Source organism: Parvibaculum sp., from assembly GCF_045863935.1.
GTDB lineage: Bacteria > Pseudomonadota > Alphaproteobacteria > Parvibaculales > Parvibaculaceae > Parvibaculum.
Genome location: NZ_BTVP01000005.1, coordinates 55,683 through 109,629, shown reverse-complemented (window position 1 = coordinate 109,629; position 53,947 = coordinate 55,683). Strand labels below are relative to the sequence as shown.

The 53,947-nt window shown below is 63.8% G+C and carries 59 protein-coding genes and 1 riboswitch (2 of these 60 only partly in view); of the genes, 36 read left to right on the top strand and 23 right to left on the bottom strand.

The annotated features are described in order from the left end of the window. On the bottom strand, positions 1–726 hold the 5' portion of the coding sequence (locus ACKUUH_RS03810; protein ID WP_407948532.1) for an MFS transporter. 528 nt of this gene lie to the left of the window's left edge; the window shows 726 of its 1,254 coding nt (coding positions 1–726); its start codon is at positions 724–726; its stop codon lies off the left edge, out of view. 153 nt (positions 727–879) lie between these two features. On the opposite strand from ACKUUH_RS03810, the gene ACKUUH_RS03805 reads away from it, so the two are divergent. The 5 genes from ACKUUH_RS03805 to ACKUUH_RS03785 all read left to right on the top strand — a co-directional run bounded on the left by ACKUUH_RS03805 (position 880) and on the right by ACKUUH_RS03785 (position 6,198). Further along, a complete protein-coding gene (locus tag ACKUUH_RS03805) occupies positions 880–1,053 on the top strand; it encodes a hypothetical protein (protein WP_407948531.1) in 174 nt (57 codons plus the stop codon). Between the two features lie 154 nt (positions 1,054–1,207). After that, positions 1,208–1,864: a TetR/AcrR family transcriptional regulator gene (locus ACKUUH_RS03800; protein WP_407948530.1), complete on the top strand. Its 657-nt coding sequence runs from the start codon at positions 1,208–1,210 to the stop codon at positions 1,862–1,864. A 62-nt stretch (positions 1,865–1,926) separates the two neighbouring features. Next, positions 1,927–2,883 carry a fatty acid desaturase family protein gene (locus ACKUUH_RS03795; RefSeq protein ID WP_407948539.1) on the top strand — a complete coding sequence of 319 codons (957 nt, stop codon included), beginning with the start codon at positions 1,927–1,929 and terminating at the stop codon, positions 2,881–2,883. A gap of 102 nt (positions 2,884–2,985) precedes the next feature. After that, positions 2,986–4,053 carry a phosphotransferase gene (locus ACKUUH_RS03790; protein ID WP_407948529.1) on the top strand — a complete coding sequence of 356 codons (1,068 nt, stop codon included), beginning with the start codon at positions 2,986–2,988 and terminating at the stop codon, positions 4,051–4,053. A gap of 153 nt (positions 4,054–4,206) precedes the next feature. Then, positions 4,207–6,198, top strand: a complete 1,992-nt coding sequence (locus tag ACKUUH_RS03785) for a PAS domain S-box protein (protein WP_407948528.1) — start codon at positions 4,207–4,209, stop codon at positions 6,196–6,198. A 2-nt stretch (positions 6,199–6,200) separates the two neighbouring features. Here the strand turns inward: ACKUUH_RS03785 and ACKUUH_RS03780 are convergent, their stop codons facing one another. From ACKUUH_RS03780 to ACKUUH_RS03770, 3 genes are all read right to left on the bottom strand, one after another. Then, positions 6,201–6,860 (bottom strand): glutathione S-transferase family protein, encoded by a 660-nt coding sequence (locus ACKUUH_RS03780; protein ID WP_407948527.1) that lies wholly within the window; start codon positions 6,858–6,860, stop codon positions 6,201–6,203. Between the two features lie 83 nt (positions 6,861–6,943). After that, a complete protein-coding gene (locus ACKUUH_RS03775; RefSeq protein ID WP_407948526.1) occupies positions 6,944–8,182 on the bottom strand; it encodes an acyl-CoA dehydrogenase family protein in 1,239 nt (412 codons plus the stop codon). 115 nt (positions 8,183–8,297) lie between these two features. Next, on the bottom strand, positions 8,298–8,765 hold the full coding sequence (locus ACKUUH_RS03770) for a nucleoside deaminase (protein WP_407948525.1): 468 nt from the start codon (positions 8,763–8,765) through the stop codon (positions 8,298–8,300). A gap of 80 nt (positions 8,766–8,845) precedes the next feature. On the opposite strand from ACKUUH_RS03770, the gene ACKUUH_RS03765 reads away from it, so the two are divergent. The 6 genes from ACKUUH_RS03765 (at position 8,846) to ACKUUH_RS03740 (ending at position 13,881) form a co-directional block, all read left to right on the top strand. Further along, the gene (locus ACKUUH_RS03765; RefSeq protein WP_407948524.1) at positions 8,846–9,832 is read left to right on the top strand and encodes a pseudouridine synthase; all 987 of its coding nucleotides are present in this window, start codon (positions 8,846–8,848) and stop codon (positions 9,830–9,832) included. Next, positions 9,807–10,373: a 16S rRNA (guanine(966)-N(2))-methyltransferase RsmD gene (gene rsmD, locus ACKUUH_RS03760; RefSeq protein WP_407948523.1), complete on the top strand. Its 567-nt coding sequence runs from the start codon at positions 9,807–9,809 to the stop codon at positions 10,371–10,373. Before ACKUUH_RS03765 ends, rsmD begins: the two co-directional genes overlap by 26 nt. 7 nt (positions 10,374–10,380) lie before the next feature. Further along, on the top strand, positions 10,381–11,238 hold the full coding sequence (locus tag ACKUUH_RS03755) for a TIGR01459 family HAD-type hydrolase (protein ID WP_407948522.1): 858 nt from the start codon (positions 10,381–10,383) through the stop codon (positions 11,236–11,238). Between the two features lie 108 nt (positions 11,239–11,346). Continuing rightward, positions 11,347–12,297 carry a bifunctional riboflavin kinase/FAD synthetase gene (locus ACKUUH_RS03750; protein WP_407948521.1) on the top strand — a complete coding sequence of 317 codons (951 nt, stop codon included), beginning with the start codon at positions 11,347–11,349 and terminating at the stop codon, positions 12,295–12,297. Next, positions 12,294–12,953, top strand: a complete 660-nt coding sequence (locus tag ACKUUH_RS03745; RefSeq protein WP_407948520.1) for a class I SAM-dependent methyltransferase — start codon at positions 12,294–12,296, stop codon at positions 12,951–12,953. Before ACKUUH_RS03750 ends, ACKUUH_RS03745 begins: the two co-directional genes overlap by 4 nt. A gap of 139 nt (positions 12,954–13,092) precedes the next feature. Next, positions 13,093–13,881 (top strand): enoyl-CoA hydratase, encoded by a 789-nt coding sequence (locus tag ACKUUH_RS03740; RefSeq protein WP_407948519.1) that lies wholly within the window; start codon positions 13,093–13,095, stop codon positions 13,879–13,881. A gap of 2 nt (positions 13,882–13,883) precedes the next feature. Here ACKUUH_RS03740 and ACKUUH_RS03735 read toward each other — a convergent pair whose 3' ends face one another. Beyond that, positions 13,884–14,489: a DUF6101 family protein gene (locus ACKUUH_RS03735; RefSeq protein ID WP_407948518.1), complete on the bottom strand. Its 606-nt coding sequence runs from the start codon at positions 14,487–14,489 to the stop codon at positions 13,884–13,886. 185 nt (positions 14,490–14,674) lie between these two features. On the opposite strand from ACKUUH_RS03735, the gene ACKUUH_RS03730 reads away from it, so the two are divergent. Both ACKUUH_RS03730 and arfB read left to right on the top strand, forming a co-directional pair. Then, positions 14,675–16,216, top strand: a complete 1,542-nt coding sequence (locus ACKUUH_RS03730; RefSeq protein ID WP_407948517.1) for a UbiD family decarboxylase — start codon at positions 14,675–14,677, stop codon at positions 16,214–16,216. Positions 16,217–16,220: 4 nt separating this feature from the next. Then, the gene (gene arfB / locus ACKUUH_RS03725) at positions 16,221–16,646 is read left to right on the top strand and encodes an alternative ribosome rescue aminoacyl-tRNA hydrolase ArfB (RefSeq protein WP_407948516.1); all 426 of its coding nucleotides are present in this window, start codon (positions 16,221–16,223) and stop codon (positions 16,644–16,646) included. On the opposite strand, the gene ACKUUH_RS03720 is transcribed toward arfB, so the two are convergent. The 4 genes from ACKUUH_RS03720 to ACKUUH_RS03705 form a co-directional block, all read right to left on the bottom strand. Next, positions 16,643–17,269, bottom strand: a complete 627-nt coding sequence (locus ACKUUH_RS03720; protein WP_407948515.1) for a YceI family protein — start codon at positions 17,267–17,269, stop codon at positions 16,643–16,645. The two genes, arfB and ACKUUH_RS03720, sit on opposite strands and share 4 nt — an antisense overlap. Positions 17,270–17,277: 8 nt before the next feature. Continuing rightward, positions 17,278–17,838, bottom strand: a complete 561-nt coding sequence (locus ACKUUH_RS03715; RefSeq protein ID WP_407948514.1) for a YceI family protein — start codon at positions 17,836–17,838, stop codon at positions 17,278–17,280. Continuing rightward, positions 17,835–18,431, bottom strand: coding sequence for a cytochrome b (locus tag ACKUUH_RS03710; RefSeq protein WP_407948513.1), 597 nt, complete (start codon positions 18,429–18,431; stop codon positions 17,835–17,837). Before ACKUUH_RS03710 ends, ACKUUH_RS03715 begins: the two co-directional genes overlap by 4 nt. Before the next feature lie 87 nt (positions 18,432–18,518). Beyond that, positions 18,519–19,037: a macro domain-containing protein gene (locus tag ACKUUH_RS03705; protein ID WP_407948512.1), complete on the bottom strand. Its 519-nt coding sequence runs from the start codon at positions 19,035–19,037 to the stop codon at positions 18,519–18,521. Between the two features lie 112 nt (positions 19,038–19,149). Here ACKUUH_RS03705 and ACKUUH_RS03700 point away from each other — a divergent pair, with 112 nt between their 5' ends. The 10 genes from ACKUUH_RS03700 (at position 19,150) to ACKUUH_RS03655 (ending at position 28,661) form a co-directional block, all read left to right on the top strand. Further along, positions 19,150–19,554 (top strand): MAPEG family protein, encoded by a 405-nt coding sequence (locus tag ACKUUH_RS03700; RefSeq protein WP_407948511.1) that lies wholly within the window; start codon positions 19,150–19,152, stop codon positions 19,552–19,554. 27 nt (positions 19,555–19,581) lie between these two features. Beyond that, entirely contained in the window at positions 19,582–20,931 is a 1,350-nt protein-coding gene (locus tag ACKUUH_RS03695) for a TldD/PmbA family protein (protein ID WP_407948510.1), read from the top strand. Next, the gene (locus ACKUUH_RS03690; RefSeq protein ID WP_407948509.1) at positions 20,918–21,730 is read left to right on the top strand and encodes a 3'(2'),5'-bisphosphate nucleotidase CysQ; all 813 of its coding nucleotides are present in this window, start codon (positions 20,918–20,920) and stop codon (positions 21,728–21,730) included. The genes ACKUUH_RS03695 and ACKUUH_RS03690 overlap by 14 nt, the downstream gene beginning before the upstream one ends. Before the next feature lie 68 nt (positions 21,731–21,798). Continuing rightward, complete coding sequence (locus ACKUUH_RS03685) at positions 21,799–22,044, top strand: DUF4170 domain-containing protein (protein ID WP_407948508.1); 246 nt, start codon at positions 21,799–21,801, stop codon at positions 22,042–22,044. After that, on the top strand, positions 22,034–22,558 hold the full coding sequence (locus ACKUUH_RS03680; RefSeq protein WP_407948507.1) for a TspO/MBR family protein: 525 nt from the start codon (positions 22,034–22,036) through the stop codon (positions 22,556–22,558). Before ACKUUH_RS03685 ends, ACKUUH_RS03680 begins: the two co-directional genes overlap by 11 nt. A gap of 168 nt (positions 22,559–22,726) precedes the next feature. Continuing rightward, on the top strand, positions 22,727–24,601 hold the full coding sequence (locus ACKUUH_RS03675) for an ABC transporter ATP-binding protein (protein ID WP_407948506.1): 1,875 nt from the start codon (positions 22,727–22,729) through the stop codon (positions 24,599–24,601). A 6-nt stretch (positions 24,602–24,607) separates the two neighbouring features. Then, positions 24,608–25,351: a lysophospholipid acyltransferase family protein gene (locus ACKUUH_RS03670; protein WP_407948505.1), complete on the top strand. Its 744-nt coding sequence runs from the start codon at positions 24,608–24,610 to the stop codon at positions 25,349–25,351. Between the two features lie 16 nt (positions 25,352–25,367). Then, on the top strand, positions 25,368–26,678 hold the full coding sequence (locus tag ACKUUH_RS03665) for a 3-deoxy-D-manno-octulosonic acid transferase (RefSeq protein WP_407948504.1): 1,311 nt from the start codon (positions 25,368–25,370) through the stop codon (positions 26,676–26,678). Next, positions 26,671–27,699 carry a tetraacyldisaccharide 4'-kinase gene (gene lpxK / locus ACKUUH_RS03660; protein ID WP_407948503.1) on the top strand — a complete coding sequence of 343 codons (1,029 nt, stop codon included), beginning with the start codon at positions 26,671–26,673 and terminating at the stop codon, positions 27,697–27,699. Before ACKUUH_RS03665 ends, lpxK begins: the two co-directional genes overlap by 8 nt. Positions 27,700–27,749: 50 nt before the next feature. Beyond that, positions 27,750–28,661: a lysophospholipid acyltransferase family protein gene (locus ACKUUH_RS03655; protein ID WP_407948502.1), complete on the top strand. Its 912-nt coding sequence runs from the start codon at positions 27,750–27,752 to the stop codon at positions 28,659–28,661. Here the strand turns inward: ACKUUH_RS03655 and ACKUUH_RS03650 are convergent. Genes ACKUUH_RS03650 through xseA form a run of 3 tightly spaced genes read right to left on the bottom strand, consistent with a single transcriptional unit; the run spans position 28,658 to position 31,204 of the window. Next, the gene (locus tag ACKUUH_RS03650) at positions 28,658–29,506 is read right to left on the bottom strand and encodes a M23 family metallopeptidase (RefSeq protein WP_407948501.1); all 849 of its coding nucleotides are present in this window, start codon (positions 29,504–29,506) and stop codon (positions 28,658–28,660) included. The two genes, ACKUUH_RS03655 and ACKUUH_RS03650, sit on opposite strands and share 4 nt — an antisense overlap. After that, positions 29,506–29,724: a DUF2093 domain-containing protein gene (locus tag ACKUUH_RS03645; RefSeq protein ID WP_407948500.1), complete on the bottom strand. Its 219-nt coding sequence runs from the start codon at positions 29,722–29,724 to the stop codon at positions 29,506–29,508. The genes ACKUUH_RS03650 and ACKUUH_RS03645 overlap by 1 nt, the downstream gene beginning before the upstream one ends. Before the next feature lie 46 nt (positions 29,725–29,770). Beyond that, on the bottom strand, positions 29,771–31,204 hold the full coding sequence (xseA, locus tag ACKUUH_RS03640) for an exodeoxyribonuclease VII large subunit (RefSeq protein ID WP_407948499.1): 1,434 nt from the start codon (positions 31,202–31,204) through the stop codon (positions 29,771–29,773). A 118-nt stretch (positions 31,205–31,322) separates the two neighbouring features. Here xseA and purD point away from each other — a divergent pair, with 118 nt between their 5' ends. From purD to ACKUUH_RS03625, 3 genes are all read left to right on the top strand, one after another. Beyond that, the gene (gene purD, locus ACKUUH_RS03635) at positions 31,323–32,606 is read left to right on the top strand and encodes a phosphoribosylamine--glycine ligase (protein ID WP_407948498.1); all 1,284 of its coding nucleotides are present in this window, start codon (positions 31,323–31,325) and stop codon (positions 32,604–32,606) included. Between the two features lie 224 nt (positions 32,607–32,830). Then, positions 32,831–33,922 (top strand): phosphotransferase family protein, encoded by a 1,092-nt coding sequence (locus tag ACKUUH_RS03630; RefSeq protein ID WP_407948497.1) that lies wholly within the window; start codon positions 32,831–32,833, stop codon positions 33,920–33,922. A 53-nt stretch (positions 33,923–33,975) separates the two neighbouring features. Continuing rightward, positions 33,976–34,425 (top strand): GNAT family N-acetyltransferase, encoded by a 450-nt coding sequence (locus ACKUUH_RS03625; RefSeq protein ID WP_407948496.1) that lies wholly within the window; start codon positions 33,976–33,978, stop codon positions 34,423–34,425. Between the two features lie 144 nt (positions 34,426–34,569). On the opposite strand, the gene ACKUUH_RS03620 is transcribed toward ACKUUH_RS03625, so the two are convergent. Beyond that, positions 34,570–35,724 (bottom strand): 6-phosphofructokinase, encoded by a 1,155-nt coding sequence (locus ACKUUH_RS03620; RefSeq protein ID WP_407948494.1) that lies wholly within the window; start codon positions 35,722–35,724, stop codon positions 34,570–34,572. Positions 35,725–35,946: 222 nt separating this feature from the next. Here ACKUUH_RS03620 and ACKUUH_RS03615 point away from each other — a divergent pair, with 222 nt between their 5' ends. After that, complete coding sequence (locus ACKUUH_RS03615; protein WP_407948493.1) at positions 35,947–37,119, top strand: Gfo/Idh/MocA family protein; 1,173 nt, start codon at positions 35,947–35,949, stop codon at positions 37,117–37,119. A 108-nt stretch (positions 37,120–37,227) separates the two neighbouring features. Here the strand turns inward: ACKUUH_RS03615 and ACKUUH_RS03610 are convergent, their stop codons facing one another. The 4 genes from ACKUUH_RS03610 to ACKUUH_RS03595 form a co-directional block, all read right to left on the bottom strand. Further along, positions 37,228–37,977, bottom strand: coding sequence for a DUF2145 domain-containing protein (locus ACKUUH_RS03610; protein ID WP_407948492.1), 750 nt, complete (start codon positions 37,975–37,977; stop codon positions 37,228–37,230). Between the two features lie 74 nt (positions 37,978–38,051). Beyond that, on the bottom strand, positions 38,052–38,393 hold the full coding sequence (locus ACKUUH_RS03605) for a hypothetical protein (RefSeq protein ID WP_407948491.1): 342 nt from the start codon (positions 38,391–38,393) through the stop codon (positions 38,052–38,054). A 94-nt stretch (positions 38,394–38,487) separates the two neighbouring features. After that, positions 38,488–39,069, bottom strand: coding sequence for a TetR/AcrR family transcriptional regulator (locus ACKUUH_RS03600; RefSeq protein WP_407948490.1), 582 nt, complete (start codon positions 39,067–39,069; stop codon positions 38,488–38,490). 213 nt (positions 39,070–39,282) lie between these two features. Further along, positions 39,283–40,428: a DSD1 family PLP-dependent enzyme gene (locus ACKUUH_RS03595; RefSeq protein ID WP_407948489.1), complete on the bottom strand. Its 1,146-nt coding sequence runs from the start codon at positions 40,426–40,428 to the stop codon at positions 39,283–39,285. Positions 40,429–40,570: 142 nt separating this feature from the next. Between ACKUUH_RS03595 and ACKUUH_RS03590 the strand changes: the two genes are divergently transcribed. Together ACKUUH_RS03590 and ACKUUH_RS03585 are read left to right on the top strand one after the other, a co-directional pair. Then, complete coding sequence (locus ACKUUH_RS03590; protein WP_407948488.1) at positions 40,571–40,804, top strand: hypothetical protein; 234 nt, start codon at positions 40,571–40,573, stop codon at positions 40,802–40,804. A 17-nt stretch (positions 40,805–40,821) separates the two neighbouring features. Continuing rightward, entirely contained in the window at positions 40,822–41,433 is a 612-nt protein-coding gene (locus ACKUUH_RS03585) for a TetR/AcrR family transcriptional regulator (RefSeq protein ID WP_407948487.1), read from the top strand. Here the strand turns inward: ACKUUH_RS03585 and aat are convergent. Beyond that, positions 41,430–42,296, bottom strand: a complete 867-nt coding sequence (gene aat, locus ACKUUH_RS03580) for a leucyl/phenylalanyl-tRNA--protein transferase (protein ID WP_407948486.1) — start codon at positions 42,294–42,296, stop codon at positions 41,430–41,432. The genes ACKUUH_RS03585 and aat overlap by 4 nt on opposite strands. A gap of 74 nt (positions 42,297–42,370) precedes the next feature. Between aat and ACKUUH_RS03575 the strand changes: the two genes are divergently transcribed. From ACKUUH_RS03575 to ACKUUH_RS03560, 4 genes are all read left to right on the top strand, one after another. After that, positions 42,371–43,105, top strand: coding sequence for a hypothetical protein (locus ACKUUH_RS03575; protein WP_407948485.1), 735 nt, complete (start codon positions 42,371–42,373; stop codon positions 43,103–43,105). 149 nt (positions 43,106–43,254) lie between these two features. After that, a complete protein-coding gene (groES, locus tag ACKUUH_RS03570) occupies positions 43,255–43,572 on the top strand; it encodes a co-chaperone GroES (protein ID WP_407948484.1) in 318 nt (105 codons plus the stop codon). A gap of 89 nt (positions 43,573–43,661) precedes the next feature. After that, positions 43,662–45,314: a chaperonin GroEL gene (gene groL / locus ACKUUH_RS03565; RefSeq protein WP_407948483.1), complete on the top strand. Its 1,653-nt coding sequence runs from the start codon at positions 43,662–43,664 to the stop codon at positions 45,312–45,314. A gap of 121 nt (positions 45,315–45,435) precedes the next feature. After that, positions 45,436–46,617, top strand: a complete 1,182-nt coding sequence (locus ACKUUH_RS03560) for an acyl-CoA dehydrogenase family protein (RefSeq protein WP_407948482.1) — start codon at positions 45,436–45,438, stop codon at positions 46,615–46,617. 6 nt (positions 46,618–46,623) lie between these two features. Here the strand turns inward: ACKUUH_RS03560 and ACKUUH_RS03555 are convergent, their stop codons facing one another. Next, positions 46,624–47,073, bottom strand: coding sequence for an HIT domain-containing protein (locus ACKUUH_RS03555; protein WP_407948481.1), 450 nt, complete (start codon positions 47,071–47,073; stop codon positions 46,624–46,626). 104 nt (positions 47,074–47,177) lie between these two features. Continuing rightward, positions 47,178–47,265, top strand: a riboswitch (ZMP/ZTP riboswitch). 47 nt (positions 47,266–47,312) lie between these two features. Between ACKUUH_RS03555 and glyA the strand changes: the two genes are divergently transcribed. Then, on the top strand, positions 47,313–48,575 hold the full coding sequence (glyA, locus tag ACKUUH_RS03550) for a serine hydroxymethyltransferase (protein WP_407948480.1): 1,263 nt from the start codon (positions 47,313–47,315) through the stop codon (positions 48,573–48,575). Here the strand turns inward: glyA and ACKUUH_RS03545 are convergent. Both ACKUUH_RS03545 and ACKUUH_RS03540 read right to left on the bottom strand, forming a co-directional pair. Then, the gene (locus ACKUUH_RS03545) at positions 48,572–49,369 is read right to left on the bottom strand and encodes a DUF72 domain-containing protein (RefSeq protein ID WP_407948479.1); all 798 of its coding nucleotides are present in this window, start codon (positions 49,367–49,369) and stop codon (positions 48,572–48,574) included. The genes glyA and ACKUUH_RS03545 overlap by 4 nt on opposite strands. A 96-nt stretch (positions 49,370–49,465) precedes the next feature. Further along, on the bottom strand, positions 49,466–50,086 hold the full coding sequence (locus ACKUUH_RS03540) for a TetR family transcriptional regulator (protein WP_407948478.1): 621 nt from the start codon (positions 50,084–50,086) through the stop codon (positions 49,466–49,468). Between the two features lie 77 nt (positions 50,087–50,163). Between ACKUUH_RS03540 and ACKUUH_RS03535 the strand changes: the two genes are divergently transcribed. Together ACKUUH_RS03535 and ACKUUH_RS03530 are read left to right on the top strand one after the other, a co-directional pair. Continuing rightward, positions 50,164–51,537: a flavin-containing monooxygenase gene (locus ACKUUH_RS03535; protein WP_407948477.1), complete on the top strand. Its 1,374-nt coding sequence runs from the start codon at positions 50,164–50,166 to the stop codon at positions 51,535–51,537. A 2-nt stretch (positions 51,538–51,539) separates the two neighbouring features. After that, positions 51,540–52,349, top strand: coding sequence for an SDR family NAD(P)-dependent oxidoreductase (locus ACKUUH_RS03530; protein WP_407948476.1), 810 nt, complete (start codon positions 51,540–51,542; stop codon positions 52,347–52,349). Here the strand turns inward: ACKUUH_RS03530 and ACKUUH_RS03525 are convergent. Both ACKUUH_RS03525 and hisG read right to left on the bottom strand, forming a co-directional pair. Next, complete coding sequence (locus ACKUUH_RS03525; RefSeq protein WP_407948475.1) at positions 52,338–53,087, bottom strand: TSUP family transporter; 750 nt, start codon at positions 53,085–53,087, stop codon at positions 52,338–52,340. The genes ACKUUH_RS03530 and ACKUUH_RS03525 overlap by 12 nt on opposite strands. 6 nt (positions 53,088–53,093) lie before the next feature. Then, positions 53,094–53,947, bottom strand: partial view of an ATP phosphoribosyltransferase gene (hisG, locus tag ACKUUH_RS03520; RefSeq protein WP_407948474.1) — the 3' portion only. The gene runs 127 nt beyond the window's last position; the window shows 854 of its 981 coding nt (coding positions 128–981); its start codon lies beyond the right edge, outside the window; its stop codon occupies positions 53,094–53,096.

Genomic DNA, 53,947 nt, shown 5'->3' with positions numbered 1-53,947 from the left:
GCCGAGCAGCACCGCGAAGAGATCGAGCGAGATCGCGCCGAGCACGATGGGCGTGCGCCGCATATAGGCGATGCCCGCCGTCACGCGCGTGAAGGCGGATGTCGCGGGCGCATGCGCATGGACGGGCGGGCGCGTGCGGATCGCGAGGAAGGCGAGCGCGACCGTCATGAAGAGCGCGGCGCAGACGGCGTAGACGATCACCGGGCCGAAGATATAGAGCCCGCCGCCGATCGCCGGCCCCGTGATCACCGCGACCTGGAACGTCGACGAACTCACCGCGATGGCGCGCGGCAATTGCTTCGCCGTGACGAGCAGCGGCACGAAGCTTCGCGAGGCGGGCGCCATGAAGGCGCGCGCGCATCCGAAAAGCGCCAGCGCGGCGTAGAACCAGGTGACGTCGCCCGAATGCGTCAGTGTGAGGAGGATCAACCAGCCCGCCGCCGCCGCTTCGAGAAGGCCCGCGCCCGCCACGATGATGCGCCGGTCGATGCGGTCGGCGATGTCGCCCGCGGGCAGCGTCAGCAGAACGATCGGCAGGAATTGCGCGAGCCCCACATAACCGAGCGCGAGCGGGCTCTCCGTGATGTCATAGACCTGCCAACCCACCGCCACCGATTGAATCAGCATGCCGAGCGTGCCGAGGAAGCGTCCGGAAATGTAGAATCTGAAATCGCGCAGGCGGAACAGGCCGGCGGGCGTGTCTTCGGATTTCTGGATGTCGGTCATCGGCGGCTTTCCTTCGGCGGTTGTATGCCGCATGCCGCGCGCCAAGTCGCGTCCTTTCCATGCAAGTCGTTTTGCCGCAGCTGTGCCTGCTTGATTCCGGCCATGACAGCGTTACATATGTTGCAACGCAACATTCTCCGTAAGGAGGTCGAGATGAAGAAAATCTACAAACAGTGGCTCCACGATGCAGCACTCGCCGCTGAGCTTTTCACAGGCCAGGCGCATTGGTATGCGGTCGCGAATGACCGTGCCGCCACCGTGCGCCGCGAGCCGGTGAAGCCTGAAGCCGATCACGGTTTTGCTCCGGCCCTGCGCGCCGCCGACTAAACCATTCATGCCAAATCAGCCCGGTTTCCTGCGCCTTTTTGAAGGGTGCGGGAGCCGGGCTTTTTTATGCCTGCCATCCGGCCACCCACCTCCACACTTGACGCCCGCCCATGAACCGTGGTTCATTTCTTGTGAGTGAACGGAGGTTCATATCTTGGTTTACCGCAAGACCGACAAGGTGACGGCCCGCCTCGCCGATACGCGCCGCAGCATCCTCGATGCCGCGCGCGATCTCGTGGCCGAAGGCGGTTTTGCTGCGGTGCAAATGACCGAAGTCGCGAAGAAAGCGGGCGTCGCCACCGGCACGCTCTACCGCTATTTCTCGTCCAAGGAAGCGCTCTGCCGGCAGGTCTTCCGCGAAGTGTCGGCCCGCGAGATGGGCATGCTCGCGGAGATCGCGTCCGGCGACGCTTCGGCGGGCGAGCGGCTCGTTCAGGTGCTGCGCACCTTCGCGGGACGTGCGGTGCGCGGGCGCCGGCTCGCCTATGCGCTGCTTGCCGAGCCGCTCGATGTGAACCTTGCCGAGGAACGCGCCTTCTTCCGCCGCACGCATGCCGAAATTTTCGCCCGCATCCTCGACGACGGAATCGACAATGGCGAACTCCCGCGGATCGACGCACGGATCGCGGCCGCCTGCATCGCGGGCGCCATTCCGACGGCGCTGATCGGACCGCTTGCACCTGAATCGCATGAGCTCGACAGCAATCCCGACCGAACGGTCGAGGAAATCGTGAACTTCTGCCTTGCCGGCGCGGGCGTCGCGCAGGCAGGCGGCAAGACAAAAAGCCTGGAACGGAGGACGACGGCGTGAGCGTACTGGCAAAGGATCTTCTGTCCCCGGAGCAGCTCGCGCTGGTGCGCAAGCGTTCGGACATGCGCGGCACCTGGGTTGTCATCCATGCCTGGGGTGTCATCTTCGGCACGATGGCCGTCTTCGTCGCCTTTCCCAATCCGCTCACCTATGTTCTCGCGGTCATGGTGATCGGCGCGCGCCAGCTCGGCCTCGCCATTCTCATGCATGATGGCGCGCATGGCATCCTCACGCAGAACCAGAAGCTCAACATGTTCCTGAGCCAGTGGCTCTGCGCCTATCCGATGATGGCGGAAACCGGCGCCTACCGCCGTTACCACCTGAAGCATCATGCCAACACCCAGCAGCCGGAAGACCCGGACCTCATTCTTTCCGCGCCCTTCCCCATCACGCGCAAGAGCTTCAAGCGCAAGATGGTTCGCGACGTTACCGGCCAGACCGGCTACCAGCAGCGAAAGGCGCAGATCCTCAACGCCCTCGGCAAAGCCGAATGGCCGCTCGAACAGCGGCTCAGGAACTACTGGGAGAAGCTCGGCCGCGCGACACTGGCGCAGCTCGCCGTCTTCGGTGTGCTCGCGGCGAGCGGCCACTGGTATCTCTATTTCGCGCTCTGGCTCGTCCCCTTCCTTACCTGGCATCAGGCGATCACGCGCATCCGCAACATCGCCGAACACGCGATGGTGCCGGACAACAACGATCCCTTCGGCAACGCACGCACAACCAAGGCGAACCTGCTGGAACGCGCGCTCGTCGCGCCTTACTGGGTGAACTATCACGTCGAGCATCACCTGATGATGTGGATCCCCTGCTACAACCTGCCCATGGCGCGCCGCTTCCTCGTCGCGAATGGCTATGGCGAGCGGATCGAGACCAAGTCGGGCTACAGGGAAGTGATCCGCATGGCGACGTCTCGCCCGGACACCGACGACAAGCCGGGTTCCGTCATCCACAATGCGCGGCGGCGGCGGGTTTCGGGTGTGACCTCGGAAGGCTTCGAGGAAAATCAGGACGCAGCCTGACGCCTTCGCAAGGCAGCCGCAGCGTCCGGCAGCGCTGTCTTTGCCGCCCGGCGGCCGCGTGCTAAGTCTCCCCCTAAAGATATTTCTTCGGGGGAGAGGAAGATGGTCGAGGCCACACAAGCCGATCTGGAAACGACGCCCATCCGCGAGGCGCATCGCTTCGACGTGAAGCGCCTCGAGGCTTTCTGCCGCGAGGCGGTGGAAGGCTTCGGCGGCGATCTCGAAGTCCGCCAGTTCGAAGGCGGTCAATCGAACCCGACCTTCCTGCTTACGACAACCGGACCCGGCGGCGGCAAACGCTATGTGATGCGCAAGAAGCCGCCCGGACAACTCCTCGCCAGCGCGCACCAGGTCGACCGCGAATACCGGGTGATGAAGGCGCTTGCCGAGACCGACGTTCCCGTGCCGCACATGTATGCGCTCTGCGAAGACGACAGCATCATCGGCACGTCGTTCTATGTCATGGATTTCATGGAAGGCCGGGTGTTTCGCGAGTCGGTCATGCCGGGGTCGAGCGCGGAAGAACGGCGCGCCGTCTATGCCAACCTCGCCGAGAACCTCGCAAAGCTGCACAAGGTCGATTACGAGAAGGTCGGTCTGGGCGATTTCGGGAAACCCGGCAACTATTTCGAACGCCAGATCGGACGCTGGATCAAACAGTATCGCGGCGCTCAGACGGCCGATATTGCGGCGATGGAAGAGCTCATCAAATATCTGCCGGAACATATTCCAGACGAGCCGTCCGTGACGATCGCCCATGGCGATTATCGTCTCGGCAACACGATGTTCCATGCCACCGAGCCGCGCATGATCGCCGTGCTCGACTGGGAACTCTGCACCATCGGTCATCCGCTCGCCGACGTTGCCTATACCTGCATGTACGACCTGCTCGGCGTGGCCGGCGGCGCGGAACCCATCGACCGGACGAAGACACCAGGCGTGCCGACCGAAGAGGAATTCGTCGCCGAGTATTGCCGCCACGCTGGCCGGGACGGAATCCCGCACTGGAATTTCTATCTCGCCTTCTCGATGTTCCGCCTCGCTTCCATCAGCCAGGGTGTCTACAAGCGCGGCCTCGACGGTAATGCGAGTTCGGAACGCGCAAAAACGCTTGGCGATGCCTGCCGCAATCTCGCCGAGCATGCCTGGCAGATCATACAGCGTTCCTGATCGACGGATATCTGCGAAAAACACGGTTAGCGCTCTCTTAACGGTCTCGCACCGCTCAAGGGAACGTTAAGCAAATCCTCCTACCATTCCGGACATTACGGGCAGCATTTAGCCGGCCGTCCAATGGCGCAATGCCGGGAGTGGGGATTGGCAATGGGTCGTCCTTCTGACGGGACACCTCGGGGAGGATCAAACGCACCGTGTGCGGACGGTCCCCGTGCGACCTCAAGTGCGCATTTCTACCGCGCCCTCATCGAAAACGCAGGCGGCATCCTTACGATCATCGATGGCGAAGGTGTCATCACCTATCAGAGCCCGGCCGTGCGCAAGGCTTTCGGCGGACTGGAAGGGGCACTGCGCGGACGGAAGGTCGCCGATCTCGTCCATCCGGACGACCGCGAAAGAGTGGCCCGCAGAATCGAAGAATGCGCCCGGGTGCCCGGTGCCGAATTTCTGGAAGTCGTCCGCCTGCCTCACGCGAACGGCACCTGGCTCCGCGTCGAAACACGCGCACGCAACCTGCTCGCCGATCCCGATATTGCAGGCCTTCTCTGCGTTTCCAAGGACATCACCGAGACCTACCGGCTCGAACACCAGCTTCGCGAGGCCGAACAGCTCGCGCGCTTCGGCCACTGGCGCTGGGTGAAGGGAGAGCCTGCACCGCAATGGTCGCGGGGTGTGGCCCGCATCCTCGGTCTCGACGAGGAAAGGCTTCCCGCCGGCGGTGACTGGTACGAACACCTCGTTCACCCGGAAGATCGCGGCGAACTTCTGTCGAAGTTTCTCGACGCCTTCGAGACGCATGAGCCCGTTACATGCGTCACCCGGTTTCAGACAGGCGATGGCTGTTACCGCTACATCAAAACCTATGCCTATGCCGAAGCTGACGCTTTCGGGGAGATCGGCGCCCTGGTCGGTCTTGCCGAAGATGTGCACGAGGAAGTGGAGGCCGAGCTCGCGGTGAAGGCGAGCGAAGCAAAGTACCGGCTGCTCACGGAACAGGCGTCGGATGTGGTGGCGTATTACGATGCGCAATCCCGCATCATGTTCATTTCCCCGGCCATCGAGCGTATCCTCGGACGCAGCCCGGAGGAATTTCACGGCAAGCCGATCGGCGAAGAACTGATCCATCCGGACGATTTTCCGCGCGCGCGCAAGGCTTTCGTTCAATGCGCGCGGGATGGTGAGCAGGTGCAGTTCGACTACCGTTGCCTGCACAAGGACGGCCACTATGTGTGGCTCGAATCGACGATGCGCCGCGCGCCCGATTCCGAGGGCGGAAGCACTGCCGAAATTATCGGCGTCACGCGCGACATCGGCGAGCGCAAGCGTCACGAAATGGAACTTCTCGATGCGCGCGAGCGCGCCGAAGCCGCGAACAGGACGAAGTCCCGTTTCCTCGCCAACATGAGTCACGAGCTCCGGACGCCGCTCAACGCGATCATCGGCTTCTCGGACATCCTGCGCATGGAGATGTTCGGCGCGCTTGGCCATGAGCGCTATTCGGAATATGCGCAGCTCATCAACGAAAGCGGCGCGCTTCTTCTCGATCTCATCAGCGACATTCTCGACATGTCGAAAATCGAGGCCGGCAAGTACGAGCTTAACCCGGAAACGCTCGATGTGAGGGCGTTGATCGATTCCTGCGTCCGGCTCGTGCGCGGAAAAGCAGAGGAAAACGGGGCACAGATCGCCCACTCGATCGCCTGCGGCGACGATTGCCAGATCGTGGCCGATGAGCGCGCCCTCAAGCAGATCCTGCTCAACCTCCTGTCCAACGCGGTGAAGTTCACGCCGGTCGGCGGCCGCATTTTGGTCGAAGCGGATGAATTCGGCGGTGAAGTCCGGCTGACAGTGAGCGACACGGGCCGTGGCATACCGCCCGATCATATCGCGCGCCTCGGTCAACCTTTCGAACAGGTGACAACCGATGCGGCGCTTGCCAAGCAGGGAACGGGTCTCGGCCTCGCGCTCGTGCGCTCGCTCGCGGAGCTTCACGGGGGGCACATGGCGATCGAAAGCGAACCCGGCGCGGGCACGCGCGTGACCGTGACGCTGCCGAAAATTCCCTATTGCGAAGTGCCTCAGCGGCCGTTCGCCGAAGAAGCCGGAAAAACGATGCTGTCAGGCGCCGCCGCAGGCTGACGTCAACCGGCCATCATTCGACGGAGAGCGATGTCGAGTTCGGCGAGAACTTTTGCCGCCGCCGGCTCTTTCGCGATTCCCTTATAGTACGCGCCTGCTTTCGGGAACTGCTGCAGCGGGTTGACGCTGCCGAACATCGGCCCGATCTGGTCGAAGAAAAAAAGCACCGGCACCAACTCGCAGTCGGCGAGCGTCAGGCTGCTGCCGACGGCATGATCGTCGCCCGTCAGATAGGCTTCAAGCCAGCCCATCGCCTTCTGGAGTTCGCCGAGTTCGCGCGCGACAAGCTTCGGGTCGCGGCCTGCCGGGTTGATCTGCCCGAAAAGCTCCCCCATCGGCTCCATCACATAGAGGTCGCCGATCCGGCCGAAGAGCCGCATGCGGGCGATGGATGCGGCATCCGTCGGACGCAGCGGCCTTCCGAGGCCCTTGTCTTCCAGATACTCGCAGATCGTTTCCGATTCCGGCACGATCACGTCGCCATCGATCAGGACCGGCACCTTGCCCATCGGCGCGATGCGGTGGAACTCCTGCTCCAGGTCCGGGTCCGGCATGTCGAGAAACTCGACGTCGAGGTCCTTCGCGTAGATGGCCATCCGGCAGCGCGTCGCATAGGGCGAAAGCTGCGCGTTGTACATCTTCATGCCGGTTGCGATGCCCATGAGCGTTTCCGTCTTTTTTCGCCGCCGCAATGAAACAACGGCCGGTCCCCGAGAGAACCGGCCGTCGTTTCGTCTTGTCTACCTTACTCCGCCGCGGCCCGCACCCGGTTCGAGTATTTCTTGAACTCGAGCTTGGCGATAGTGCGGGCGTGCACTTCGTCGGGGCCGTCCGCGAGGCGGAGCGTCCGCATGCCGGAATACATCTTGGCGAGACCGAAGTCGGTCGTCACGCCGCCGCCGCCATGCGCCTGGATCGCATCGTCGATCACCTTGAGGGCGATGTTCGGCGCCGCCACCTTGATCATGGCAATCTCGGCGCGAGCGACCTTGTTGCCCACCGTGTCCATCATGTAGGCGGCCTTCAGCGTCAGCAGGCGCGCCATCTCGATGTCGATGCGGGCACGAGCCACACGCTCTTCCCAGACCGAGTGCTCGGCGATCTTCTTGCCGAAGGCCTCACGGGTGAGAAGACGCTTCACCATGATCTCGAGCGCGCGTTCGGCAACGCCGATGGTGCGCATGCAGTGATGGATGCGGCCAGGTCCAAGGCGGCCCTGGCTGATCTCGAAGCCGCGGCCTTCGCCGAGAAGCAGGTTCTCGGCCGGAACGCGGACATTCTCGAGAAGCACTTCGGCATGACCGTGCGGCGCGTCGTCATAGCCGAACACGGGAAGCATGCGCACGACCTTGATGCCCGGCGCGTCCATGGGCACGAGGATCTGCGACTGCTGCCTGTAGGTGTCGGCCTTGGGGTCCGTCTTGCCCATCAGGATCGCGATCTTGCAGCGCGGATCGCCCACGCCCGACGACCACCACTTGCGGCCGTTGATGACGTATTCGTTGCCGTCGCGTTCGATGCGGGTCGAGATGTTCGTCGCGTCGGAAGAGGCGACGTCGGGCTCCGTCATGAGGAAGGCCGAACGCATCTTTCCTTCGAGCAACGGCTCCAGATATTCCTTCTTCTGGCGTTCGTTGCCGTAGCGCTCGATCACTTCCATGTTGCCGGTGTCCGGCGCGGAGCAGTTGAACACCTCCGACGCCCAGCCGACGCGTCCCATGATCTCGCAGAGCGATGCATATTCGAGGTTGGAGAGGCCGCCGCCGCGCTCGGATTCGGGCAGGAAGAGATTCCACAGACCGGCTTCCTTCGCCTTCGGCTTCAGGTCTTCCAGGATCTGCGGCACCTGCCAGGGGTCGCCCGCCTTGCGGAAGGCATCCATCTGGTCGTTATAGGTCTTCTCGTTCGGATAGATATGGTCGTCCATGAACCGCTCGAGACGAGCGAGCAGCTCCTTGGTTTTTTCATTGTGGTCGAAATTCATCGATCTCCCCTTCGTATTTTTGTGGGTCGGGGACCGCGGTCCCCTTCTCAATGTCGAATGCGGGCACTCTAACGGGTTGGGGAGAGCAAATCACGCGGAAAGCCGCTGATTGGCCTCAGCTGCGCCGCACTGCGAAAAAACGCCGCAACAGACCGGCGGCCTGGCTTTCGGCAATGCCGCCATAGACGTCCGGCCGGTGATGGCAAGTCGCTTGCGCGAAGATGCGGGGGCCGTGGTCGACGCCACCGCCCTTCTCATCCGCCGCCCCGTAATAGAGCCGTCTCAGGCGGGCAAAGGAAATAGCTGCCGCACACATGGGGCATGGCTCCAGCGTGACGTAGAGGTCGCATCCGATGAGCCGTTCGGTGCCGAGCGCGGCGCAGGCCTCGCGGATCGCGAGGAGTTCGGCATGGGCCGTCGGATCCTTGAGTTCAAGCGTCCGGTTGCCCGCCCGTGCGACGATGCGTCCCGCCCCGTCCACGATGACGGCGCCCACCGGCACCTCCCCGCGCGCGCCCGCCGCCTCGGCCTCGGCGAGGGCAAGGTCCATCGGGCGCATCGAGGTGTCGGGCTCGGCTGTCATGGGCGGGACCGTGCCCCGTGGTTCCGGGCTTGGCAAGCACCAGCTTCCTGTCGGGCGGGGCTCCTGCTAAAGAGAGGCCCATGACATCCGCCCCCAAAAGCCCCTCCCCTGCGCCCGAAGGCGACCGTATCGCGAAAGTGATCGCGCGGGCGGGCATCTGCTCGCGCCGCGAGGCCGAAAAGCTGATCGAGGAAGGGCGCGTAACGGTGAACGGCAAGGTGCTGAAAAGCCCGGCCCTCAACGTCACGGGCCGCGAAACGATCATCGTCGACGGAAAGGCGCTCCCGGCGCGGGAGCCGGCAAGGCTGTGGCGCTACCACAAGCCCGCCGGCCTCGTCACCACGGCAAAGGATCCCGAAGGCCGGACCACCGTGTTCGAGAAGCTGCCGGAAGATATTCCGCGCGTCGTCTCGGTCGGGCGCCTCGACATCAATACAGAGGGCCTGCTGCTTCTCACCAATGACGGCGAGCTGGCGCGCCTCCTCGAACTGCCCTCGACGGGCTGGACACGGCGCTACCGCGTCCGCGCCTGGGGCCGCATCACTCAGGCCGATCTCGACAAGCTGAAGAACGGCATCACCGTCGAAGGCGTGCGCTACGGTCCGATCGAGGCTGTGATCGACAAGGTGCAGGGTTCGAATGTCTGGCTCACGCTCGGCCTCAAGGAAGGCAAGAACCGCGAGGTGAAGCGCGTCCTCGCCGAACTCGGACTGAGCGTCAACCGGCTGATCCGGCTTTCCTTCGGCCCGTTCCAGATCGGCGATCTGGAGCCCGGCGACATCAAGCAGGTGCCGAACCGCGTATTGATGGATCAGCTCGGCGCCCATGCCGAGCAATTTGCACCGGCCGAAGTCCAACCATCCAGGGGACCGGCGGCCGGCAGTTCCGGCGGAAAATGGGCGGGCGGCAAACCTGTAACCAAAAAGGCCGGCGACAAACCATCCGCGAAGCCGGATCGGACAAAGCCGGGTGGCACGAAGCCGAAACTGAAAACCTTCCGTGAGAAAAAGGCCGGCACGACCGGCAAGAGAAAGGCTCCCCATGCGGATCGTCGGCGGCGCCCTTAGAGGCCGGCCCATCGCGGCGCCCAAGGGCGATCTGGTGCGGCCGACGAGCGACCGCACGCGCGAGGCATTGTTCAACATTCTCGCCCATGCCGACTTCGGCGATTTCGCGCTTGAGGGAGCCCGCGTGCTCGACCTCTTCGCGGGCACCGGCGCACTCGGCATCGAGGCGATCTCGCGCGGCGCTTCCTTCGCTCTCTTCGTGGAGGATCATGCCGAGAGCCGTGCGGCGATCCGCGAGAATCTCGAACATCTCGGCCTCAACGGTCATGCGAAAATCTACAAGCGCGATGCGACGCGGCTTGGGCCTCGCCCCGGCAGCGTCGGTCCCGCCTTCTCGCTTGTCTTCGCCGATCCGCCCTACGGCAAGGGTCTCGGCAGCGCCGCGCTTCTTTCCGCGCGCGAGGGAGACTGGCTTGCACCGCAGGCGCTCTGCGTCGTCGAGGAGAGCGCGATGGCGGATTTCGAAGCGCCCGAAGGCTTCGAGGAGCTCGACCGGCGGCGCTACCGCGATACCGAAATCGTTTTCATGAAAGCAGAGTAGAAGGCGCATGCTGATCCCGGGACTTTCGGCCATTGCCGGCCGATACGATGCACTTCTCTGCGATGTCTGGGGCGTGCTGCATAACGGACGCAGAGCCTATCCGGGCGTGCCGGAAGCGCTGGCGAATTTCCGCGCGAAAGGCGGCCATGTGCTGCTGCTCTCGAACGCGCCGCGGCCGTCCGATGCGCTGCCCGCGATGTTCGAGCACATGGGCATTCCACACGACGTCTATGACGGAATTCTGACCTCGGGCGATGCGACGCGCCACTGCCTCGCAAGCCATGAACACGGAACGCGCTGCTACCACATCGGGCCGGACCGCGACCTTGCGCTGTTCGATGACACCGGGGTCGAGCGTGTTGGCGAAGCCGATGCCGATTTCGTTCTCGTCACCGGCCCCTTCGATGATGAGGTCGAAGGTCCGGAAGATTACCGCGAACCGTTCGAACGGCTCACGGCGCGTGGGCTCACGCTCATCTGCGCCAATCCCGACATTGTGGTCGAGCGTGGCGACCGCCACATCTATTGCGCGGGCGCGCTTGCGAAACTCTATGGCGAACTGGGCGGCAACACGGTCTATTTCGGCAAGCCGCACGGCCCCGTCTACGGCATTGCCCGCGAACGTCTTGCCGGGTTCGCCGGCAAACCCGTTCCCGATGCCCGCATCCTGGCCGTGGGTGACGGACCTCTGACCGACGTCAAGGGAGCGAACGACAGCGGCATCGACGTCCTCTTCATCACGGGCGGAATCGCGGCGGCCGATTGCGGCCCCGCGCCGGAAGCGCCGGAGGAGGCGCGCGTCGTCCATGTTCTCGAGCGCGCGGGCGTCAGCGCCGTCGGCGCCATGCCGCGCCTCGTCTGGTAGCGGCGGAACGCAACGTCACCCTCGTTTCCCGCCCCGTACTTGACGCTGCGGAGCCGATCCGCCATGACCTTGAGCCAAATTCACCCGCCCGGAGCACCGGCCCCCTCTATGCAGATCGTCCGTCACCATGAACACATTGCGCCCGGTCTCCGGGGAGCGGTCTATGCGCTCGGCAATTTCGACGGCGTGCATCTCGGCCACCAGCAGGTGATCGGCAAGGCGGCGGCGATTGCGGCGGAGATGGGCGTGCCCCTCGGCGTCATCGTCTTCGAGCCGCATCCGCAGCAGTTCTTCTTTCCCGATCGCCCTTTCTTCCGGCTCACGCCCTTCCGCGCCAAGGCAAGGCTTCTCGATCGCCTCGGCGTCGACATCCTTGCCGCGCTCCCCTTCGATGAAAAAATGTCGCAAAGGCTGGCGCCGGAATTCGTGCACGACGTGCTGATCGATGGCCTTCATGCCGTTCATGTCGTCGCGGGCTACGATTACCGCTTCGGCAAAGGCCGCAGTGGCGATGCGGCGGCACTGTCCTACATGGGCGAAGTGGAAGGCTTCGGCGTCAGCATCGTCGAGGAAGTCCAGGAAGATGGCGTCACTTTTTCTTCCACGCGCATCCGCGAGTTACTGGCCAAGGGCGATCCGGGAGGCGCGGCGAAGCTCCTCGGCCACTGGTGGACTGTCGAAACGCACATCAAGCAAGGCGACCAGCGCGGCCGGACCATCGGATTTCCAACGGCGAACCTGCCGCTGGAGGACCATGTCGAGCCGGCGCTCGGCGTCTATGCGGTGAAAATCGAATTCGAGGACGGGCCTCACAAGGGCGTCTATGACGGCGTTGCCAATGTCGGCAGGCGCCCCACCTTCGACAAGCAGGACGTTCTCCTCGAGGTCCACATCTTCGATTTCGAGGGCGACCTCTATGGCGCCCATGCCGCCGTGTCCTTCATCGAGTATCTGCGTCCCGAACGGAAATTCGACGGGCTCGACAGCCTCAAGGCGCAGATCGCGAAGGATAGCGAGAGGGCGCGCGAGGTGCTCGCCGCGCTCGGCAAAGGAGCATGAGCGAGCGCCGCCACCCGGCCGATTTCATCCGTGGCAACACGGCCCTCCATGAAGCCCCGCTCATTCCGGAAATCCGCCTCCACCTCGCCACGGAAATTGTGCCTATATGGCAAATGACCGAGGAAGAGCTTGAGAAGTCCGGTCTGCCCCCGCCCTTCTGGGCGTTTGCCTGGGCCGGGGGTCAGGCGCTGGCCCGTTATATCCTGGACAACCCCGTTATCGTCAGCGGCAAAAGCGTCCTGGATTTCGGCGCGGGGTCGGGCCTGATCGGCATCGCTGCCGCGAAATCCGCCGCAAGCAGGGTTTTGTCTGCCGATATCGACGAATTTGCCGTCGAGGCAATCAAGCTGAACGCCGCCGTCAATGCCGTTGAGATAGCCACGACGGTGGAAGATCTTGCCGGAGTGGAAAACCGGGGCTGGGAAGTGATCCTGGTCGGCGACATGTGCTACGAGCGCCCGCTGGCAGAGCGGATCGAGGCATGGCTCCGCCGCCTTGCCGGCGAGGGCGTCGAGGTGTTGATCGGCGATCCGGGCCGCACCTATCTGCCCAAATCCGGCATGGAGAAACTCGTTTCCTATGCCGTGAAGACCACCCGCGAGCTTGAGGACACGGACGTCCGGAACACGAGCGTCTGGCGGCTGCTGCCGGAGTGAGCTGTTCAAAATCCGCCAGCGAAGGCTCGTTCCGCGCACATCGGATTGCGCCGTTTGGCTTTGCCTCGGCAGGGCGCTGATGCTAATTCCAAAACAGAACTAACCACAGCCGCTTCACTCTTCCCGAAGGGATCGCTCCATGACCGACCATGTGCTTGTGACCGTCGAAGACGGTGTCCAGATCGTCACCATGAACCGCCCGGACAAGAAAAACGCCCTGACGGCGGAGATGTACAAGGTGCTGGCCGACGCAATCGAGATCGCGGATGCCGATCCGAAGATCCGCGTCACGCTCTATACGGGCTCCGGCGGCTCCTTCACGGCGGGCAACGATCTGGGCGACTTCGCCAAGGCGGGTACGACGCCGGTGGACGCGCAGCCGACAGAGAAGCCGCATGTGACGCGCTTTCTGGAAAACCTCGCCAACGCGCAAAAGCCGATTGTGGCGGCCGTGAACGGGCTCGCGGTCGGCGTGGGCGTGACCATGCTTCTCCACTGCGATCTCGTCTATGCGGGAACGAGTGCGACCTTCCAGATGCCGTTCGTGAATCTCGGCCTTGTGCCGGAAGCAGGCTCGACCTTCCTGCTGCAGCGCCAGATCGGCATTCAGAAAGCAGCCGACCTTTTCCTCACCGGCAAGAAACTCGGCGCGGAAAAGGCCGAAGCCATCGGCCTTATCGCCGAGGTCTTCCCGGATAACGAGTTGCCCATCGAAGCGCTTGCCCGCGCCAAGGCGCTCGCCGCCAAGGCGCCCAATGCGGTCCGCGCGACCAAGGCGCTGCTGAAGGACAATGATCGCCCTCGGGTCGGCGAAGCGCGCGAAGCCGAAGCCCGCGTATTCGGCGCCCAGCTCCGTTCCGGCGAAGTGAAGGAAGCGATCAGCGCCTTCTTCGAAAAGCGCGCACCGGATTTCTCGAAGTTCGGCTGAGCTCAGTAGGCGAGCGGGCGGCCGCCGACGACGAGACGGCCGGCCCAAACGCGCGGCTGGCCCGACTGGCCGAAGGTGAGCGGGCGGCGGGCCGAAAGCGGGTTCGCGCCCGCGTGAGGCTGCGGGTCCGAGACCTGGAGGGCGCCGAGGCGGCGTTCCGCCGGATGGAGCATCCCCTCCCGGTCCTCGATCAGCAGCGGCAATTTCAGCGCCCGGCCCCAGGCACGCCAGCGCGATGAGGCATCCACGCCATCCTCGCCGGCATAGACGACGAGGTTCCGGGCCGCGTTGCCAGCGTGGCACAATTCCACCACGGCAACGAAGTTCGCTGCCTGCCGGTCGCAGGGAAGAACGCGCAGTGCCACACCGTCATAGGCCGAAATGGGCTCGGACCACTCGAAGCGGCCCAGCAGGGGCGAACTGTCATAGGCCGTCACGGCGTCCGTATAGACCGTGGCGAAGCGGATAAAGCCAAAGGCGCGCTCCACGAGCCCCGTTGCCTTGACGGCAACATGCTGCGGCAACAGGAAGGGATCGGCGTCAAGCTCGCCGCCACGCCAGATTCGCTTCTGCCGCTTGCGCTGCTTCACACTTTCACCGGATGTCACTCGAGGCTCCTTCACATAACCCGCACAAGCGGAACTCTAGGCTCGCAAGGGTTGGCGCCCTGTTAACGGGCCCCACCAAATCGGCACATAAACCGGCTCCTGCCCGCCCCCTCCTCCCGCTTTGGCAAATGCCCGCCTTTGCGGCATTCTCACCGCCCCGCGACGATAGAAAGCCGGCTGCGCCAATGTCCTATGCCTCCCTCCGCGAATTTCTCGGCAAGCTCGACGAGACCGGCGACCTCGCCCGGGTGAAGGAACCCGTTTCGACCGTTCTGGAGATGACCGAAATCCAGACGCGCCTCCTCGCCGAACAGGGACCCGCCGTTCTCTTCGAGGCGGCGCAGATGGCCGATGGGCGGCCCTCCTCCATGCCCGTCCTCGTCAATCTCTTCGGCACAGTCGAGCGGGTGGCGCGCGGCGTAACGGCGAATTTCGCGGGCGGCGGCCCCATCGAGCGAACGCGGGCGAAGGATTTGCGCGAAGTCGGCGAGGCGCTTGCCTTCCTGCGCCAGCCCGAACCGCCGGGGGGCTTCCGCGAGGCCGTCTCCATGCTGCCGCTCCTGCGCACCGTCATGGCGATGAAGCCGAAAACCGTTTCCTCCGCCCCCTGCCAGGAAGTGGTGCTGAAGGGGAGCGACATCGACCTCACCCAACTCCCCATCCAGACCTGCTGGCCGGGCGAGCCCGCGCCGCTCATCACCTGGCCGCTCGTCGTCACCAAGGGGCCGAAGGGCGTCAAGGAAGACGACTTCAATCTCGGCATCTACCGCATGCAGGTGTTGGGCAAAAACAAGACGATCATGCGCTGGCTTGCGCATCGCGGCGGCGCGCAGCATCATGCGCGCTGGAAGAGCGAGAAGCGCGAGCCGCTTCCCGCCGCCTGCGTCATCGGCGCCGATCCCGGCACGATCCTCGCCGCGGTCACGCCCGTGCCGGACACGCTCAGCGAATATCAGTTCGCGGGGCTGCTGCGCGGCCAGAAGGTCGAGCTCGTCGACTGCAAGACGGTGCCGCTGAAGGTTCCTGCGCAGGCCGAAATCGTCATCGAGGGCCATGTCTCGCTCGACGAGTACGAGGACGAAGGCCCCTATGGCGACCACACGGGCTATTACAACTCGGTCGAGAAGTTCCCGGTCTTCACCGTCTCCGCAATCACCATGCGGCGCGACCCGATCTATCTCTCGACCTTCACCGGCCGCCCGCCGGACGAACCTTCCGTGCTCGGCGAGGCGCTGAACGAGGTCTTCATTCCGCTCCTCCAGCAGCAATTCCCGGAGATCGTGGATTTCTGGCTGCCGCCCGAAGGCTGCTCCTACCGCATCGCCGTCATCTCGATGAAGAAGGCCTATCCCGGCCACGCCAAGCGCGTGATGATGGGCGCGTGGTCCTATCTGCGCCAGTTCATGTACACGAAATGGCTCATCGTCGTGGACGACGACATCGACGCGCGCGACTGGAAGGACGTGATGTGGGCGATCTCGACGCGCATGGACCCGGTGCGCGACGTCACGCTGATCGAGAACACGCCGATCGACTATCTCGACTTCGCCTCGCCGGAAAGCGGGCTCGGCGGCAAGATCGGCCTCGACGCCACGAACAAATGGCCACCCGAAACGAAGCGCGAATGGGGCCGCCATATCCGCATGGACCAGGATGTGATCGAAGCCGTCACGAAGAAATGGTCGAAGCTCGGGTTGCCGGGCACGGGCAAGCCGATCTGGAAGTAGTCCCATGATCCCCGTCACAGACAGGCTCGCCATCGAGGACGATGAAATCTCCATCAGTTTCATCCGGGCTGGCGGGCCAGGCGGGCAGAACGTCAACAAGGTGTCGAGCGCCGCGCAGCTCCGTTTCGACGCGCGGCATTCGCCCTCGCTGCCCGAACGCGTGCGCGAAAGGCTTGAGCGGATCGCGGGCGCGAAGCTCACCAAGGACGGCGTCATCGTCATCACGGCAAACCGCTTCCGCACGCAGGAAGCGAACCGGCGCGACGCCGTCGACCGCCTTGTCGAGATGATCGCCGCCGCCGCGCATCAGCCGAAATTCCGTGTGCCGACGAAGCCGAGCCGTGCGGCGAAAGTGAAGCGCGTCGAGGAGAAAGTGAAGCGCGGCTCGGTGAAGAAGCTCAGGAGCCGTCGTCCCTCCTCGGAGGATTAGCTCCTCGGCTTTGCGAACTCCGCCTCGATGCGGAAACGCACTTGAACGCCGACGGCAGGCCACCATTTCCCGAGGCCCCAGTCCGAGCGGTCGAGCGAGCCTTCGGCGGAAAAACCGAGCTTGTCTTCGCCCGTCAGCGGGTCCGGCGCCGCGCCGTTGAAAGTCACGGCAAGCGTTACCGGATGCGCGCGGCCCGCAATGGTGAGGTCGCCCGTCACCTCGCCTGCCCCCTCGCCTGTGCGGACAATGTTCTTCGAAACGAAGGTAATATCGGGATGCGCCGCCGCATCGAACATGTCCGGCGCCGTCAGCATCGCGTCGAGTTCGGGCACGTTGGTATCGATGCTCGCTGCCTTGATCGTCACGTCGAGGCGGCTCTTTTCTGGTACCGAGGGCACGGCATCGAGCACCGCCTCGACCTCGTTGAAGCGCGCGACGAAGCGCGAGAAGCCCAAATGATCGACGTCGAAGAGAACGCTCGTATGCCGGGGGTCAGCACGATAGGTGCCCGCCGGCGCATCGACCGGATCGCCGCTCACGCGATGCGTCGCCACGTTCAAGGCCGTGCAGGCGGCAAGGGACGCCGCCAGCGCCAGAACACCCGCCATGCGCCTGACCGTCATGACGCCCCTCACGATTTCGTCGCCGTGAGGTCGATCCGCACCGTCACTTCCGGCGCCGCCACGTCGGGCGACGCGAGTTGCCCCGCGCCGACGCCGAAATCGAGCCGGTTCAACTCCGTCTCCCCCGTCACATGCGCCTTGCCGCCGTCGATATCGAGCGTGAAGGGCAGCGTTATGGGGTTGGTTTCCCCGCGCAACGTCAGCGTTCCCTCGGCGAGATAGCGGTTGCCGCCATCGTGGCGAAATGTCTTCGCCTCGAAGACCGCTTTTGGATAATCCGCAACGTTGAACCAGCCCTCGGCGGGCAGGTATTCGTCCTTCTGCTTCTCGCCCGTCAGGCACGACATCATGTCGATGGCGACAGTCACGGAAGATGCGTCGAGCGCCTCTGCGTCAAAGGCGATATCGGCAATGAAAGCCGTGCAGCGCCCGCTGAACCTGTTGCCATTTCCTTCGGTTCCTTCCCAGGTGATGGTTTCGGGTGTCTGTTCCGCGATCCAGTTCGTCACGGCAAAGGCTGGCGCCGCGCCCGCGATCAGCGCGAGGAAGAAGATGGCAAAGCGGATCACGTCCCGTTCCTTTCCCTGAAGAGATCGCGCGACGGCAGCATGCGCGTCAGCACGTCGTCGCGCCGCACAAAGTGATGCCAGAGCGCGGCGGCAATATGGAGCGCGACGAAACCCGATGCCACAATCGCAATCGTCCAATGCGTCCACGAGGCCGCCGTTTCTATCGCCGCTTTCTGCGGATGATCCGCGACGAAGCCGATATGCGGCAGCGGCACGAGCCCATACAGCACTGTCGGAATGCCGAGCGGCGAGGCGGACACGATCATCCAGCCCGTCAGCGGCATCAGCAAGAGCGCCGCATAAAGCCCCCAATGCGTCGCCAGCGCCAGTGCGCGTTCATAAGGCTTGAGAGCGGCAGGAAGCGGCGGCGGTGCATTCGCTGCGCGCCATGCAACGCGCGCGCAGACAAGCAGGAAGATCGTCGCGCCGATCGACTTGTGAAGCTGATAAAGGGGAAACGTCCAGGGATCCGTGAGCGGCAGCCGCGTCATCGTCACGCCGATTGCGAGCATGACGAGAAAGAACGCCGCGATCAGCCAGTGCAACGAAAGAGCGACGAGCCCGAAACGCCTCTCTGAATTACGCCATTGCATCGGGTCCGGCCTCCTCAAGCTCGCGCAAGCATGCCTCGCGATCCCTCCCCTCACAACCTGAAAGCGGATGCGCGTTCCAGCACGAATTCAACTTGCCGTGAGCGCCGCCTTCAAGGGTTCGGCCTGTTTCGCGTCGAAGGCGACAAGAAGAATCCGCCTCGGAAATTCATGCGTCTTCATGTGTTCGCGGCAGACTGCGACAGCGACCTTTGCCGCCTCGTCAGGCGGATAGCCGAATATGCCAGTCGAGATCGCGGGAAAGGCAATCGAGTCCATTCCGCGTTCCGCGGCGATGGCGAGCGCATTGCGGTAGCAGCCGGACAGCAATTCCGCCTCCCCCTCGCCGCCGCCATGCCAGACCGGCCCCACCGCATGCACGATCCATCTGGCGGGCAGGTTGTAGCCGCCGGTGATCCTAGCCTCCCCGGTCGGACACCCGCCCAAAGCCTCGCATTCGCCCACGAGGCCCCCTCCCGCGGCGCGGAAAATCGCTCCGCAGACGCCGCCGCCCGGTGCGAGCTTCTCATTCGCGGCGTTCACGATGGCGTCCACCTCGATCTTCACGATATCGCCGATATGGACCTCGATGACCGGCTCGGATGCCATGTGTGAAATCCCGTGCTAGCTTGCCCCGACCACAAACGAATCATGCCCGGGCGTGCGAGACAAGCGCGGCTGAGACCTGCAAGAACCGCGGCATTTTGAACCGGAGGAACCAATGGGCTTTTATTCCGCCTCGCTCCCCATTCTCGGCGTTTATGCCGGTCTCAATATTCTCATCAATCTCTTCCTTGCCTATCGCGTCTCCGCGAACCGCGTGCGATCCAAGGTCATGACCGGCACGGGCAGCGACGAAACGCTCCACAACGCCAGCCGCGCCCATATCGTGAACGCCGAATACACGCCCATCGCGCTCATCGGCCTCCTGTCCCTTCATCTGCTCGGCGCCTCGATCTATGTGCTCCACATTGTCGGCCTCGCGCTCACCATCGGCCGCGTCCTGCATGCGATCGGCGTATCGCGCACCGGCGAGTCGACGCCGCCGCGCCTTGTCGGCACATTGCTCACCTGGATCGCGCTGCTGGTCGCCGGTATCGGCTGCCTGTGGTATGCGCTGGTCTGACAACACACCCTTAGCCGGAACCGCCTCATGAGCACGCCCGCCGAAACCGTCCTCGACATTGCGGCCATGCTGGTCGAGCGCGCGCGGAAGGCGGGGGCGGAGGCGGCCGAGGCAGTCGTCCTTGAAGGAACCTCGCTCGGCGTTTCCTGGCGTCTCGGCAAACTCGAGGATGTGGAGCGTTCGGAAGGCCGCGACATCGGCCTTCGCGTCTTCATCGGCAAGAAGCAGGCAAGCGTCTCCTCCACCGATCTTTCGGAGGCAGCGCTCGGTCCCATGATCGAGCGCGCTGTCGCCATGGCCCGCGTCGCGCCGGACGATCCCTGGTGCGGTCTCGCCGATTCCGGTTTTCTCGCGCGCGACTGGCCGGACCTCGACATCGAGGACATGACCCCGCAGCCTTCCGCCGAGGCGCTTGCCGCCGTTGCGGCGGAAGCGGAAGAAGCGGCGCTTGCCGTTCCGGGCGTCACCAATTCGAGCGGCGCGGGCGCGAGCTTCGGGCGCTCCGGCGTTGCGCTTGTCACGAGCGGCGGTTTCGCCGGCGCCTATGCGGGCACCTCGTCCTCCTTCTCCTGCTCCGTTCTCGCGGGCGAAGGCACGACGATGGAGCGCGACTACGAATTTTCGTCCAAGCGCCATGCGGCGGATCTCGAAAACGCGAAGGATGTCGGTCGCCGGGCGGGCGAGAAGGCGGTGCGCCGCCTCAACCCACGCAAGGTGAAGTCGCAATCCGTTCCCATCGTCTACGATCCGCGCGTCTCAGGCGGCCTTGTCGGCCATTTCGCGAGCGCGATCTCCGGAAGCGCCATCGCGCGCGGCACGAGCTTCCTGAAAAAAGAGATGGGCAAGCCGGTCTTCGCGAAGGGCATCTCCATCGTCGACGACCCGCACATGAAACGGGGCCTGCGGTCCAAGCCGTTCGACGGCGAAGGCGTGAAGAACCGCCGCACACAACTCATCGAAGACGGTGTGCTGACGACCTGGCTTCTCGACACGGCGACGGCGCGCCAGCTCGGTCTCGAAACCACGGGCCACGCCGCGCGCGGCACGGGCGGGCCGCCTTCGCCCTCGACGACCAATCTCTACATGGAGGCGGGCTGCCTCTCCGTGAAGGAACTCATCGCCGGCGTCAAACAGGGCCTCTACGTCACCGAGCTGATCGGCATGGGCATCAACGGCGTCACCGGCGACTACAGCCGTGGCGCTTCGGGCTTCTGGATCGAGAATGGCGAGATCGCCTATCCAGTGAGCGAGATCACCGTCGCGGGCAATCTCCGAGACATGTTCCTCAACATGACGCCCGCCGCCAATCTCGAATTCCGCTATGGCACGAATGCACCCACCATCCGCGTCGAGGGCATGACCGTTGCCGGAAGCTGAGGCACGGGCCACCGATTTCGCACTGATGAAGGAAGCTGTGCGCGAGGCGGGAGCCATCGCCATGCGCTTCTATCAGACCGACCACAAGCAATGGTCGAAGGCGCATGACAATACGCCCGTCACCGAAGCCGACATCGAAGTGAACGAACTGCTGCATGCCCGGCTTGCGGTGGCGAGGCCGGATTACGGCTGGCTCTCCGAGGAGACGGAGGACGACAGCTCGCGGCTCACTCAGCCGCTCGTCTGGGTCGTCGATCCGATCGACGGCACCCGCGCCTTCGCCAAGGGCCGGCCGCATTTCGTGATTTCGGTGGCGCTTGTCGAAAATGGGCGCCCCGTGCTCGCCGTTCTGTTCAATCCCGCGATGGATGAATTCTTCGAGGCCGAGGCGGGCAAGGGCGCGCGGCTCAACGGCCGCCCGATCCATGTCAGCGATTGCGACCGGATCGAGGGCTGCCGGATGATCGCCTTCGCGCCCATGTTCAAGCATCCGTCCTGGCCGGAGCCATGGCCCGACATGGACATATCCGACCGCAATTCCGTCGCCTACCGGATCGCCCTCGTTGCCAGCGGCGAGGCGGACGCGACGCTCGCCCTCAACGGCAAGAGCGACTGGGACCTCGCCGCCGCCGACCTCATCCTGCATGAGGCGGGCGGGCGCATGACCGTGCATGACGGCACGCCCTTCTTCTACAACCGCGATTCCACCCGTCATCCGAGCCTTCTCGCCGCGGGCCCCGCGCTCTACGACGCGCTGTTCGAGAAGGTCGGCCGGATCAAGCTCCCGCCGCGCCGCTAGCGTCGCCGGGGAGCCTGGCCCGTGTTAGGCTTTGTTGCAGTGTAGTGCGTGTCCGCCGGGAGAATCTCATGACAAAGCAGCTTCTTCATCTCGTGTTCGGGGGCGAACTCACGCATCTCGACGAGCAGGAGTTCAAGGACGTGTCGAGGCTCGACATCGTCGGCATCTTCCCCAACTATGCCGAGGCTCACAAAGCATGGAAGGGGGCGGCGCAGCGCACCGTCGACAACGCCCATATGCGATACTTCATCGTCCATTTGCACCGGCTCATGGACCCTGAACAAGAAGAACAAGATGGACAGCATGAGCACTGAGGATACCAGCGGGAGCAAGTCGTCGGGCAGCCCAAGCGCCCTCGTTTCTCTTCTCTATCTCTTCGCCTTTCTGGGTTTCGTCTTTCTCGTCGCGGCGGCAGGCGGCGCCGTCACGGCAACGAGTGTCGGCGACTGGTACCAGACCCTCATCAAGCCGCCGCTCACGCCGGCGCCCTGGGTCTTTCCCGTCGTCTGGAATTTCCTCTATTTCCTGATGGCGATTTCGGCCTGGCTTATCTGGCGGACGACCGGCAGCTTCGACCGGTCAGGATTGCCGCTCGCGATCTTCGGCGCCCAGCTCTCGCTCAACCTTGCCTGGAGCATCCTCTTTTTCGGCCTCCGGAACCCGCTGCTCGCCGCCGTCGAGATCGTTTTCCTCGATCTGGCCGTGCTCGGCACGGTGGCGGTTTTCGCGCGCTACAGCCGCTTGGCCGCCCTTCTCCTCCTGCCCTATCTGGCCTGGGCGCTCTTTGCCACCTATCTCAACATGGGGATCGTTGTGCTGAACCGCTGACGGCCCGAAAACGCCAACAGGATGAAGCGTTTACCATTTCGCCGCTTTATGGCGGGAGGGCCTCACCCGTGATATTGTCCGCGCAATCCCGCTGAACTGGGGCCCGCTGAACTGGGCCCGCCGAACCGGGCGGCGCCGCCCGAGCGCGCCCCACAGAGACAGGCCAGAATGCCGAGCAAGACGACCGACGCCAGACCCCGTCAAACCGGAGCGGGGGCGACGCCCCGCCCCGATTCCGTGCCGCCGCTGCCAGTGGCCGAGATCGGCATGGGAGGCGTCCTGTCCCGCATGGCGCGGGAATACCTGAAGCCGCACTGGCGGACGGCCGTCATCGCGCTTCTCGCCAGCTTCGTGGTCGCGGGCGCGACCGGCGCCGTCCCCGTGCTCATCAAATTCGCCCTCGACAACATCGTCGGCACGGACGCCTGGATGCTGCTCCTCGTCTCGGCCGGCGCCATCGCCGCCACCTCGGTGCAAGCCATCGCGACCTATATCTCGCGGATCAACATGGCGAAGATCGGTCAGCACATCGTCGCTGCGGTCCAGAAGCGCATGTTCACGCAGATCATGCATGCCGATCTTGCCTGGGTTTCGAACACCCATTCAGGCCGCTTCATTTCCGGTTTTCTCTACGACGCGAACCGCGTGCGCGACACCATCACGACCTCGGTGATCGACTTCGGGCAGAACCTCCTCACCGTCTTCGCGCTCGTCGGCGCCATGTTCTGGCTCAACTGGAAGCTCGCCCTGATGGGCGCGGCGGTCATTCCCGTCGTCGGCCTCGTCGTCCGGCAACTCGGACGGCGCACGCGCAAGGCGGCGAAGCTCAACATGGAAGGCTCGGGCGACCTGACGGCCGTCATCTCCGAGGCGCTCAAGGGCATCCGCGTCGTCAAGGCCTATGACCAGGAGACGACCGAGAGCGCGCGCGCCTCGCGCACCATCGACCGCGTGCGCTATAATGCGATGAAAGCCATCAAGGCGCGCAGCATGGCGAGCCCCATCACCGGCATGCTCTCCGGCTTCGGCGTCGCCGCGGTCATCTATTTCGGCGGCCGCAGCGTGCAGACGGGCTTCCTCTCGATCGGCGACCTCGGCGGCTTTCTCTCTGCCATGCTGCTCGCCTATGAACCGCTCAAGAAGCTCGCCAACACACAGACGCTGATGCATGAAGGCGTGGCGGCGGCCGCGCGCATCTTTCCCATTCTCGACATTGAGCCGAGCATTAAGGCGCCCGAAGACGCGAAACCGCTCCACGTCAAGGATGGCGCGATCCGCTTCGAGAATGTCCACTTCCATTATGGCGACGGTACGCCCGCGCTCAACGGCGTCGACATCGAGGTCCCCAAGGGCCACACGGTCGCGCTCGTCGGTCCTTCCGGCGCCGGCAAGAGCACGATCCTCAACCTCGTGCCGCGTTTTTACGATCCGACTTCCGGCCGCGTTCTCATCGACGGGCAGGATGTGCGCGATGTCACGCTGAGTTCGCTGCGCGCCGCAAGCTCGCTCGTCACGCAGGACCCCTTTCTCTTCGACGACACGATCCGCGCCAACATCGCCTATGGCTCGCCCGGCGCCACCGATGCCGAAATCGAGGAGGCCGCCCGCAACGCGGCCGCGCATGAGTTCATCGCGGCGCTGCCCAAAGGCTACGACACGCTGGTCGGAGAGGCCGGGTTCAAGCTTTCCGGCGGGCAGCGCCAGCGCATCGCCATCGCGCGCGCCATGCTGAAGAATGCCGCCATCCTGCTGCTCGACGAGGCGACCTCCTCGCTCGACACCGCTTCCGAAATTCAGGTGCAGAACGCGCTGTCGCGCCTCATGGAGGGCCGCACGACGCTCGTCATCGCGCATCGTCTTTCGACCATCAAGCATGCCAACACGATCTGCGTGATCGACGAGGGCCGGGTGGTCGAGCGCGGCAGTCACGCGGAGCTCGTGGCACATGGCGGCCTCTATGCGGAGCTGTCGCGTTCACAGTTCATCGAAGAGCCGGATGCAGCGCCGGAAGGCGCATCCCAGGCAGCGGTCGCGGGAGAGTAGGCACTCATGGCTGGCGGGAAGACCGGAAGAAGCGAAGCCCTGACGACGCTGGCTGCCTGGGCGATAGCGTTTTTCATCAAGCTCGTGCGGCGCACGGGCCGCTTTGAAATTCGCCGCGGCGACATCGCCGCGCGCTTCTGGGCGGAAGACAAGCCTTTCGTCGCCGCCACCTGGCATGGCCAGAACATGATCCTGCCGACCTTCTGGCACAACTGGCGCGAGATGCGCATTCTCGTGTCGAAGCACGGCGATGGCGAGATCGTCGCCGGCGTCATGCACTTCCTCGGCGTCGGCACCATTCGCGGCGCGGGCGTGCCGAAGGGCGAGGAGCGTGCCCATAAGCAGAAGGGCAAGGGCGGCGCCGGCGCGCTGCGCGCCATGGTGCGCGCGCTCGGCGAGAATATTTCGATCGGCCTCACCGCCGATCTCCCGCCCGGCCCCGCGCGCCGCGCCGGCGAAGGGATCGTCATGCTGGCAAGGCTTTCCGGCCATCCCATCGTTCCCGTCGCCGCAACCACCAGCGCGCGCATCCAGCTCAACAACTGGGATCGCTTCACGATCAACCTCCCCTTCTCGCGCGGCGCGCTCGTCTGGGGGGAACCGATCTACGTGGCGCGCGACGCGACGCCCGAGGAGCTTGAAGCCGCGCGCCTTCGCGTCGAGGACGGGCTCAATGCCGTCGCGCGCGAAGCCGAGGAAATCGTCGGCCGCGCGCCCCGCAGCCGCGACGAGGGAGCGGTGGCGCATTGAGCGGCCGTTTTCAGACATGACGGCAAAGGCGCCCTCCCCTGGCCTCTTCCTCTACCGGACGATGACGCGCGCCGTCGCGCCGCTCGTGCCGCTTCTTCTCCGCCGTCGCGAGGCGCGCGGCAAGGAAGACCCGGCGCGTCTTTCCGAACGCTTCGGCATTCCCTCGCGCGCGCGCGCCGACGGCCCGCTCGTCTGGCTGCATGGCGCCAGCGTCGGCGAATCCCTCTCCATCCTGCCGCTTGCCGGCCGCCTTCTCGCCGCCACGCCGGGGCTTCACATCCTCGTCACCACCGGCACCGTCACCTCTGCAACGCTCATGGCCGAGCGGCTGCCCGCCGGGGCCTTCCATCAATATGTGCCGCTCGATCATCCCGATTATTGCGCGCGCTTTCTCGATTACTGGCGGCCCGACCTTGCTGTGTGGATCGAGTCCGAATTCTGGCCGAACCTCATCATGGCGGCGCACCGGCGCGGCATTCCGCTCGCCCTCGTCAATGCGCGCATCACCGCACGCTCCGCGCATAACTGGCGGCACGCGCCCGCCTTCATCGCCGGCCTCCTGTCGCGCTTCAGCCTCATCATGGCGCAGGACCGCGCCTCCGCCGCGCGGTTGCGCGAACTCGGCGCGGAACAGGTCCTCGAGCCCGGCAATCTGAAACACGATGCGCCGATGCTTTCGCGCGACGAGGCGGAAGTCGCGCGCCTCAAAGCGGCGATCGGCGAACGTCCCGTCTGGGTCGCGACCAACACGCATGAAGGCGAGGAGCGCGCGGCGGGCGAGGTTCATGCCGCACTCGCGGGCGAGCATCCCGGCCTCCTTACCATCATCGTGCCGCGCCACCCCACGCGCGGTTCCGCCATCGCGGCGGAGCTCGCCGCCATGGGACTTGCCGTCGCACGCCGCTCGGCAGGCGAGGCGATCTCTCCCGCCACCCAGATCTATCTGGCCGACACGCTCGGCGAAGTCGGCCTCTTCTACTCCCTGTCGGGCATCGTTTTCGTCGGCGGCACTTTCGATGAAACGGGCGGCCACAATCCCTTCGAGGCGGCGCGCTTCGGCTGCGCGCTTCTTGCCGGACCCTCCGATTTCAATTTCGCCGAAGCCTTTGCCGGTTTCGAAGGCGCGGGCGCCATGCGTCGCGTCGCGGACGTCGCCGATCTTGCCGGCGCGGTCCGCCGTCTCCTTGGCGACGAAACGGAGCGCAAGCGCATGGGCGCAGCGGCAATGCGGTTCGCCAGCGAGGATAGCGGCGCGACGGATCGCACGCTCGCCGCGCTCGCCGCTCTCCTGCCCGCGGGCGGCGAAGGGATGGCCGGTCATGCGTGAGCCTTCTTTCTGGTATCCCGCCCGCCGCGGCTCGACGCCTCTCGCCGCGCGGCTTCTTTCGCCCGCCGGATTTCTTTACGGCCTCGCGGGCCGCGTGCGCCGCGCGAACACGAAGCCCGAACGCGCCGCCGTTCCGGTCATCTGCATCGGCAACATCACGGCGGGGGGTACCGGCAAGACGCCGCTCGCCCTCACCCTTGCGGAGCGGCTCATCGCGCGCGGCGAGAAGGTCCACTTTCTGACGCGCGGCTATGGCGGCCGCGAGGTCGGGCCGATCCGCGTCGATCCCGCGCATCACGGCGCCGAAGATGTAGGCGACGAACCGCTTCTTCTCGCGGCGGCGGCACCGACCTGGGTTGCCGCGAACAGGCCCGAAGGGGCGGCGGCGGCAGTGCGCGGCGGCGCCGGTCTCATCCTCATGGATGACGGCTTCCAGAACCCGTCTCTCGCCAAGGACTTCTCGATTCTCGTTGTCGATGCCGCGACCGGGCTCGGCAATGGACGCCTCATTCCCGCCGGCCCGCTTCGGGAAAACATGGCGGATGCGCTCTCGCGCGCCAATGCGCTCGTCCTCACGGGGAGAGGCCATGCAGGCGACGGTATCGCCGCGCGGGCACGAGCGCGCGGTACGCCCGTCTTCAAGGCGATCGTGCGCCCCTCCGCGCCGTCCGATTTCGGAGAAGGACCCTATCTCGCCTTTGCGGGCATCGGACGGCCGGAAAAATTCTTCACGACGCTGCGGGAGATGAGTGTCGAACTCGCCGATACCGTTTCGTTTCCCGACCATCACGTCTTCCGCGAGAGCGACGCGCTGCGCCTCCTCGTCCGCGCCCGCGAACTTGGCGCCCGTCTCGTCACGACGGAGAAGGACGCGGCCCGCTTCACGCATGCGCCCGCCGCAAGTGCCCGCGCGCGGCTGGCAGCGGCTGCGGCGGTCCTGCCCGTCCGTGCGCTCGTCGGCGATATCGACGGACTCATGGCCCAAATCTCCGACGCCGTGGCACGCGCCAGGCGGCGCTGAAGCTGCTATAAGCCTGACACTGTTACAACGACGAGAACCGACTCAAGGGTATGGCCCGCAAAGGGAAGTTCCTGCATCTCCTCGAATATTCGGCGCTGAAGGTGACCGTTGCCTTCTTCGGCTCGATGAATGTCGACCGCGCCTCCGACGTCGGCGGCTGGCTCGGGCGGAGAATCGGTCCACGTCTGTCCTTCACCAACAGGGCGCGCAACAATATCGCCCTTGCGATGCCGGAGCTCTCGGCGGAGGAACGCGAGCGCATCGTCGTCGACATGTGGGACAATCTCGGCCGCACCATTGCGGAGTATGCGCATCTCGAGGTCTTCGCGAGGCCGGAGGAACGCCACCGCATCGACGTCGTGCATGCGGAAACGCTGCGCGCGCTGGCCGCGTCGGACAATGGCGGCATCGTCATCTCGGGCCACTTCGCGAACTGGGAAATCCTTCCCGTCGCTATGCAGTTCGAGAACCTGGAAGGCGGCGAAGTCTACCGGCATGCGAACAATCCATACGTCAATAAATGGATGATCGGCCTGCGCGAGCGCGTTACGCAGGCGGTGCAGGTGCCGAAAGGCGGCCCCGGCGCGCGCACGCTCGTGAAGCTGCTCCGCGAAGACAAGTTCGTCGCCATGCTCGTCGACCAGAAGATGAATGACGGCATCGAAGCTAAGCTCTTCGGTCACCGCGCCATGACGACCGGCGCACCGGCGGGACTTGCCGTGCGCTACAATGCGCCGATATTTTCCGCCTGCGTCGAGCGTGTGAAGGGCGCGCATTTCCGCGTCACCGTTTACGATCCGATCACGGCGCGGCCCGGTGCCGACGCCTTCGAGGACGTCATGCGCATCACCCAGGAGCTCAACGATTTTCTCGAGGCGCGCATCCGCGAACGCCCGCATGAATGGCTCTGGCTCCACAATCGCTGGACGAAGCAGAGGCAGACGCGACCGCGGAGGCGCTAGTTTCCGCCGGTGGCGGCCGTCTCCTTCGGCATCGGTCCGACGAGCAGTTGCGGGTCGAGCCAGGCGCCGCGCCAATAGATGCCCCAATGGAGATGCGGCCCCGTCGCGCGGCCCGTGCCGCCGACCGCGCCAATGATGTCGCCCTGCTCGACGCGGTCGCCCGTCTTCACATCGACGCGGCTCATATGCATGGTGAGCGTCGTCACACCCTGGCCGTGATCGAGAAAGACGAGCCCGCCTTCGAAATACATGTCGGTGTCAGCCAGCGTCACCACGCCGCCTGCGGGCGCGCGGATCGGCGTGCCCGTGGGCGCCGCGACATCGACGCCGTAATGCGGGCGGCGCGGCTCGCCATTGTAATAGCGCTGCGAACCGAAGACGCCGGAGATCGGCCCCGTCGCCGGCCAGATGAAGTCTTGCGCGAACCAGCTTCCCCCGGCGCGAGTCTTGCGCGCTTCGTCTTTCAGCTTCGTGGCCCGCGCGATCGCCTCCATGGCCTCGGGCGGCGGCGAGACATATTTCTGCGGCACGCCCTCGACGCGCTGGATCTGCCATTCGCGCTGCGCGACGGCGAGCGAGCGCGTCTCCGTGCCGCCGTCCGGATAGACGACACGCAGCGTCGCGGCGGGCTTCTGGTCGCGGTCGAAGCCGATGGCGAAAACGCCGTCCGCGTCCACATCGAGCATCATGCCATCGAGCGAGACCTGTGCGCCCGGCACGGTGCGGCCGACCGCGAGCCCGCCCTGCACCATGTTGCCGGAGAGTTCGAGCGTGTCTGCGAATGCCGGAACGGAAAGAAAAAGGAAGCTTGCGAGAAGCCCGAGGAGGCGCTTGCGGATGCGCATCAGCCGGCAATCCCCTTTTCGCGCATGCGCTTCAGCGAGGCTTCCGGCGTCGCATAAGGCTCCTGCAGGTCGACATTCCAGTAGCGCAGTTCGTCGAGCGGAATACGCACGCCCGTCACCGCGCATGTCACATAGCTGCCCGGCCGCACGATATGGAATTCCCCGTCGCCATAGACGAGTTCCGCTTCGCCGCTGCCGGGCCTGTCGATCCTGTTCATACGCATAACCTCTTTTGGCGCACTCTAGCCCGTCGCGCGCTTCCGATCAAAGAAGAGTCCCCTGCTTGCCGTTACCTTTTCCCGCCGCCGCCTTCTTCTGCGGCTGCGGCTTCGGTGCGCCGCCGGGTGCCACCACGGCGCCGAGGTGTCCGTCGGCGAATTCGATATCGAGCGCATCGCCCGCGTTCTGCCCCGCCGCCATGCGGACCGGCCTGCCCTCCGCATCGCGCACCACGGCGTAACCGCGCTTCAGCACGCCATGATAGGAGTAGCTTTCCAGCAGCTTTCCCGCGCCGTCGAGCCGGCGCGCGAGGTCGCCGAGATGGCGCGCTTCCGCCCGCGACAGCCTTTCCAGAAGCTGCGGCAGCGACTTGCGCTCGGCCGCGATCTTCTGCCGGATCGGCCGGCCGGAGAGCCTGCCCTCGATGCGGTGGAAGGCGGCGCCCTTCACCTCCGTTGCGCGGATGAGCGCGCGGCCAAGCTTGTCGGCCGCATTGTCGAAACGCTGGCGCGGCAGCGCGACGAGATCGGCAAGCTTCGGCAGGCCGCGCGAAAGCCCTGTGAGCCGCGTGCGGCAGTCCTCGACGAGCCGCGCCTGGCCGCGCATGAGCCGCGTTCCCTTGTCGCTCACATCGGCGATGAGGTCGCTTCGCACCGGCACGGCCATTTCGGCGGCCGCCGTCGGCGTCGGCGCGCGGCGGTCGGCGGCGAAGTCGATCAGCGTCGTATCCGTCTCGTGGCCCACCGCCGAGATGAGCGGGATCTCGCTTGCCGCCGCGGCGCGCACCACGATCTCCTCATTGAACGGCCACAGGTCCTCGATCGAGCCGCCGCCCCGCGCGACGATCAGCACGTCCGGCCTGGGCAGCGCGCCGCCCGTCTCCATCGCGTTGAAGCCCTCAATGGCGGCGGCGACTTCGGCGGCGCTCGTCTCGCCCTGCACGCGCACCGGCCAGACGATCACGCGGCGCGGAAAGCGGTCCTGCAGGCGGTGGAGAATGTCGCGAATCACGGCGCCGGTCGGGCTCGTCACCACGCCGATCGTCTCCGGCAGAAAGGGCAGCGGCCTCTTCCGCTCCGTCGCGAAAAGCCCCTCGGCCATGAGCTTCTTGCGCCGCTCTTCCAGCAGCGCCATCAGCGCGCCCACGCCCGCCGGCTCCAGATGTTCGATCACGATCTGGTATTTGGAGCTTCCGGGATAGGTCGTGAGCTTTCCCGTCGCGATCACCTCCATGCCCTCTTCGGGCTTGAAGCGGAGCTTCTGGAAGGCGCCGCGCCAGACCACGGCGTCGATCCGCGCCTTGTCGTCCTTCAACCCGAAATAGCAATGGCCGGAGGAATGGGGCCCGCGATAGCCGGTGATCTCGCCGCGCACGCGGACATGGCCGAACGTCTCCTCCACCGTCCGCTTCAGCGCGAAGGAAATCTCGCTGACGGAAAATTCGTGAGCGTTGTTGGCGGCGCTTTCCGGAGGGGTCATAAGGATCTTTCGCGGTCTGGCGGGCGGGTCTGCGCGCCGGTTTGCCGGAGCGGGACCCCATGTTACAAGGGACCCCTTCGCGCCCCAACCCTTCGATGGGAAAGAAACGGCAACCCGAATGAATATCCTCGTCATCGGCTCCGGCGGCCGGGAACACGCTCTGTGCTGGGCCATCGCCAGAAGCCCGGAATGCGGCACTCTCTATTGCGCGCCCGGCAATGGCGGCATCGCGCAGGTCGCCGAATGCGTCCCCCTCTCCGCGCATGATTTCGACGCGATCGTCGGCTTTGTCCGCGAAAAGGACATCGGCTTTGTCGTGGTCGGGCCTGAGGATCCGCTGGTGAAGGGCCTTGTCGACCGGCTGGACGCGGAAGGCATCGCAAGCTTCGGGCCGACCGCAAAAGCCGCCCGGCTCGAAGGCTCCAAGGGCTTCACGAAAGACCTCTGCGCCGAATATGGCATCCCGACCGCCGCCTATGGCCGCTTCTCGGATTCCGCCGCCGCCAAGGCCTTCATCGCCGCGAAGGGCGTTCCCATCGTCGTCAAGGCGGATGGGCTTGCCGCCGGCAAGGGCGTCATCATCGCAATGACGCTTGCCGAGGCCGAGACCGCCATCGACAGCATTCTCGGCGGCCGCTTCGGTCATGCGGGCGCGGAAGTCGTGATCGAGGAATTCCTCGAAGGCGAGGAGGCGAGCTTCTTTGCCCTTTGCGACGGCACGCATGTGCGCGCGCTCGTCACCGCGCAGGATCACAAGCGCGTCTTCGACAATGACGAAGGCCCGAACACGGGCGGCATGGGCGCCTATTCGCCCGCGCCCGTCATGACGCCCGAACTCTCCGCGCGCGTGATGAAGGAAATCGTCGAGCCCACCGTCCGCGCCATGCGCGACAAGGGCACGCCCTACAAGGGCGTCCTTTATGCGGGCCTGATGATCGCGAAGTCGGGGCCGCAGCTCATCGAATACAATGCGCGCTTCGGCGATCCCGAAACCCAGGTGCTGATGATGCGTCTCGCGTCCGATGTCGTGCCGATGCTCATGGCCTGCCATGACGGCACGCTCGACAAGGCCGACATACGCTGGACGGACGAGGTCGCGCTCACCGTCGTCATGGCCGCTGCCGGTTATCCGGGCGACTATCGCAAGAACACCGAAATCAAGGGTCTCTCCGGCGCGGCCGCACTCGACCATGTACAGATTTTCCATGCCGGCACGAAGGCCGAGGGCGGCCACATCTTTGCGACGGGCGGGCGCGTGCTGAACGTCACCGCCACGGGCGCAACGACGGCCGAGGCGCAGGCGCGCGCCTATGAGGCCATCACGAAGATCGACTGGCCGGAAGGCTTCTGCCGCCGCGACATCGGCTACCGCGCCATCGAGCGCGAAAAGCAGAGCGCGTGAGGGAATGAGGGCAAGGCTTTTCTCAGACCTTTCCCTCAGTCGTCATGACCCGCTTTATGCGGGTCATCCACGTCTTTGCTGCATTGCGTTGAAGAAAGACGTGGATGGCCCGCCAAGAAATTCCAAAGGAGGGCCGGGCCATGACGGAATTGGTTGATGCGGGAACATCGCCGAAGCGCGGAACAAAAGACTACGGAATAAACAATACGGGGAGTGAAACGAAGATGAGCGAAACGGAAGCAAGCCGCCAGGAGCAGTTCTCCGGCACGAAGGACGTGGCCGGCAGCCACAAGTTCGACGAGAAGCGCCTCGAAGACTACATGGCCGCTCATGTCGAAGGCTTCGAAGGTCCGCTCACCGTCCGCCAGTTCAAGGGCGGACAGTCGAACCCCACCTATCAGCTCGTCACGCCGAAGCGGAAATATGTGCTCCGCCGCAAGCCGCCGGGGAAGCTCCTTCCCTCCGCCCATGCGGTCGACCGTGAATACAAGGTCATCACCGCGCTCGGCACGACCGGCTTTCCCGTGCCGCGCACTTATTGTCTGTGTGAGGACGACAGCGTCATCGGCACCATGTTCTACATCATGGACATGGTGGAAGGCCGTGTGCTCTGGGAGCCGCTGATGCCCGCCCAGGACAAGGAGACGCGCTGGAAAATCTACGCATCGCTCAACGAGACGATGGCCCGCCTCCACACGGTCGATTACGAGAAGATCGGCCTCGGCGATTTCGGCAAGCCCGGAAACTATTTCGCGCGCCAGATTTCGCGCTGGTCGAAGCAATATGTCGCTTCCGAAACCGAAACCATTCCGGAGATGAACCGTCTCATGGAATGGCTGCCGGAGAACGTGCCGCAGGACGACTCCACCTCGATCGTCCATGGCGACTACCGCCTCGACAACACAGTGCTCCATCCCACCGAGCCGAAAGTCATCGCCGTGCTCGACTGGGAGCTGTCGACGCTCGGACATCCGCTCGGCGACTTCACCTACAGTCTCATGCAGTGGGTGATGCCCGGTCAGGGCACCGGCGGCGGCACCGGCTCGATCAAGACGGCCGACCTCAAGTCGCTCGGCATCCCCACCCTTGATGAGTACATCGCCATGTACTGTGAACGGACGAACCGTTCCGGCATCGAAAACCTCGATTTTTATTTTTCGTATAATTTCTTCCGTCTTGCCGGTATCCTGCAGGGAATCGCGGGGCGGGTGAGAGACGGTACGGCATCCAGTGAACATGCGAAGCAGATGGCGGCGAACGTCCGTCCGCTTGCGGAGGAAGCCTGGATCTATGCCCAACGCGCGGGGGCCAAATAGTAAAGAGGCCCCGGGGGGCACCAACAACAAGAAGAAAGTTAACGAGTGAGCGTATGAGTGATACCGAAATCTCCTCCTGGAGCCGCCACGGCTTCGAAATAACCACCGACAAGTCCCGTCTGGACAAGGATTCCATTCTCAAGATGCTCGGCGCGACATACTGGGCGCGCGACGTCTCGCCCGAGGCGCTCTGGACGAGCATCCTGAATTCCCGCGCCTATGGGCTCTACTCGCCGGATGGCGAGCAGGCCGGCTTCGGGCGCATGGTGACGGATATCACGCGCTTTGCCTGGATGAGCGACGTCTACATTCTGCCCGTTCATCGCGGCAACTCGCTTGGCAAGTGGCTCGTGGAGACGATGGTGAACGATCCCGCGCTCGCCTCCGTCACGCGCATCATGCTGTCCACCAACGACGCGCACTCGCTCTATCACCGCTTCGGCTTCAAGATCATCGGCAGCGACGACGAACAAGGCCGCCAGACCATGCAGTTGAAGCGGTAGGGGAAGTTTCCATTCCGTTTCTCTAATTCGTCATGACCCGGCTTGTCCGGGTCATCCACGTCTTTCTGGTATCCGTGGCAAGACGTGGATGGCCCGCATGAAGCGGGCCATGACGCATTTGGCTGGGCCAGAGACAGCCACCCCTCAATACAAATACATCGGCGTGCCCAGCACGCGGGCGATGCGCGGGCGGTAGGCTTGCGCGTCGTAGAAGGCGTCGACATCGACGCGCTTGCGGCCGCTCGCGCAGACATCCGCCGGTACGGTCGCGTAATTGCCGTCGCGCAGTGCCGTCATGAAGCCTGTGCGTCCTTCGGCGATCTCCTGCACGGCGAGCGTGCCGAAACCTTTCGCGACCATCTGGTCGAGCGCGTCGGGAGCGCCCGCGCGCATCAGATAGGCGAGCGACTGCGTGATCGTGTCGATGCCCGTCGCCTTCGTCAGTTCCTCGCCGAGGAGATGGCCGATGCCGCCGAGCCGCTTGCGTCCATATTCGTCGGCCTGGCCGTAGGTCATTTCCTTGCCGCCTTCCACCTTCGCGCCTTCCGACACGACCACCATGGCGTAGCGCGCCGGGTTTTCCATACGGTCGGCGGCGAGGAGTTCGGCCAGCCGCGCCGGGTCGAACGGCACCTCGGCGATGATCGCACGGTCGGCATCGGCGAGGTAGCTCGCCAGCAGCGCCGTCTCGCCCGAATGACGGCCGAAGAGTTCCACCACGGCAATCCGCTCGTGGCTTCCCGTCGAGGTGCGCAGCGCGTTGATATATTCGACCGAGCGCGAGACCGCCGTCGAAAAACCGATGCAGTAATCCGTCCCGAAAACGTCGTTGTCCATCGTCTTGGGGATCGACACCACCTTCATGCCTTCGCGGTGAAGCTGTGCGGCATAGGTCAGCGTGCCGTCGCCGCCGATCGTCACCATCACGTCGATGCCGAGATGCTCGAACACGCGCAGGATGTGCGGCGTCGTATCCACCGTCCCCTTGTCCGAGAGCTTGAATTTCCCTTTCAGGAAATCCGGCAGCTTCTCCTCCACCATCCATTGCGGGTCGGTCCGCGTCGTATGCAGCACGGTGCCGCCCATGCGGTCGATGGTCCGCACGGCTTCGCCGTCGAGCCGCATCAGGTGCTGCTCGCTGCCTTCCGGATCGTCGGGATTGTAGCTCATCGGTCCCGCCCAGCCGCGGCGAAAGCCGATCACCTCCCAGCCGAGTTCATTGGCGCGCCGCGTCACCGCCTTGATGCAGGAATTGAGACCCGGCACGTCGCCGCCGCCGGTGAGGATTCCGATACGCATTTGTGTCTCCGAAGTCTCTTTCGGGCAATACCAAACGTATACGTCATGGCCCGGCTTGTCCGGGCCATCCACGTCTTTCTTGAAGGCGATGCCGTAAAGACGTGGATGACCCGCCTGAAGCGGGTCATGACGGCATTTGGAGGTTAAAGAGTATTTCCGGGCCTCCCATTTCCTCCGGCATCAAGCTAGCCTCCTGCATCCTAACAGCTAGAAATCGCAATCATGAAGACAAGCGGCACTTTCTCCATCGCCGTCGCGGGGCTCGGGCGGCGCATCGCGACCGTCATCCGCAATCTCGCCGCCGCGGCACCCCATATCCGCATCGTCGCCCATGCCGATCCCGCGCCCGTCGGCCGCTCAACGCTCGAAAAGCGCGGGCTCGATGTGGGCGCCGCCTACGCCGATGTCGAGACGATGCTCGCCGCCGAGAAGCCCGATCTCCTGATGGTCGGCTCCCCCAACCACCTGCATCTCGATCACATAAGCGCAGGGCTCGCGGCAGGCGCCCGCGTCTTCAGCGAGAAGCCGGTCGTGCGCACGGAAGAGGAGACATGGGCGCTCGCGCGGCTCCTGCGCGAACATGGGCAGACCTCCGTTCTTGTCGGCCTGGTGCTCCGTTCCTCGCCGCTCGTCGCCGCCGTCACGCGCCGCCTCGGGTCCGGCGGCATCGGCCGCCTCGTCAGCTTCGAAGGCAACGAGCATCTTCATCCCGAGCACGGCGCCTTCCTCATGCGCGACTGGCGCCGCCATCAAGCCCATGGCGGGTCCTTCCTGCTCGACAAATGCTGCCATGATTTCGATCTCTACCGGCTTTTTGCCGGCGCGCTTCCCGCGCGGGTCGCAAGTTTCGGCGGCCGTTCCATCTTCACGCCGGAGAATGAAGCGCTTGGCGAACGCCGCTATGCGGGCGGCGAGGTGCCTTACGAACTCTGGCGCGCGGGCTGGAACGCCGGTGAATGCGTCTTTCGTTCCGATGCCGATGTCGCGGACAATCAGACCGCTCTCATCGAATACGAGAACGGCGTGCGCCTGTCCTTCCACGCCAACACCCATGCGGGCATCCTTCAGCGCCGCTGGTATTTCGCAGGGACCGATGGTGCGATGGAAGCCGATCTCGTGACCAACCGCCTCACCTTCCGCGATGCGCTCGGCACGAGCGATCCGCAGACGGAGGAATTTCCCGCCAGCATCGAGGGCCATTACGGTTCGGATGAGCAGATGGGCCGCCACCTCGCCGCCCATCTCCTCGACGGCGCGCCCTTCCCCGTCCAGGTCTACGACGCGATGGTCGCCGGCCTCACCGTCATGGCCGCCGACCGCGCCATGCGCGAAGGCAGCGTCGTCGACTGCCGCCCGATGTGGGAAAGGCTCGAGAAGGAACTGCGAGGCCGATAAGCACTCCCACCCTCCCCTTGAGGGAAGGAAGGAACCAGGGCGCGGGCGACACGGAAAAGGCCCGGACATTTCCGTCCGGGCCTTGCGCATTCCTTCCGCCTGCTTCCGTCAGAGCGCAACTTGTTTCTCCACGACGCCCTCTTCCGTCACTTCCAGCACGGCCTGCGCCATGCCGTAGGTCGTGGGGAAGCGGGCAATCGAGTCGAAGGTCGAGGTCTTCAGCGGTCCGCCCTTGTGATCGGCGGTGGCAAATCCGTCCACGAAGATCGAACCCACGACCCGGGTGATGCCCGAGAGCTTCACCGTCTGCGGCTCGTAATGGGCGCGCAGATGCCGCGTGATTTCCGCCCGGTCATCCGTGCCATAGATCGCCGCCACCAGCACGCTCATCACGAAGTTGGTGCAGTTCTGGTATTGCCAGTCATAGGGATTGGCGACCACGGAGTAAGCCGGCACGTGGAGCTTTTCGTAGGTCTGCGAATTCAGTACCCGGAGGATTTCCGCCTGCACTTCCGGCGTCGGGATCACGATGCCCGTCTTCAGGTCGAAGACCGAGGCGAAGAACTCGGCGGGAAAATCCTGCTTGAGCTCGCTGCGGCCTTCGTCGCCCGCCACCTGGTAGAGATTGTAGACGGCATAGCCATTCACCTTGCGCCCGTCGGCGGCGGTCATTTCCGAATAGACCCAGATGCCGACATGCGTGTAGTCGCCGATGCCGTCGGGCATCTGTTTCGGGTCGCGGCCCATGCGCGAGACGATGGCGACGAGGGCGCCGCGCTGGCCGAGTTCGCGCTCCACCTTCTTTGCGAAGGGGATGACGCGTTCGGGGGTTTCGATCGCGCTCGCGGCAGAACTCATCTGCGCGTTGACGGGGCGGCGGCGAGGCCGAGAAGCATCAGGCCGCAGGCGAAAAGAATGCGCTTCATCATGGTTCAGAGCTCCTCTTCCTTGAGGCGCGCCTTCAGCGCCTTGTCGGGCGCCGGGGTGCCCACGACGGTTTCGGCCGCGATAGGCAGGTTGCGGCAGCCTTTCGTCCGATCACAGATCGTTTTCGATCCGGCGGCCATCATCGAGCCGCCCGCCTGGTGGGCGCTCATGCCCACCAGCGCGACCGGCGCGCCCACCGACACGGCGGCGATCGCCGTGCCCTTCGCCACCGAGTCGCCTACCGCGCCCGAAAAGTCGGCCGAGACTTGCGCGCCCGATCCGCTGTCGGCATGCGCCCCCATCGTGGTGGCGAAAAGAAAAGCTGCTGCAACAAGAAGCGTTCTCATGGTCTGTCTCCTGTTTTTCGAGTTTGATGTGAACACTCACTCACTACTTTACCGGCCGAAATCTTTGTTCTCCCGCCGGCAATTCGAATTCGGGTCAGGGAAGAAGAGCCTTGCGGATCGCCTTCATCACCTCGCCTGCGCGGGGTGCGAGCGGTCCATCGAGTTCGTCGTAAACGATGCCCATGGCGGGCTGCGTGATCATGCCCAGCACGATCTGGGTGTGAAGGTCCGGATCGGCCTCGGCGAGTTCTCCGCTCGCCGTCCCCTCCTTCATCATCTTCAGCATCAGCGTATAGGGCGTCGGCGTGTTCGGCGGCAGTTTCGACTGCCGCCCCGTCTGATAGGTCATCACATAGACCCAGCGCGTCGGGTCCTCATCGAAGAGCCGGTAGAAATGTTCGACCGTCCGTTCGATCCTGTCGAGAATCGGGCCGCTGTCACCCTCCAGGAGAACCAGCGCCCGCGAAAGCGGCATGAAGGTCTCCATGAAAATTTCCGCCGCCAGCGCTTCCTTGCTTTCGAAGTGCCGGTAGATCGTCCCTTCGGCGATCCCCGCCTCCTTCGCGATGTCGCGCGTCGTCGTTTCGGCGATGCCCTGCGACACGAAAAGACGGAGCGACGCATCGGCGATGCGGTCGCGGGTTTTGGAGCCAGGTTTTTCGTTGCGAGTGATCATTCACTCACAATACTGATGAGGACGAGACCGGTCAAGCCCCTTCTTCGTCTCTATCGTGCTTTTTCGGGAAATCGCAGAAATATGGGGATACGCCTCCTCCGGGCAGCGCCTCAGCTACCCGAAAGGGGCTCTTTCACCCTATGTGACGTTTTGATGACATTTCGATGACAGTCGGCCGTTTTCGGGGCCTTTTATCCCCGGTCGGCCCACCCGTCAGGCGCTTCTTCCACGGGCCTCGATCGGCCAGATGTCGACCAGCCGGTCGCCCCTCACGACATGGTAGAAATCGTAGAGGTTCACCGTCGGATCGCAATGCGGCGTCATGGCCGTCAGTACACTGCCTAATGGAAGATGCGCGCCGTCGGGCAGCAGGATGCCGCCCTGCTCGTCGCCGAAGAAGAAATAGCCAGCCCCTTCCGGCGCACCGGAAAGAAGCTTCGGCGGTTCGGCGTCGGTCGAGAAGGATTTGAAGCCGGCATCCGTCGTTGCGAGGTTCTTCGTGTTGTTCGAGACGACCGACATCTGCACGAAGAGCGAGGTCTCGAAGGGAAAACTCGCACCGTTGCCGAGCGCGACGTCATTATACTGCTTGTCCATGAAGATGTAGGAGCCGCCCTGCAACTCGGTCAGCACCGTTGCTTCCGGATCGATGTTGTAGGTTCCCGTCCCGCCGCCGGAAACGATATCGCAGCAAAGGCCCTTTGCTTTCAGCGCGTCGCGCTGCTCGCCGAGCACATTCATCGCGGCCAGCGATTTCTCGCGCCGTTCCGCGAAATCGTGAATGTGCATCAGGTGACCTGCGTAAGCCTGAAGCCCGCGCAGTTCCAGAAACTCCGCGGCGTCGAGCAGTTCGGCAAGATCCGTTGCCTCGTCGCCGGGGCGGATGCCCGTGCGGTGGAGGCCGACATCGAGGTCGACCAGAACCTTCAGCGTGCGCTTTGCTTCGGATGCGGCTGCCGCGAGCGCACGCGCATTGTCGGGGTGGTCGGCGACGACCATGAGGTCCGGGATTTTCGCGTTCAGCGCCATCAGCCGGTCGAGGCCCTGCGCCGTCACGACGGGCGATGTGATGAGGATGCTTCCGATCCCGCCCGCCGCCATCGCTTCCGCTTCGCCGAGCTTGGCGCAGCAGACGCCGAGCGCGCCCGCCGCGATCTGAGCCTTCGCAATCGCAACGGATTTGTGCGTCTTCGCATGGGGCCGGATGAAAAGGCCGTTTACCTTGCAGTGCTCGGCCATGCGCGCCACGTTGCGCTCAAAGGCATCGAGGTCCAGCACCAGCGCCGGCGTCGGGATCAGTGCCCTCGATCCGGGCTCGCCGATCGTCGCCTTCGCTGCCGCCACCGCTTCGCTTGTCATGGGTTTCCCTCGGTAAAATTGTGCGGCGGCATCCTACAGCCCCGGGCGCAATGCACAAATGCCGCAGTATGCAGAGGCTTGAAATTCGGTGCGGCAAAGGTGCTAGAGTGGCCGCGAAGATTTCGAAAGGGGGGGGGTGACCATGGGATCTGTAACGCTATCGGGCATGCTGGTGCTGGCGGCCCTTTCAACGGGAGGGCCGGCGCCGGAAATGAGCAAGAAGCCCGCTTACGAGCAATATGCGCAGGCGACCTGCTCGCTGTCGAACCAGCAGCGCACCGGCGCGCGCAAGATTTGCTACTACGATTGCGGCGGCTCGATGCGCACTCTCGTCGTGCCCGTCGCCAAGACGTGCCCCTTCACGATCAGACGATAGAAGACAGACGAAAGAAAATGTCGAAGGCCCAAAGCAGCGCAGTCGCGCAAAAGACGGCAGGAACGGACAAGCGGGATGTGATCCTCACTTCCGCGCTCGACCTCTTCCGCCACTACGGCTACCGCCGCACCTCGATGGAGGACATCGCGCGTGCGGCCGCCGTCGCCAAGGGCACGCTCTATCTCTACTTCAAGAGCAAGGATGAACTCTTCGAGGCCATCTGCCGCTCGCTCGCCGAGCAGGTTGGAGAGGGCGTAACCAGGGCGGAGGCACTCGACCTGCCGCTCGAACCGAAGCTCACCGCCCTCATGGAGGCGAAGCTCGGTTTCGTCTATCGCTGGATTCTGTCGAGCCCGCACGCGGCGGAGCTTGTCGACAGCGGTTCGCGCCTTTCCGAGGATGTTTTCGGAGCGGTGTATGAGCAGTTCTACAGTGCCGTCCGGCGCCTCGTGCGGGACGGCGTCGCGTCTGGCGAACTCGATCCGAAAGCCGTGGGCCTCACTGAGGAAGCTACGGTCGACGCCCTCATTGCCGCAGCATACGGCGCGGAGAAGGCACCCGATGAAAAGACGTTTCTCGCCCGGCTCACAGCTATCATCAAACTGACGTTGCGCGGCCTCAGAGCCTAACCGGCGCGTTCGGGCTTCCATCCCGCCACGTCGATATCCGGGTCGACCTTCCAGGGCCCCGGCGCGCGGCCGGCATTCTCGTACCGCTTCAAGATGTCGTTGAACTCCGCGCGCGGAATATCGCGCATGCCGAGCGCGGCGAGATGGCCGGTCATGCTCTTGCCGTCGTTCAACACGTAGCCCCAATGCTGCAAGTGGCAGTTCAAGGTAACGAAGGCGACTTTCGATGTGTCGCGTTTTCGTGCGAATTGCGACTCGGTGAAAAAGACGCCGCCGCATGCAACACCGTAGAGGCCGCCCGCGAGTTCGCCTTCTTCGTCCCAGACCTCCACCGAATGCGCGTGTCCTATCTCATGGAGCTTTGCATAGGCTTCCATGAAACGTGGGCCGATCCATGTAAGCGCGTAGCGGCCCGTGCGCGGTTCGGCGCAGCCGCGCATCACCTCGCCAAAGGCCTCGTCGAAGGTCACACGGAACTTTCCTTGCCGAAGTGTGCGGCGAAGGTTCTTCTCGATCCGGCTCTCTTCGAGACAGAGAACGGCGCGCTTCGACGGCGCCCACCATTTGACGGGGCCGACATGACACCACGGAAAAATGCCGCGCCGATAGGCGGCCATCAGCCGTTCGGGTGTCATCGGCCCGCCAATATCAACAAGCCCATCCGGGACGGAGAGAGCCTCCTCCGGCTCTCTCAAGAATTGATTGCCAGACCCGCGGCGCAGCAGTCGTTCAGCCTCGAGCCGCGCAAAGCCAAGCGGGTGCAGCAGCCGTGCCGGCTGTGCCGCATAGGCAAGCGCCAGCGCAAGGTGCAGCGCAGCGTTCGGCGTTTGACGCTCATGCTTAATGTCGGCTGACAGGGCCATTGGCTTCCCGTGGTCTCCATCTTGCTTCGCAGGAAGCAGATCGCTGCGGAAGTGTCACAATTGAGGACTAAGAAATGGTTGAGCTGACGGCGAGCCAAGCGCAACCGCCTTTGGAGGAAAGGATTTTCCACCTGAACCCCTGGCGCTTTGCGGCGGGGCTCTGGGCCGCGTCGCTGACCGTCGTCGCACTCGGGCTGTTCCGGGAGTGGTACGTAACGGCGTTCGGATTCGAGACGATCGCGAAGGATCTGCGTCATCTCGCCTTCAACGCGGAATACTGCCTGCCCGCTTGGTACAGCTCGCTGGTGCTCGTTTTTTCCGCCATCCTCCTCACGATCACCGCACTTTCCGCGGCCCGGGACGGCGAGCGCAACGTCCTCCACTGGGCTCTGCTGGTGCCCATTTTCATCGGGCTGTCGATCGACGAGGCGACGGGTGTCCATGAGATCGTGATCGAGCCGATGCGCAACGGTCTGGACCTGAGCGGCTTCCTTCATTTCGGCTGGGTGATCCCCGGGGCGGTCCTCGTGGCGGCGATCGGGCTCTTGTACCTGCCCTTCCTCCTCGCTCTGCCCTTCCGCACGCGCCTCATGTTCTGCGGGGCGGGCCTTCTCTATGTCGGCGGAGCGCTCGGAATGGAAATCGTCGGCGGCAAGCTCCTCACGGTTTATGGCGAGACGAGTTTCCCTTACCAGGTCGCCTATTGCACTGAGGAGATCATGGAAATCCTGGGTGCCACCCTCTTCGCGGCAAGCCTTCTCGGGCATCTGAAGCGCCGCTTCGGCGGGGCCGTCCTCGTCCTCTCCTGAGCCTTTAAACCCGGGCGGCGCTTGACACTCCGCCTCACAGCGCCTATCTGTCGCGCTGGTGTTGGCACTCACCACTCACGAGTGCTAACAGTACAAAAATTCTCATAAAATTCCGCAACTTAGCGGTTGGGACACAGGAGAAGCCAGAGATGAAGTTCCGTCCTCTGCATGACCGCGTCGTAGTGCGCCGGGTCGAGGAAGAAGCCAAGACCGCCGGCGGCATCATCATTCCGGACACGGCTCAGGAAAAGCCCTCGCAGGGCGAAGTCGTTGCGGTGGGCCCGGGTGCTCGCGGCGATGACGGCAAGATCATCGCGCCGGACGTCAAGACGGGCGATCGCGTGATCTTCGGCAAATGGTCGGGCACCGAGGTCAAGATCGACGGCCAGGACCTGCTGATCATGAAAGAGAGCGACATCATGGGTGTGCTCGAGGGTGGTGCCAAGAAGAAGGCAGCCGCCGAATAAGGCTCGCAACCGGATAACGGCCGCGGGCTTTTTTGTTGAGCCCCTGCGGCCTTCGTTCCGCTTCACGATTTCAGAAGGATCAGAAGAACATGGCTAAGGAAGTCAAATTCGGCCGCAGTGCCCGCGAAAAGATGTTGCGCGGCGTCGACATTCTCGCCGACGCGGTAAAGGTGACGCTGGGTCCGAAGGGCCGCAATGTCGTCATCGACAAGGCCTTCGGTGCGCCCCGCACCACGAAGGACGGCGTGACGGTCGCCAAGGAGATCGAACTCGAAGACAAGTTCGAGAACATGGGCGCGCAGATGGTCAAGGAAGTCGCTTCCAAGACCAACGACACGGCTGGCGACGGCACCACGACGGCGACGGTTCTTACCCAGGCGATCGTACGCGAAGGTGCGAAGTCGGTTGCCGCCGGGATGAACCCGATGGATCTGAAACGCGGCATCGAGATCGCCGTCCGCGCCGCCGTCGAGGACATCACGAAGCGTTCGAAGAAGGTGAAGTCGAACGATGAAGTCGCGCAGGTCGGCACGATTTCCGCGAACGGCGAATCCGAAATCGGCGCCATGATCGCTCAGGCGATGGCGAAAGTCGGCAATGAAGGCGTGATCACGGTCGAAGAAGCGAAGTCGCTCGAGACCGAGCTCGATGTCGTCGAAGGCATGCAGTTCGATCGCGGCTATCTCTCGCCCTACTTCATCACGAACGCCGACAAGATGGTTGCCGAGCTCGACGAGCCGCTCATCCTGCTGCACGAGAAGAAGCTGACGAGCCTGCAGCCGATGCTCCCGGTTCTCGAAGCCGTGGTGCAGTCGGGCCGCCCGCTGCTCATCATCGCGGAAGACATCGAAGGCGAGGCGCTTGCCACGCTCGTGGTCAACAAGCTCCGTGGCGGCCTCAAGGTTGCGGCCGTGAAGGCGCCGGGCTTCGGCGACCGCCGCAAGGCCATGCTCGAGGATCTCGCGATCCTGACGGGCGGCCAGGTTATCTCTGAAGACCTCGGCATCAAACTCGAGTCGGTTACGCTCGACATGCTCGGCAAAGCCAAGCGCGTCACGATCACGAAGGACGACACCACGATCGTCGACGGCTCGGGCAAGAAGAAGGACATCGAAGCCCGCGTCGGCCAGATCAAGCGGCAGATCGAGGAAACGACCTCCGACTACGACAAGGAGAAGCTGCAGGAACGCCTTGCGAAGCTCGCGGGCGGCGTTGCGGTGATCAAGGTCGGCGGTGCCACCGAGGTTGAAGTGAAGGAGCGCAAGGACCGCGTCGACGACGCGCTGAACGCCACCCGCGCCGCGGTCGAAGAAGGCATCGTCCCGGGCGGCGGCACGGCACTGCTGATGGCGTCCAAGGCCGTTGCAAAGCTCCTCGATGACAACCGCGACATCCAGGCGGGCATCAACATCATCCGCAAGGCACTCGAAGCCCCGATCCGCCAGATCGTCGAGAACGCTGGCGTCGAAGGTTCGATCGTCGTGCAGAAGGTGCTCGAGTCGAAGCAGGCCAATTTCGGCTTCGACGCGCAGAAGGAAGAATATTGCGATCTCGTCGCCGCCGGCATCATCGACCCGACCAAGGTCGTGCGCACGGCGCTTCAGGACGCGGCTTCCGTTGCCGGCCTTCTCATCACCACCGAAGCCATGATTGCCGAGAAGCCGAAGGCCGAAGGCAATGCCGGCGGCGGCATGCCCGGTGGCATGGGCGGTATGGGCGGCATGGGCGGCATGGACTTCTAAGAAGTCCCGCCTCTCATCCGAGAGACAAGCGAAGGGCCGGTGGAAACACCGGCCCTTTTGCTTTGGGACGGGCGCCCGCTAGACTGCCGACAACAGAAAATTCAAATCGGGCGGCAGGCAGATGGACTTCTCATTTTCCGACAAGGACGAAGAGTTCCGCATGAAGGTGCGGGACTTCTTCGAGAACGAATATCCGCGCGAGATCGTGGAAAAGATCGCGAGCGGCGCCTCGCCCTCCAAGGAGGACTACCAGCGCTCCGAACGGGCCATGGCCGCGAAGGGCTGGCTTGCCGTCAACTGGCCGAAATCGGCGGGCGGCACCGGCTGGAGCGCCAACGAAAAATACATATTTGACGAAGAGCTCGAACGCGCGGGCGCGCTCAATGTCGTGCCGATGGGCCTCCTCTATGTCGGGCCGGTGATCTACACTTTCGGCACCGAGGAGCAGAAGAAGCGGTGGCTGCCCGGCATTCTCGACAGCACCACTTTCTGGGCACAGGGTTATTCGGAACCGGGCTCCGGTTCCGACCTCGCCTCGCTGCAATGTTCGGCCGTTTCCAATGGCGAGTACTATATCGTCAACGGCACCAAGATCTGGACGAGCCTCGGTCAACATGCCGACTGGATTTTCTGCCTGTTGCGGACTTCCCAAGAAGAGAAGAAGCAGGAAGGCATCACCTTCCTGCTGATCGACATGAAGACGCCAGGCATCACCGTCCATCCGATCATCACCATCGACGGCAAACACTCGCTCAACAGCGTTACCTTCGAGGATGTGCGCGTGCCGAAGGAAAACCGCATCGGCGAGGAAGGTAAGGGCTGGACCTATGCCAACTACCTTCTCGGCCATGAGCGCACCTCTTACGCGCATGTTGCGGGCAAGCGGAAGCAGCTCTGGAACATTCGCGAAGCCGCGCGCGAGCGCGGGCTTCTGGAAGACCCGGCTTTCATCCGTAAACTCGGCGAACTCGAAACCCGGCTCGATACGCTCGAAATCACCGTGTTGCGCACGCTCTCCTCAGTCGCGGAGGGCGGCGCGCCGGGCAACGAGTCCTCGATCCTGAAGATCATTGCGACCGAACTCGCGCAGGACATTACCGAACTTGGCATGGAGGCCTTCGGACCCTATATGCTGCCCGCCTTCCCCGATTCAGTCGCACCAGCGTGGACGGGCAACACCGCCCTTCCCTCGGGCGGCGCGCCCACCGTCGCCGCCTATCTCGGTGCCAGAGCGCAGTCGATCTATGGCGGGTCCAACGAAATCCAGAAGAACATCATCGCGAAGCGGATTTTGGGTTTGTAGGCAGATCTAGCCGAGCCATCCCATCTGTCTGCCGCCGATCAAGTGCATATGCAGATGATAGACGGTCTGTCCGCCCTGCGGATTGGTGTTGATGACGAGACGAAACCCGCTTTCGGCGATGCCGCTTTCGCGCGCGAGCTTTTGCGCTAACGCCGTCATTTCGGCAATGAGTTCGGGCGAAGCGTCGTTGATCGTGGTGATCCGCTCTTTCGGTACTATTAGTATGTGAACAGGAGCGATCGGCTTGTGATCCGGAAAGGCGAAGACGTTTTCGCTTTCACCTACAATCTTTTCCGCCGCGATACTTTCGAAGGGCGAAGGCTTTGCCAGGCTCGCTTCCTTGATTTCAGGGAGCTTCCATTCAGCGGCCTTTAGATAGGCCCGCCCCAGCGGGTTCAACTGACCGATACCGAACGCAACAAGCACCACGAGCCAGAATTTCCAGTTTTTCAGCATGGTTTCCCCCCACTTGCACGGCGCCGATGCTAGCGCGATTCTCATGGCAGGGAATTGACTCAAGCCGCCGACGGGGCTTAACTGCCTTCACTTCCGGTCGCACATATCCTCCGCGCGACTGGCGATATCAGATGGGTCACCATCGGGGAGCGCGGAGACTGGTCTTTCGAGCCGATCGCCTGGGCAGCACATGAAGATGCTGGCCGGGCGTTTTTTGTTTTGGCTCGAAGGAGGCTCAAATGCCGTCATCCCAGGAAAAGGCGCAGCTTGCGCAAACCGACAACGAAATCTTCCTCGCGCTCAAGGGCGAGGAGACCCGCCAGCGCTCCGGCCTCGAACTCATTCCCTCGGAAAACTATGCCTTCCCGGAGGTGATGACGCTGCTCGGCTCTGCCTTCACAAATAAATATTCCGAAGGCTATCCAGGGCGGCGCTACTACGGCGGTCAGGAATACACCGACCGCATCGAGACGCTCGCCCGCGACCGCGCCAAGGCACTCTTCCGCGCGGAACACGCGAATGTGCAGCCGCTTTCGGGTTCGCCAATGAACCAGGCTGTCTATCTCGGTCTGCTCGATCCGGGCGATACGATCCTGGCAATGGACTTGAGCCATGGCGGGCATCTCACGCATGGTGCGCCTGTGAGCCATATGGGCCGCCTCTTCAATTTCGTGCGCTACAAGACGGACCCCTCGACCGGCGCCATCGATTTCGATCACCTGCGCACCGTCGCACGGGAAACGAAACCGAAGCTCGTCGTCTGCGGCTACTCCTCCTACCCACGCGACTACGATTATGCCGATTTCAAGCGCGTGGCGGACGAGGTGGGCGCGCTGACCATGGCGGATGTTTCCCATATAGGCGGGCTCATCGCGGCCGACGTCATGCGCAATCCGCTCGATGCCGGTTTCGACGTGATGACAACGACGACGCACAAGTCGCTGCGAGGTCCGCGCGGCGGGCTCATCCTCTGCAACGAAAAATTCGCGAAAAAGATCGACGCATCGGTTTTCCCGGGCCTTCAGGGAGGGCCGCACATGAACCAGGTCGCTGCCGCCGCCGTCACCTTCCGCCTCGCCGCACTCCCCGCCTTCCGGGATTATGCGCGCCAAGTGCTCGCGAACGCGAAAGCGCTCGCCGCCGCGCTCAGCGAAAGGCAGGTGAAACTCGTCACCGGCGGCACGGACAACCACCTCCTCGTGATCGACACCGTCCAAAGCTTCGGCGTCGACGGTGCGCAGGCACAGGAGGCGCTCGACCGTGTGGGCCTTACCACCAACAAGCAGGTGATCCCCGACGACCCGAACCCGCCGATGCGCCCCTCGGGGCTTCGCCTCGGCACACCGGCCCCGACCGCGCGCGGGATGGGAACCGTCGAGATGTCGGAGATCGGCGCCATCATCTCCGAAGCGCTGTCGGCAAAAGGCGACCGAGCAACGGAGGAGACGCTTGCAGCGCGCACACGCGCGCTCACCGCGCGCTTCCCCGTTCCCGGGCTCTAGCCTTTGAGGCGGTCCGCAATCGCCATTGCAGCGAGGGGATTGCGGACCTTGGCGCCTGAAATCACATAGAGGAAGACGTCGTTGACAGGCTGTTTGCTGGCCGGGGCAACGGCGTCGATTCCCTTCGGCGTGTTGCCCGCGGCCCATTCCTTCGCCCGCGTCGCCCATTGGTCGAGCATCTTCTTGGCGTAGCCGAGCTTCTCCTTCTCGTCCGTGCCCATTATCCGCGCATAGACAAAGGGCGCGGTCACGTCGCCGATCTGCGTGTAGCCGCCGTCTGCCGCCGTCACGACGGCAACCTCATGCTCTCTCAAGAGATCGATGAAGTCCTCCGTCTTGAAGCTGTCGTGCCGCACCTCAACTGCATGTCGAAGCGCAATGCCGTCATGGGATTTCGGCAGAAGGTCCAGGAATGCTGCGAAGTCATCCGGATCGAACTTCTTCGTGGGAGCGAATTGCCAGTCGATGACGCCCAGCTTTTCCTTCAGCTCCGTCACGCCGCTCGCAAAGAACTTCTCGATGGAAGGTCCTGCCTCCGCCAGCACGCGCCGGTTGGTCGCGAAGCGCGGGCCTTTTAGCGAGAAGACGAAGCCGTCCGGCGTCTCGTTACGCCATTTGCGGAAGCTGTCCGGCTTCTGGGAGCCGTAGTAAGTACCGTTGATCTCGATGGTCGAAAGCTTCGAACTCGCATATTCAAGTTCGCGTTTCTGGGTGAGCCCTTCGGGATAGAACGTGCCGCGCCAAGGCTCGAAGACCCAACCGCCGATGCCGACACGGATCGCCGCTTCCGCCATGTTCCCGACCTCGCTTGCAAAGGCTCCATCGCTGGAACCGGAGCGAGAGTCTATGAAGCGCCTTCGTTCGCGGCAAGCTGGAAGCGGACGCTTCATTCAACCGGCGAGCAAGCTTTCGAGTTTGCGGCGCATGAGGAGACGGTATTCCGCAATCAGCCTGTCCCCTTCCTTGCGGTCCACGGCGATCGCGAGCCGCACCGCCGCGCCGGAGAGTTGCATGAGCAGGAAGGATGTTGCTTCGAGCCGGCCATGATTAGACGGCGCAACGAGCGGCTTCAGCGCTGCTGCAAAGATATTCGCGTTCTGCCTGCTGTCTTCGATGTCGAGTTCCTGCAGCGCCTTGTCGGATTGCGTGCCCGACCAGATGTCGCGCGTCACGGGTTCGGTCAGGAACAGATTGTAGTAGCCGACCATAATCGCATCGATGCGCGCGATAGCATCCGCCGCGCTCTCCACACCTTCGAGGTTCTGACGCAGACCGTCGCGCACGCGTTCCATCACGCGCATGGCGAGCGTCCTCAGGATTGCCGGCTTGTCCGGGAAATACTGGTAGAGCGAGCCGATCGGCACGCCCGCCCTTTCCGCCACCTCCGTCATGCGCACGGCGTCGCTTCCCGTTTCGGCGATGAGTTCCGTGGCCGCGGTCAAAATCCGTTCAACGCGCTCACGGGCACGCGCCTGGGTCGGCTGACGGCGGATGGTCTTTTGCGCGGCCATGAAAGGATCCCGGTGAAATTTCTCTTGCGCCGGAAAATATGAGGGTTTATCACTTATCACAAATATGAGGATTATTCATGTTTTATCGGGGGCGGATTGTGGGCGACATCGGACGGGTTTGTGTGGTTGGCGGCGGGCCGGCCGGGTTGAGCCTTGCGCGTACTTTCCTGCGCCACGGCATTCCCTTTGAGGTCTATGAACGGCACTTGGATGTCGGCGGTCTCTGGGACCGGACCAATCCCGGTTCACCCATCTACGATTCGGCCCATTTCATCTCGTCCAAGACCCAATCGCACTATCACGACTTTCCGATGCCGGAGGATTATCCGGATTACCCGTCCAACCGGCAGATCCACACCTACATGCAGAGCTTTGCCGATGCCTACGGGCTTCGCGACCACATCCGCTTCAACACGTCGGTCGAAAAAGCCGAACTGCAGGCGGATGGAAGCTGGCGGGTGACGCTTTCGACGGGTGAAACGAAGAGCTACGGCTCACTCATCTGCGCGAACGGGACGAACTGGCATCCTGCGATGCCGGATTATCCAGGCGAATTCACCGGCGAGATGCGGCACGCCGTGACCTTCAACTCGATGGACGAGTTCCGAGGCAAGCGCGTCCTCATCATCGGCGCCGGCAATTCGGGTTGCGATATCGCATGCGACGCGGCGAAGGGCGCGGATGCAGCTTTCATCAGCCTCCGACGCGGCTATCACTTCCTGCCGAAACATCTTTTCGGCCTTCCGGCCGACGTCGTCGCGCATGAGGGGCCGCATCTGCCGATGTGGCTCACACAACGCATCTTCGGCGTCATCCTGCGTATCCTGAACGGCGATCTCACACGACTCGGGCTGCAAAAGCCAGATCATAGGCTCTTCGAAACCCACCCGATCCTGAATACGCAGCTCCTCCACTATCTCGGTCACGGCGATATCAAGGCGAAGCCGGATGTTGCACGTTTCGAGGGAAAGACAGTTCACTTCAAGGACGGTACGTCGGAAGAGATCGACCTCGTCATCTGTGCCACGGGCTATACATGGAAGGTGCCTTATGTCGATCCTTCCCTCTTCACCTGGAAGGAAGGCAGGCCGGACCTCTACATGAACCTTTTCAGCCGCGAGCATCCGACGCTCTATTCGCTCGGTTTCATGGAAACCAATGGCGGCGCCTACAAGCTTTTCGATGAGATGGCCGATCTCATCGCCCGCACGATCCTCGCCCGCGCGAAAGGCGGCAAGGAAGCGGAAGCGGCAAACCGGCTCATCGTGAACGACCGGCCGGACCTTTCCGGCGGCATCAAGTTCGTCGGATCGTCACGGCATGCGACCTATGTCGAGATCGACGCCTATCGCAAGCAGATGAAACGCATCCGCAAGCGCCTGGGCTGGAACGACCTCGATGATGGCTGCTTTGACAATCTGTGCATCGCCAGCGCCCGGAAGGCCGCATAAGCATGAAGGCGCTCATCACAGGCGCGGGGGGCGGGATAGGCGGCGCAATCGCCCGCGCTCTCGATCTCCGCGGCTACGAACTTGTTCTTGTCGACCGGGATATGGCGCCTCTCGATGCCTTGGCCGCAACCCTCTCTTCGGGATCGGAGAAGCTCGTGTGCGACCTTTCCTCCCGCGACGAGGTGGAGCGGCTCTGCGGCCGGTTGTGCGGGGATATGGCCGACCTCGACGTCCTCGTCAACAATGCCGGTGTCATCGTGCCAGGCGCGGCCGCCGATATCGATCAATCCGCGCTCGACCTTCACCTCGAGGTGAATCTCCGCGCGCCCATCCGCCTCATGCGCGCCGCTGCACCGCAGATGATCGCGCGGCGCAGGGGAGCGATGGTTGCGACCGTCTCACTCGGCGGAGTGATATCGCTCAAAGACAGCGCCATCTATTCCGCCTCGAAGTTCGGGCTTCGCGGATTTCTCTGCGGATTTCATCAGGAGCTTGCACCCTTCGGGGTGAAAGTATCCGGCGTCTATCCCGCCGCCGTCGACACACCCATGCTGCATCACGAAGCCCTTCATGGCGGCTCGGTACTGAACTTCATCGACAAGGTGATGACCGCCGACGACATCGCGAATGCGACGCTGAAAGCGATCGACACAGGCAGGCTCGAAATCTATTCGCCATGGAGCGCGAGCCTGACCGCGCGCTTCTTCGGCTCGTTCCCCTGGATGATCCGCCCTCTTCTTCCGCTCATGGAGAAGATCGGCGAGCAGGGGCGGCGCAAATTCCTCGCGCGCAAGGGCTTCTCAAACCAGTAGCAGCGATACCCCGCGCCAGAGGAGAAACGCACCAAGCACGAAGAGGATATAGCGGCTCCAGCTCTTGAACTGGCCGTCATTCATACGGTCGAGCAGCATTTTTCCGAAAGTCGTGCCGAGCATGGCGAGCGGCGCCACCATCACATAAATCCACCAAGGCAGGTCCGCGGCAGGCAGGAGATGTGCCGCCAGGACCCCGAAATAGAGAAGCTTCGTCAGGTGCTGCAGCGTCTGCGTCACGGCCTTGGTTGCGACGATCTGATGGCGCGTTAGAGGACTGCGTACGAAGAAAACGTCGAGAATAGGCCCGGCAACGCCCGCCGTAAGCGTAAGAGCCGTCACCACAAAGCCGCAGACAGGCGCGACGAAAGGCTTCGTGATGTCGAGGCCCCAACTTTTCGGAATCGAGAAGGCCACGAAGGGAATGGCGCCGAGCACCAGATAGACCGTGGCCTTGTCCGGCACGAAACTCACCAGCATGAAGAGCACGAGCGCGGCGAGCGAGCCCGCCATGTTGGTCGCGACGAGCCACCAGACGATGTCGCTGCGGTTGATGACGGCGCGATATCCGTTCGACACGGCCTGCGTCACGCCATGCAGCATCATTGCCGCCCCCACCGAATAGGCGAAGGTGAGGAAGGCCATGAGGATCATGCCGCCCGCCATCCCGAAGATGCCGGAAAGCGTTGCCGTCACCACGACGACGATGGCGGTGATGGCGGCAAGGGTCGGAGTCATGATCGCTCAGTCTTTTCCGTGAAGGCGCGTGGTTAGCCTTTCGCGGAGCGGGTTCTTCGCCTCGAACACATAATCCGCGCGGGCAGCTGTCACCGTTTCGCGACCCTCTGCGTAAAGGAAGGACACGAGATCGTAGAGGTTTGCTTCCGGGCAGTGAGCAATGCGCACCGGCGTCACGGCGCCGTTGCCGAAAGGCAGCATCACTCCGAAACGGTTCGTGATTTCGTCGATCAGCACGACATCGTCCGCCCCGCTCGCAAAGCGCACTTCCACGACCTTCGCGGCGCGCGCCTGCGCCGAAACACGATCGAGAATTTCACCGGCGGCGGCGAGCGCCGTCTCGCTCCATTCCGCACCGAGACTTGCGACGAGGTTTGCCTGGCTCTGCAAGATCGTACCGTCATCGAGCACTTTCAGATTGTTCGCCGCCAGCGTCGCTCCCGTCGACGTGATATCGACAATCACTTCCGCCGTACCGGCCGCCGGCGCACCCTCTGTGGCGCCGAGGCTTTCGACGATGCGGTAGTCCGTGAGCCCGTGCTCGGCGAAGAAGCGCCGTGTCAGGTTGAAATACTTGGTGGCGACGCGAAGCCTGCGCCCGCGCTTCCTGTGGAAGGCGAGCGCGACGTCATCGAGGTCCGCCATCGAGGCGACATCGATCCAGCTCTGCGGCACGGCGACGACGACGTCCGCGTGACCGAAGCCGAGCGGCAGCAACATCTCAATATCGCGCTCGGGGGCGGACAGCTTCTCGCGGATCAGGTCCTCACCCGTCACCCCAAGGTGGATCAGCCCTTGCTCGAGCTGACCTGCGATTTCCGACGCCGAAAGGAAGGCGATCTCGACATTTGCGATACCGT

Coding starts and splice junctions, on each gene's coding strand:
- ACKUUH_RS03805 (WP_407948531.1), top strand. CDS start 880: ATGAAGAAAATCTACAAACAGTGGCTCCACGATGCAGCACTCGCCGCT.
- ACKUUH_RS03795 (WP_407948539.1), top strand. CDS start 1,927: ATGCGCGGCACCTGGGTTGTCATCCATGCCTGGGGTGTCATCTTCGGC.
- ACKUUH_RS03790 (WP_407948529.1), top strand. CDS start 2,986: ATGGTCGAGGCCACACAAGCCGATCTGGAAACGACGCCCATCCGCGAG.
- ACKUUH_RS03785 (WP_407948528.1), top strand. CDS start 4,207: ATGGGTCGTCCTTCTGACGGGACACCTCGGGGAGGATCAAACGCACCG.
- ACKUUH_RS03780 (WP_407948527.1), bottom strand. CDS start 6,860: ATGGGCATCGCAACCGGCATGAAGATGTACAACGCGCAGCTTTCGCCC.
- ACKUUH_RS03775 (WP_407948526.1), bottom strand. CDS start 8,182: ATGAATTTCGACCACAATGAAAAAACCAAGGAGCTGCTCGCTCGTCTC.
- ACKUUH_RS03770 (WP_407948525.1), bottom strand. CDS start 8,765: ATGACAGCCGAGCCCGACACCTCGATGCGCCCGATGGACCTTGCCCTC.
- ACKUUH_RS03765 (WP_407948524.1), top strand. CDS start 8,846: ATGACATCCGCCCCCAAAAGCCCCTCCCCTGCGCCCGAAGGCGACCGT.
- rsmD (WP_407948523.1), top strand. CDS start 9,807: ATGCGGATCGTCGGCGGCGCCCTTAGAGGCCGGCCCATCGCGGCGCCC.
- ACKUUH_RS03755 (WP_407948522.1), top strand. CDS start 10,381: ATGCTGATCCCGGGACTTTCGGCCATTGCCGGCCGATACGATGCACTT.
- ACKUUH_RS03750 (WP_407948521.1), top strand. CDS start 11,347: ATGCAGATCGTCCGTCACCATGAACACATTGCGCCCGGTCTCCGGGGA.
- ACKUUH_RS03745 (WP_407948520.1), top strand. CDS start 12,294: ATGAGCGAGCGCCGCCACCCGGCCGATTTCATCCGTGGCAACACGGCC.
- ACKUUH_RS03740 (WP_407948519.1), top strand. CDS start 13,093: ATGACCGACCATGTGCTTGTGACCGTCGAAGACGGTGTCCAGATCGTC.
- ACKUUH_RS03730 (WP_407948517.1), top strand. CDS start 14,675: ATGTCCTATGCCTCCCTCCGCGAATTTCTCGGCAAGCTCGACGAGACC.
- arfB (WP_407948516.1), top strand. CDS start 16,221: ATGATCCCCGTCACAGACAGGCTCGCCATCGAGGACGATGAAATCTCC.
- ACKUUH_RS03720 (WP_407948515.1), bottom strand. CDS start 17,269: ATGACGGTCAGGCGCATGGCGGGTGTTCTGGCGCTGGCGGCGTCCCTT.
- ACKUUH_RS03710 (WP_407948513.1), bottom strand. CDS start 18,431: ATGCAATGGCGTAATTCAGAGAGGCGTTTCGGGCTCGTCGCTCTTTCG.
- ACKUUH_RS03705 (WP_407948512.1), bottom strand. CDS start 19,037: ATGGCATCCGAGCCGGTCATCGAGGTCCATATCGGCGATATCGTGAAG.
- ACKUUH_RS03700 (WP_407948511.1), top strand. CDS start 19,150: ATGGGCTTTTATTCCGCCTCGCTCCCCATTCTCGGCGTTTATGCCGGT.
- ACKUUH_RS03695 (WP_407948510.1), top strand. CDS start 19,582: ATGAGCACGCCCGCCGAAACCGTCCTCGACATTGCGGCCATGCTGGTC.
- ACKUUH_RS03685 (WP_407948508.1), top strand. CDS start 21,799: ATGACAAAGCAGCTTCTTCATCTCGTGTTCGGGGGCGAACTCACGCAT.
- ACKUUH_RS03680 (WP_407948507.1), top strand. CDS start 22,034: ATGAGCACTGAGGATACCAGCGGGAGCAAGTCGTCGGGCAGCCCAAGC.
- ACKUUH_RS03675 (WP_407948506.1), top strand. CDS start 22,727: ATGCCGAGCAAGACGACCGACGCCAGACCCCGTCAAACCGGAGCGGGG.
- ACKUUH_RS03670 (WP_407948505.1), top strand. CDS start 24,608: ATGGCTGGCGGGAAGACCGGAAGAAGCGAAGCCCTGACGACGCTGGCT.
- ACKUUH_RS03665 (WP_407948504.1), top strand. CDS start 25,368: ATGACGGCAAAGGCGCCCTCCCCTGGCCTCTTCCTCTACCGGACGATG.
- lpxK (WP_407948503.1), top strand. CDS start 26,671: ATGCGTGAGCCTTCTTTCTGGTATCCCGCCCGCCGCGGCTCGACGCCT.
- ACKUUH_RS03655 (WP_407948502.1), top strand. CDS start 27,750: ATGGCCCGCAAAGGGAAGTTCCTGCATCTCCTCGAATATTCGGCGCTG.
- ACKUUH_RS03650 (WP_407948501.1), bottom strand. CDS start 29,506: ATGCGCATCCGCAAGCGCCTCCTCGGGCTTCTCGCAAGCTTCCTTTTT.
- ACKUUH_RS03645 (WP_407948500.1), bottom strand. CDS start 29,724: ATGAACAGGATCGACAGGCCCGGCAGCGGCGAAGCGGAACTCGTCTAT.
- xseA (WP_407948499.1), bottom strand. CDS start 31,204: ATGACCCCTCCGGAAAGCGCCGCCAACAACGCTCACGAATTTTCCGTC.
- purD (WP_407948498.1), top strand. CDS start 31,323: ATGAATATCCTCGTCATCGGCTCCGGCGGCCGGGAACACGCTCTGTGC.
- ACKUUH_RS03630 (WP_407948497.1), top strand. CDS start 32,831: ATGAGCGAAACGGAAGCAAGCCGCCAGGAGCAGTTCTCCGGCACGAAG.
- ACKUUH_RS03625 (WP_407948496.1), top strand. CDS start 33,976: ATGAGTGATACCGAAATCTCCTCCTGGAGCCGCCACGGCTTCGAAATA.
- ACKUUH_RS03620 (WP_407948494.1), bottom strand. CDS start 35,724: ATGCGTATCGGAATCCTCACCGGCGGCGGCGACGTGCCGGGTCTCAAT.
- ACKUUH_RS03615 (WP_407948493.1), top strand. CDS start 35,947: ATGAAGACAAGCGGCACTTTCTCCATCGCCGTCGCGGGGCTCGGGCGG.
- ACKUUH_RS03610 (WP_407948492.1), bottom strand. CDS start 37,977: ATGAGTTCTGCCGCGAGCGCGATCGAAACCCCCGAACGCGTCATCCCC.
- ACKUUH_RS03605 (WP_407948491.1), bottom strand. CDS start 38,393: ATGAGAACGCTTCTTGTTGCAGCAGCTTTTCTTTTCGCCACCACGATG.
- ACKUUH_RS03600 (WP_407948490.1), bottom strand. CDS start 39,069: ATGATCACTCGCAACGAAAAACCTGGCTCCAAAACCCGCGACCGCATC.
- ACKUUH_RS03595 (WP_407948489.1), bottom strand. CDS start 40,428: ATGACAAGCGAAGCGGTGGCGGCAGCGAAGGCGACGATCGGCGAGCCC.
- ACKUUH_RS03590 (WP_407948488.1), top strand. CDS start 40,571: ATGGGATCTGTAACGCTATCGGGCATGCTGGTGCTGGCGGCCCTTTCA.
- ACKUUH_RS03585 (WP_407948487.1), top strand. CDS start 40,822: ATGTCGAAGGCCCAAAGCAGCGCAGTCGCGCAAAAGACGGCAGGAACG.
- aat (WP_407948486.1), bottom strand. CDS start 42,296: ATGGCCCTGTCAGCCGACATTAAGCATGAGCGTCAAACGCCGAACGCT.
- ACKUUH_RS03575 (WP_407948485.1), top strand. CDS start 42,371: ATGGTTGAGCTGACGGCGAGCCAAGCGCAACCGCCTTTGGAGGAAAGG.
- groES (WP_407948484.1), top strand. CDS start 43,255: ATGAAGTTCCGTCCTCTGCATGACCGCGTCGTAGTGCGCCGGGTCGAG.
- groL (WP_407948483.1), top strand. CDS start 43,662: ATGGCTAAGGAAGTCAAATTCGGCCGCAGTGCCCGCGAAAAGATGTTG.
- ACKUUH_RS03560 (WP_407948482.1), top strand. CDS start 45,436: ATGGACTTCTCATTTTCCGACAAGGACGAAGAGTTCCGCATGAAGGTG.
- ACKUUH_RS03555 (WP_407948481.1), bottom strand. CDS start 47,073: ATGCTGAAAAACTGGAAATTCTGGCTCGTGGTGCTTGTTGCGTTCGGT.
- glyA (WP_407948480.1), top strand. CDS start 47,313: ATGCCGTCATCCCAGGAAAAGGCGCAGCTTGCGCAAACCGACAACGAA.
- ACKUUH_RS03545 (WP_407948479.1), bottom strand. CDS start 49,369: ATGGCGGAAGCGGCGATCCGTGTCGGCATCGGCGGTTGGGTCTTCGAG.
- ACKUUH_RS03540 (WP_407948478.1), bottom strand. CDS start 50,086: ATGGCCGCGCAAAAGACCATCCGCCGTCAGCCGACCCAGGCGCGTGCC.
- ACKUUH_RS03535 (WP_407948477.1), top strand. CDS start 50,164: ATGTTTTATCGGGGGCGGATTGTGGGCGACATCGGACGGGTTTGTGTG.
- ACKUUH_RS03530 (WP_407948476.1), top strand. CDS start 51,540: ATGAAGGCGCTCATCACAGGCGCGGGGGGCGGGATAGGCGGCGCAATC.
- ACKUUH_RS03525 (WP_407948475.1), bottom strand. CDS start 53,087: ATGACTCCGACCCTTGCCGCCATCACCGCCATCGTCGTCGTGGTGACG.